This window comes from Paenibacillus sp. DMB5, from assembly GCF_001517085.1.
Classification (GTDB): Bacteria; Bacillota; Bacilli; order Paenibacillales; family Paenibacillaceae; genus Paenibacillus_AQ.
In genome coordinates, this window is sequence record NZ_LRAC01000168.1 from 115,344 (window position 1) to 165,896 (window position 50,553).

Here is a 50,553-nt window from a genome sequence, read left to right on the forward strand (position 1 = left end):
AAAATGGCTGAGCTCGACCGGCTTATGGCTGGCTCACCTTATCCCATGGCGTAGGCCGGTCATAGTAGGTATCGCATAGTTTAAATTCGCTGTCCTTGTAGAAGCAGCCCCGGTCCTCCATGGCTCCTCTTACCGACATTCTGGCCAAATCGATCATGTTATGATCGAGGCTTAGATGCGCCAGATAAGTCCGTTTGGTCCTGCCCGTCAGAATCTCGCTTAACGCCGCCCCGGCCGCCTCATTGGAGAGATGGCCCATATCGCCAAGAATCCGCCGCTTGGTATTCCACGGATACCGGCCCATCCGCAGCATCTCGATATCATGATTCGCTTCCAGCACAAGCACGTCTGACCCTTCAAGCGCCATTCTGACCTTATCGCTGACATACCCGAGGTCTGTCGCTACACACAGCTTCTCTTTCCCGTCGTAAAAATTATAGCCTACCGGTTCAGCAGCATCATGGGAGATTGCAAAAGACTCCACGCGCATGCTGCCAAAATCACGGTGTGTACCGGTCTCCAGAATAATCCGGTTATGCTCGGCAATATTGCCTATGCCTTTTTCGATTGCTCCCCAGGTCTTGCTGTTGGCGTAGATCGGCAGGTCGTATTTACGTGCAACAGCCCCGAGTCCTTTAATGTGGTCGGAATGCTCATGGGTCACCAGTATTCCGTCTATATCTTTCCCCGTCAGCTCGCGCATCCCCAGCAGCTCATCAATCCGCTTGGCGCTGAGCCCGGCGTCGATCATCAGTGTTGTTTCCCCGTTGCGTACTACTGTCGCATTACCGGTAGAACCGCTGGACAGCACTGTAAATGAAATTCCCATCTCTCCTGCTCCTTCTACTCTGTTGTCTTGGGACTGATAATGTCCGCACTGATCGCATCTACGTAATAGGCGCTGCCGTCCTCCAGCCAGAATCTCCACATCGGTGAAGCCACCTGGCTCTCAGAATTAAACAGCTCCCCGTAATAGCCCAGTTCAATTTCCTTCACTACCGCGTCCGCGGGAAAATATTTTTCAATCAGGCTGCTGAGCGCCTGGGAGGCCGGAAGCACCTTCTGCACATCCGCATTTTCGTTGTCGCTGCCGGTTGCTACAATTTCAATCTTCGGCGAACGGTAGGCAACGATTTTCTGGTTGCTGTTGATGAGCTCCAGCTTTACCCGGAATAGGGAGTATTTCTGGTCCACCAGCGGGTGTAGCACGAACTTGCCAACTTCACTTTCCTGGGAATCGAAACGGTAACCTGCAATATCCGGAATCTCCCCCTGCAGGGCCTCGCTGAGCTCCGGGAATGAAGAGTACATCAGCCCGCTGTCTATAGGCTCCTTCAGCAGGACCGGCGGAGCGTTCTGCTCCTCACCGGAATAAATGTAGGTGATATCAGGCAGCTGCGGCGTAGCCGCCGGAATCGGACTGAGTACCCGAATTCCCTTCTGCTCCATCACTGCCTGCGTTTCTGCCGAGAGGGAAGTAAAATCCAGGTTGGCAGTGGCCTGATCGCGCAAATCCATCCACAGCTGATAGCACAGCAGCAGATTCAGCACCAGAAAAGCGTAAATCAGCACACTCTTTGCTCTTCCCCAGTCCATACTTTCCCTCCTCTATGTTTATAACTCCGCAATTATTCATTATACCGCCTAGCTGATTGTAAGCACACTGCCATCATTTAGGGTAACCCGCCATACCGGTGTAAGGCGCAGGGTGTCCCGCTGCAGTACAGGAATATAGGCCGGGATCAGATCCTTCACAGCAGAGCCGGAGCTGATCTGGGCCAGCTTGGCCTTAAGCTCGTCCCCCCCGGAAGCTCTACAATCCGCTTTTCTGCCTGTTCTTCCTCAGTATACATCAGCGAACGTTCGTAGGAAGATACGGTACCCTGCTGCAGCTCCAGGATGATGACCCCGTACTGCAGCTGCGGCCGGCTCATAATCGGGTACGAGCCGTAATACTGCTGAAACGAAACCTTGCGCTCCTGCTTTTCCTCTTCCGTCGAAGCCAGACGGTAGGTCCCGTTCCATCCGCCGTGCTGATTGACGAAATCAACAGCCTCCAGCGCATCCTTGGCAGGCGTGCTCTCGCCGGCCGGCAGCGCCGCAGGATCGCTGTAGCTCATCCAGTTCAGCTCCTGATCAACCTGAAGGCTGCGCTTGCTGTCGGTATAGATCTTGGAGCCGTCTTTTTCCGGAATGTATCTGGTGCTTCCCGCATCAAAGAAAAGATTGCTCTGCATCTGTTCAATGGTATACATGCCGGACGGCATCTCGGCCTCGACCAGACCCAGCTTCTCCTGTGGCACATAATAATCCCCGTTCACCGCTGTATAGGGAGTCCAATTGATGCCGAAGTCGACATGCTGCTGCACGTCCTGCACGGTAAGATCAGCTTTGGCTGCTTCATACACAATGTCGCCTCTGGTACTGAAAAAGACGGCATGCGCCTTCGAATCATTTTTGACATTGTAAATCCAGATCCGGTCAATGCTTTCTCCCTCAAACAGCGAATCAGGCGACAGCTGCATTACCCGCTGCAGCAGCGTAACAGGGATTCCGGCGCCGAAGCTCAGCTCAATCCCGGCATTTTCGCTGCGGATTTTGTCCCAGTCAAAGTCCTCCACCGAGCGCCGCTGGAAGCTTTCAAAGCTCCTTCCCTTGAGCCGGTTAAAGATCAGATCATAGAAGGTGGAATCGGGGTAGAACAGCGTATGCTTCGCTCCGCCCATATGAATAATCATCCTGTCGGGATAGAGCAGGTTTTCAACCTTTTCCTCAGGGCCCATATTATCGGTTTTGACATACAAATTCTCAGACATGACCGCTGAATCACTGCCCGGAAGCCGGTAGATCAGATAATAGCTTTCTACCAGACTGCCGAGGACCAGGATAGCAAGAATCCAGGTTTTCAGTTTCTCTCTCATCCTTCACTCCCCCTTTGCTGGTTCAGCAGAGGCAGCGTAAATGTGACTAATGAGCCCTCGTTAAGCTCCGACTGCAGGGAAATGGAACCGCCGTGCGCTTTGACAATTTCCCGGGCAATGGACAGTCCGAGACCCGTACCGCCCATATTCCGCGAACGGGCCTTGTCCACCCGGTAAAAGCGTTCAAAGATACGCTCAATATCCTTCTTGGGAATTCCGATCCCGGAATCGCGTACCGATATAGCCAGCATCCCGTCCTCGCTTTTTACGGCCTGCAGGCTGATCGTGCCGCCCTCAGGCGTATATTTCAGTGCATTGGACACCAGATTGCCAAGCACCTGATCAATCTGGTCCCGGTCCAGCCAGGCCATGGCGACATCCTTGTGCACGATCGTGCTGATGTGAATCCGCTTCTGGCGGATCTGGAACGAGAAGCGGTCGGCAACATCCTCCAGCATCTCGGAGATATCGGTCTGCTGGATACGCAGGCTGGATTCCTTGGAATCCAGCCGCGACAGATGCAGCAGGTCGGTGACAAGCCGGATCATCCGCTCCGTTTCGTTGCGGATCACGCCGACGAAACGCACGGCAAGCTGCTGGTCATCCAGCGCCCCGTCATCCAGCGCTTCCACGTAGCTCTTGATCGTCGTCAGCGGGGTCCGCAGCTCATGGGAGACGTTCGCCACGAACTCACGCCGTGACTCCTCCAGATTCTCCTGCTCTGTGACATCCTGCAGCACGGCAATCGTCCCGGCGATTCCCCCGCCCTCGCGCCGGTGGATTGGAGTGAATGTCACCCGCACGATGTTCGGGTCTCCCCCGCCCATCGGCGACAGGTGAATCAGTGCCGACTGGGCATTGCCCTCGGCAAGCGACCCTGTCTGCTCATGATCCAGTCCGAGCAGTTCATCAAGCGGCGCCCCTTCGGGCAGCGGACCCTCAGAGCCCAGCATATCTGCAGCGCGGGTATTCATCAGGATGACCCTGCCGCTCTCATCGGTAGCAACCACGCCGTCGCTCATGTTGGTCAGGATGGAGGCCAGCTTCTCCTTCTCCTCCTCATTCTGCGACAGCGCCTCACGCAGCCGGCCGGTCATATAGTTGAATGCCTGGCTCAGCTGGCCGATTTCGTCATTGCCAAACTCGGGCATCCTGCGGTTGAACTTGCCTTCAGCAAGGGCAGTGGCATGACGGGTCATCTCTTTAATCGGATGGGTAATCGTATGAGCCAGAATGACACATAACACAGCCGTCAGCGCCAAGGCCAGCAGCAGCCCGGAGAGGAACACGCTGTTGATCCGGCTCATCGTCGCATACAGATCCTTCATATCGGCAGCAATATAAATCGCTCCAACGACCTTATCACCGGCAAGCACAGGCTTGGCTACAACTTTCTTGCGCACATTATCATCGGCGATGATATATTCCTCATTATCGCTGATGCCCTGCAGCGCCCGGCTGACCACAGTCTGAGTATTCCGCTGCCCCACATAGTCATTCTGTGACGGAACGGAAGTCGTAATAATTTTGCCGCTCGCATCAAGCACCTGAATTTCCGCACCGTTGATGTACAGGTTATTGACCATGCCGCGCAGGCTCTCCACTGCGGCCTCTTCATCCGTTGTTCCGGTTTCACTGCCAAGCTTATCCGCAGTCAGGATGGACAGCATCTCCGCCCTTGCCTTCAGATCCTTGGTGAAATTCTCAGTCAGGGAATTCTTCATCGAGCTGACAAAATAAACCCCGATCAGCTGCATCGCCACCAGGATCAGCAAAACATAAATAATGGTCAGCCTGGCCTGAATTGTCCGGAAAAAGGACAGCCCTTTCTTCATCACAGGCCCCCGCTTTTGGGGCTATGCATCAGATAGCCCAGTCCCCGCCGGGTAAAGATATATTCCGGCTTGCTGGGATTCTCCTCAATTTTTTCTCTCAGGCGCCGGATTGTGACATCGACAGTCCGGACATCCCCGAAATATTCGAATCCCCATACCGCCTGCAGCAGATGCTCCCGTGTCATAACTTTGCCGGCATGGCGGATCATATAATAGAGCAGCTCATATTCGCGGTGGGTCAGATCCAGCGGTTCTCCGTCCTTGTAGACCATGTACATGTCGGTATCCACGAACAGCCCGAAATGCTGGATACCCTGCTTGCTCTCCACCGTCTCATTCAGCAATCCGGCAGATACCGGTTTATGCTGGCGCCGCATCTGCGCTTTGACTCTGGCCAGCAGCTCGCGTGTGCTGAAGGGTTTGGTTACATAATCATCGGCGCCCAGCTCAAGGCCCAGCACCTTATCGATCTCCCCGTCCTTGGCGGTCAGCATGATAATCGGAATATCCAGATGCGCCAGACGCACCTCGCGGCACACATCCATTCCGTCCTTGCCTGGAAGCATAAGATCGAGCAGCATCAGATCAGGCCGTTTGGATAGTGCCAGCTCCACCGCGCTGTTGCCGTCAAACGCGCAGATCACCTCATAGCCTTCTTTTTCTAAATTGAATTTCAAAATATCCGCAATAGGCTGTTCATCGTCAACTACCAGAATCGTCCCCATCTGCATATGCTCAGCTTCACCTTTCTCGCCATACTTGTCATTGATTCTCTTATTTTAACATACCTGTCCTAACGTCACATCCTACTCCCGGTAAATATAAAGCCGCCCGAAACGGTTTCGGACGGCTGGGTTATAAAGAATGTATTATTTCAAATATTTTAGCGGATTGACGGCTGTGCCGTTCTTGCGGATTTCAAAATGCAGGTGGGTTCCCGTCGAGCGGCCCGTGTTACCCATAATCCCTATCTTTCCTCCCTGCTCAAGCCGTTGTCCGACTGAGACGGAAATACTGCGCAAGTGACCGTAATAGGTCACGTAACCGTTCCTGTGATCGACAATAACTACATTGCCGTATCCGCTCTGTACGCCGGCAAAGGTAACGGTTCCTGCATCGGCTGCCTTAATCGTACGGTTGCCCGACACGAGGTCTATACCCTTATGGGCGCGTCCCCAGCGTTCGCCGAAGCTGCTGGATAAGGTTGCACCGCTGACCGGCCAGGCGAACATGCCAGTTCCTTCACCGACAACCTTTGTCCCCCGGTAGACGACTTCGGGCAGCGACTCCTTGAGCACCGTCTGTCCCAGCCACTCCTCCTTGACGACCAGGCCGTTCTCCTTCGTTAACCGGTACTGCATTTCCTTCAGCCCGGTCTGGCCGGGACGAACAACCTTGCTCTTGCCGGCAGCCAGCTGATCGCTTGTACGGACAATGACCTCAGGCTCTGTAACCACCTGCTCTGTTACCTGCTCAACCGTTGTAACGGTAAGCTCAGGCTGCGGAACAGTCAGCTGCAGCTCATCGCCGATCTGCAGGGTCAGCTCCTTGACCGCCGGATTGTTGCGGAAGATATCAGCCTGGGTGATGCTGAACCGCTTCGCAATTCCGGAAACTGTATCACCTTCCTGTACGGTATAGACCAGCGGCTCTTCCTTGCCTTCCGTCAGTGCCTTGACCGCTTCCTCCAGCGTTAACACCTTGTTAGGGTCAGCCTTGACCGGAACAATGGTCACTTCTTCCTCGATGGAAGCCGAATCCACCTTCCCCGTGTTTGCGGAAACCGCCGCCTTGCTGGTGGCCGCCATCTTCTTCAGCTGTACACCTGCTGTCTCCGCTGCAGCTGGCAGGTAATGCTCCTTCACGCCCTGCAGTACAGCATTTGCTGTTTCCTGGTCCTTAACAATACCGATGGATTTGCCGTCTACAGTCAGCTGAACACCGACTGCATATGCCTTGAGCATGCCATCCAGCTTGTCCAGCGTAGCTGCAGTGTCAACCACCGGCTTATACGCCGCTTCTTCCTCGGTAGTAATCCCGGTTGTCTGCAAAACCATAACGGAGTCGGGATACTTGGTCTGGTATTCCTCGCGTTTCTGTTCAAACAGCTGGTCCAGCTCAGACTGCTGGCTGATCTTGCCGATTTCTTCGCCCTTCACCAGCACCGTGTAATAGGTGACTGTATTGGCAGCCACATACCTCTTCTCTGCCCCGACCAGGAATGCAGACAAAAGCACCAGCCCGGCTGATGCTGCAATCCAGGAACGCCGCAGTCTGCGCGGTTTGGGTTCCTGATGAAAGACAATAGCGTCTCCGGAGGCACGTGTGCCCTGTTGACTCTCTGCACCGGATCCTGCGGATGTTCCTTCGCTGCCCCGCAGCTTCCCCATCCGGCGCATGAACTTAAATCCCTTCATGAAACTCTCCCTTTCAATCTGCCCGTTCAGCCCGCTCCTGAAGAGCGGCCAAGCTTGTTTTGCGACCCCTTTTATATATTCTGCTGTGTCTTATTTTTATTTTTACATTAGTGTGAATGGTTCGTGTTGTATGTTATAAATTTTCACGGTATGACCAGTGTCTTTCAGCACTTAAAAGGTTACAAAAAATTAACCCCTTCTAGTCCTTTTTTACTGTACCATAGCCCGAAGAATAATTTCAACTTTCTAAACATGGCAAAACCCGCGTTTATCGCGGGTTTTTATCAAGAATTTGCAGTTTAAACACCATTCCTGTGTCTAAAAATTGACTCTTTTGTAATTTATGGATTTACGGAAGAATCCGGTGTAAGCATTTTCATTAGCAGCTCATATTCATCCTGATTTACGTATCTGGCAATAACCTCCTGTATTTCCTTAACTTCAGCTTCTGTTAGCCCATCCTCCATTGCTGTAGAGATCGCCTGCATCTCCTCCTGCGGAAGCTTTGTCATCAGAATATTGAAGATACCTACCTTATCCTCTTCCGGTATATTATCCTTCATCTCACTCATCGCGTCAGGAGTCATAACCAGCTGTTGATCCTTGCTCTCCGCATCCGGGGCATCCGAGCCATTCGCGGTATCCTCATCGGCCGGCTGGCCCATAACGGCCACAGCATCCTCAGGTACCTTCTCCTCTACCGCCTTATCGCCGGTGTCCTTGGCCGGATTCTCCCCGGTATTCTCTTTCTCCTTCTGGCCGGTGACCTCGTCTGATTCAGTCTTACTGCCCATTCCCGTCAGACTCTTCACAAAGCCGCCGATTCCCGGCGCCGGGCTGTCCAGCTTAATATCAAAGCTTGCCAGCACCGACTGAATGTAGGTATTAACCACATAGGCCGTTGTCAGCACTGACAGCGCACTGGCCAGTACAACAATCAGGCATATGCCAACTGCATTTTTTACAATCTTCATTATGATCACTTCTCCCTTGCTCTCTGTCATACTCCATCTTTCGGAAAACGAATCTTTTACCGCTCTTAAATTCCAGTATTGACCATATTACGCGGCGGGAAACGTATATCCGGTGAACAGAGCCAGGTGCAAGTGAGAAACAGACATGCAAAAAGGACCCCTTTGCAGAGGTCCTCTCGTTATAAACCGTTTATTATACGTAGATTGGCAGCACTTGATTAGTCTGCTCACGGTTACGTCCAACCGAGAAGATGGCGATTGGAATACCCGTCAGTTCAGATACACGCTCCACGTAGCGGCGGGTATTGGCCGGCAGATCCTCCAGAGTCTTAGCAGCAGTGATATCCTCGCTCCAGCCTGGAAGCTCTTCATACACCGCTTCACATTCAGCCAGCATTTTGAGGCTGGCAGGATAATGGGTGATAATCTCTCCGCGGTATTTGTAGCCGGTGCAGATCTTAACGGTTTCCAGCCCGCTGAGCACGTCCAGCGAGTTAAGCGACAAGCCGGTAATTCCGCTTACGCGGCGGGCATGACGCACCACTACGCTGTCGAACCAGCCCACACGGCGCGGACGTCCGGTTACCGTACCGTACTCATGGCCAGTCTCACGGATGTAGTCACCGGTTGCATCACTGAGCTCTGTCGGGAACGGGCCGTCGCCAACACGTGTAGTGTAGGCTTTGGCAACACCGATAACCTGCTTGATCTTCGACGGGCCAACACCGGAGCCGATGCACACACCACCGGCGGACGGATTCGAGGAGGTTACGAACGGATACGTTCCCTGGTCGATATCCAGCATAACGCCTTGGGCACCTTCGAACAGCACCTTGGAATCCGCATCAATGGCATCGTTCAGAATAACGGAGGTGTCCGTTACATAACCGCGGAGCACTTCTGCATATTCCAGGTATTTCGCCAGAATCTCTTCTACATCCAGCGGTTCAGCACCATAAACCTGTGTAATAACCTGGTTTTTCTCCGTTACAAGATGACGCAGTCTCAGCTCGAATTCCTCGGCGTCCATCAGATCGGCGATCCGGATGCCGTTACGGGCAGCTTTGTCCATATAAGCAGGGCCGATCCCTTTGCGGGTGGTTCCGATCTTATTCGGGCCCTTGCGGTCTTCCTCCAGCGCATCCAGCAGCATATGGTACGGCATGATGACATGGGCACGGTCGCTGATGACCAGGTTCTTCGTATCAAAGCCATTTTCATGAATATAATTAATTTCTTGGATCAGGGCTTCAGGATTGATGACCATTCCGTTACCGATTACACAAGTTTTCTCTTTATAAAATACACCAGATGGAATCAGGCTCAGCTTGAACTTCTTCCCGTCAATCAGAATCGTGTGACCGGCATTGTTGCCCCCCTGATACCGGGCGACCACATCTGCGCTCTCTGCCAGAAAGTCAGTGATCTTCCCTTTGCCTTCGTCTCCCCATTGTGTTCCCACGACGACTACCGTTGACATATTCATTCCTCCGTTGGCGCCAGCTTTAGCACCATTATTTATAATAATATGGGCCCTGTACAGCGTTCTTATGTACGCAGCCCTCCGGACGCTATGCGGGTTTAACCCGCTAAAGCACAATAACCAGTGTAACAGCGGTACTTTTTAAAGTCAAATAAAAACGAACGATCACACAGGTAAATGTATGATCGTTCGGATATTGTGCATAAATCGCCTAACCTGCAAACGGTTCGGAGTGTGCGCGCTCGTAGTTGACGAACTTGTTAAAGTTCTTCAGAAATACAAGCTCCACGGTGCCTACCGGACCGTTACGCTGCTTGGCAATAATGATTTCGATAATATTCTTTTTCTCCGTATCCTGGTTATAGTAATCGTCACGGTACAGGAACGCTACGATATCGGCATCCTGCTCAATTGAACCGGATTCACGGAGGTCACTCATCATCGGTCGCTTATCCTGACGCTGCTCAACACCGCGGCTGAGCTGGGACAGGGCAATAACCGGAACGTCCAGCTCACGGGCAATCTGCTTCAGCGTACGGGAAATCTCGGAGACCTCCTGCTGGCGGTTCTCGCCGGGCTTGCCGCGGCCCTGAATCAGCTGCAGGTAGTCGATGACGATCATGCCAAGGCCTTTTTCCTTCTTCAGCCTGCGGCATTTGGCGCGGATATCGGTAACCGTAATCCCGGGAGTATCATCAATGTAGATTTCTGACTCAGCCAAGGCTTGGATCCCCATGGTCAGCTTGGACCAGTCGTCATCATTTTTGAATTCGCCGGTACGCATGATATTGGCATCCAGATTAGCCTCGGCGCAAATCATACGCTGTACCAGCTGGGCCGCCGACATTTCCAGACTGAAGATCGCCACGGTCTCCTGGGCGCGGACCGCTACGTTCTGGGCTATATTCAGCGCGAACGCCGTCTTGCCGACAGAAGGACGGGCAGCAACAATGATCAGGTCATTGCGCTGAAAGCCGTTGGTCATATGATCAAGGTCGACGAATCCGGTCGGAATCCCCGAGGTATTGCCTTTATTCTGATGGAGCATTTCCACACGGTCGAACACCTCCATCACGACGTCACGGATGGCAATAAAGCCGCTGCCGCTGCGCCGGTTGGAGATTTCCAGGATCCGCCGCTCGGCATCGCTCAGCATAATGCCTACATCTTCGCCGCCGGTGTAGCCTTCGCTGACAATCTGCGTAGCTGTGCGTATCAGCCGCCGCAGCATCGCCTTTTCTTCAATGATCTGGGCATAGTAGTCCACGTTGGCTGCGGTCGGCACTGCATGGGCCAGCTTAGCCAGATAGCTGACACCGCCGATATCCTCAAGCTCTCCCTTATCCTGTAACCGGGAGGTCAGTGTAATCAGGTCAATCGGCTGGCTCTCTTCTCCGAGCTGCACCATCGCCTCAAAGATCATCTGATGCGGTTTGTCGTAGAAGTCTTCGGTTTGCACCCGCTCCATCGCTGTAATCAGCGCCTCATCATGCAGCAGAACAGCACCTAGTACGGCCTGCTCCGCCTCCAGATTCTGCGGGGGAATCCGATCGAAAAAGAGATCTCCACCCATTTTACTCCTCCGTTACCTGAACCGTGAGGTTAGCCTTTACTTCAGTATGCAGCTTCACATGAATCTGGAATGTGCCGATATGACGGATAGGATCATTCATCTCAATCTTGCGTTTGTCGATCACGATCCCCTGTGTCGCTGCAAGCGTCTCGGCAATCTGCTTGCTGGTGATTGCCCCGAACAGCCGGCCGCCTTCACCTGATTTTGCTTTCATTGTCAGGGTAAGCTCGTCCAGCTTCTTGCCAAGCTGTACTGCCTCCTCTTTCTCCTGTTCCTTCTTGCGTTGTTCGGCAGCAGCCTGGTTCTCCAGTGTCTTGACGTTGCCGTCAGTAGCCGGACGTACGAGTCCGCGCGGCAGCAGGAAGTTCGTTGCGTAGCCTTCCGATACCTCTTTAACCTGTCCTTTTTTACCTTGTCCCTTAACATCTTTTATAAAAATGACCTTCATTCGAACAGCCCCTCTTTCGCTTCAATTTCCGCCAGCACTTCAAGCAGTCTGGCCTCTGCTTCCTTACAGGTTCCTTCAAGCTGCACCGCCGCGTTGGACAGGTGTCCGCCGCCGCCCAGCTTCTCCATCACGACCTGCACGTTCATCCGTCCCAATGAACGCGCGCTGATGCCGATCAGGCCGTCAGGCCGCTCACTGATGACAAAGGATGCCACCACATTCGTCATGCCCAGAAGAGTATCTGCTGTCTGGGCAATAAGCAGCTGCGGGATTTTCATGCCCGGTGACGTTACAACCAGTGCAATATGATCATACACCATCCGCGCATGTTTGATAATTTCGGCTTTGGAGATATACTCCTGCAGATCCTCCTTCAGCATACGCTGGATCAGGATCGTATCCGCCCCGATCCGCCGCAGGAAGCCTGCCGCCTCAAATGTACGGGAGCCGGTATGAAGGGCAAAATGCTTCGTATCCACCGTAATACCGGCTAGCAGCATGGTCGCCTCCAGCGGGCTTAGCTTGATCTTGTCGTGAATATACTGCAGCAGCTCCGTTACCAGCTCACAGGTTGAGGAGGCATACGGCTCCAGATATACCAGCACGGCATCATTAATGAACTCTTCACCCCGCCGGTGATGGTCAACGACAACGACCCGGCTGGCATACTGCACCAGCCGCGGCTCCATAGTCATTGAGGCTTTATGGGTATCTACAACGATGAGCAGCGTATGCTCGGTCATCATCTGCAGTGCCTGCTCGGTGGTGATAAAATTGCTGTACAGGTCCTCATCCCGCTTGATCTGTTCCAGCATCCGGGTTATGGAGGGGTTCGGCCCCTCCATAACAATGCTGGCTTCCACATTGTACATCTGTGCAGCCTTAAGCAGGCCGATTGAAGCACCGATCGCGTCAATGTCAGGCGTGCGGTGGCCCATAATCAGCACCTTGTCACTCTCCTGCATAAGGTCGCGCAGCGCATGGGCAATGACCCTGGCCCGTACCCGGGTCCGCTTCTCTGCAGCATTGCTCTTGCCGCCGTAGAAGGACAGGCGCTGGCCTGCCTTCACCGCAGCCTGGTCGCCGCCGCGCCCGAGCGCCATATCCAGGCTGGACTGCGCCAGTGCCCCAAGCTCGCTTGCAGACTCCGTCCCATAAGCAAGACCGATGCTCAGGGTCATCGGCACTTTAAGATCAGCTGTCATCTCGCGCACTTCATCGAGAATGACGAACCGGCTCTCCTCCAGCGCCTGCAGGCTGCGGTGATTAAGCAGCATCAGATACCGCTCTGAAGACAGCCGCCGCAGATAGACCTCGAACTGCTTGCTCCATTCCGTAATTTCACTGGCTACCTTGGCAATCAGCGAAGTCCGCTGCTGGTCGTCCATGCCCTGGGCGGCCTCATCCAGATTGTCCATCATGACAATACCGATGGCCAGCTTTTCTTCCTCATAGCGTTCACGAAGCACCACAAGCTCCGTAATATCGTATAAGTACAGCATGCGTTCACTGGGAATGATCACCGCCTGGTAATACCGGTCGTCCACGGTGATTTCCTGTCTGACATCCTTCAGTATGCCGGTATCCCTGGCCGCTTCCCGCTTCACCGGCCCGCCTGCGGCCAGTGCAGGCACTACATCAGGCAGCAGCTCCTGCAGTTCTTCACCTACAAGTGTCTTGCGGCTGAAGATATCACTGGCGTTGCGGTTATGCCACTCCACAGTTCGGTCCTCACTGTACAGGATGATGCCAAGGGGAAGCATGCTGACCGCCTCGCCTTCCACCCTTTTGATCCGGAAGGACAGACCGTTGATATACTCCACCAGATTGCGCCGGAACGAGAGCTCCGCCTGCAGCATTGAGAAGCACAGCGTGCCTGCCAGAAACAGGCTGGCCACACCGAGAACCCAGTTATAGCTGCTGACAATGATAATAAGGACCAGCATCAGCAGGAACGCCCATACGGTATGATAGCCGTGCCAGCGTCTTTGCAGAAATTTAGGCATGACCTCTCACCCTATCGTTTCGATTTCTTCACAAACTCCCGCAGCGGGAAGGCAATGTCAATAACACCGATAATCCAAAGTCCCGGTATCCACAGAACCAGCAGTGACAGCACGACCGCTATAACCTTGCTCCACTTGAGCTCATGGACAATAAAGAACATGAAGCCGATGGTCTGGATGATAAAGACAGCCTGGAGCAGCGGCAGCAGGTTGGCACTGATCATCGGCATAAAGCCGCTGTCCGAATTGCCGAAGATGAAGCTGATGATGACGCCAATCAGGTAGTACCAGATAAACGATCTCGAGAGTCTCCATTCACGTGCAGGCTTCAGTTTCGGAACCGCATATTCCATACTGTTAAGAATAGGGCGGACAATGGAATGGGTAATTACAGCCATTATGAAGGAGCTCATGATCAGCGTGATTGGAATCACCTGTATGGTCATAAAGCTGATATCACTTACATCCTTGGAGGTGAGAACAAATTCACTGGCCAGCGGGTTGCCTGTGCCGAGTTCAGCTAGTATGTCCGCAACCATCTGCACCGTATCTGTTACATAAGTGGTTAGGCTAAAATCAAACAACGCGGTACCCACGACAAGAAGCAGCAGAAACTGTCCAAGAATCGTAACGGTTCCGGCCAGAATGGTGGACAATGCCGAGGCGCGCTTCCTGTACCATCTTCCCATTACGAGCGCAGGAATCAGGAAATAGAGCGCTAACAGCACATAGACAGGTGTAATCAGGCCTACGATCAGCAGGACAGGCAATAGATGAAGAATAAACTGTTTCGTGTTCAGGGTAGTGAACAGCACTACAGCCGGAATGATCAGAAATAGTGTAGTAATAATGAGCAGCGGGGTGGATAGGGATAACAGCAGCAGTAAGTATGCGATGCTCCATGCCACAGATGTCCAGCGGAATTTCAACAGTTTTCACCTCTTACGCATATGTTCTTCTAGTGCAGATATATCATTGTACCATTCTTCAAGCTGATGCCCTTCCTGCCTATGCTTCCTTAGCTTCTCCAGCAGCAGGTCATCAAGCTCCCGGTAAGGGAGTCCAAGCCGGCGTCCCAGGATATAAGAGCTCATAATCAGGCTGGCCAGACTGTCGCCGACACGGGCGGTACTGCCTTCCCAAAGCGCCTTAAACAGCCTTGAGACTTGGTCGATCACTTCGGTCTTTAACCACTCAATTACTTTGGCGCGTTTGGCTACATCCAGATCCTTCGGCACATTCGGCACGTCTCTCTACCTCCGGCAAAAGCATTATTCTCCATTATAGCATAAATATTTCCCGGTCACACGGAACCCCCAGCCCCCGAAAGGCCTTGACTAAAGGGCCCTTCAAAAAAGGCCCGCATTCCGTTATATGCCGGAAATACAGGCCTTATCAGTGTTCCATCTGCTTCTGCAATCAGTTAATCATTATAATGATTCCTGCGCCTGAGCTTGCGATTGACGCGAAACGACCTTCTCGCAGTATTCAATAATCTGGCTCCGGCGGACAATACCGATGAAACGGTTCATATCATCGACCACCGGCACGAAATTCTGCACCTTGGCCAGATTAATCAGATCCTCCATATCAGCATCAATGGATACCGGCAGATTATTCATCCGCAGCGGCACATCCTTAAGCAGAAATTTGGAAGCATTCTCAAAAGTAACCGTTCCGCCTGAATCCTTCATGTACCACAGCAGATCGCCTTCTGTCACCGTTCCGGCGTATTCTCCGTTTCTGTTAAGAATCGGTACAGCAGTATAGCGGTGAAATTCCATCCTTTCCAGGGTCTGGCGCAGCGTCGAATCCAGTGTAACGCAGGCCACCTCCTGCTTGGGAAGTAAAAAAAACGCAATATTCATCTCTGATCCTCCTCAAAGAATTCCGAAGGAATTAACCCTGCTTCTAAGGGCACCCGTAATCATACGTTTCACCCGGCGAGTCGTTCCATTTCATTATACCACGAAGACAGTAAGCAGCAGCCACTAACATTACACATGGCTGCTGCATTTATACTTCTATGGTATTTACGTGCGGTTATTCTGCTGTTGCTGTAGCCTTCGGCTCCAGTGCATTTGCCGCTTTGCCGGGCTCAATCAGCTGGCTGACCGGTGTGCTGGCATTCATCCAGTTATCGATCATGGCCTGCGCCTCACTCAAATCCTCTTCATCAACGATGTCATAATACACACCGTCAATTTTTTTGCCTTCACCCATAACGGTAAAGCTGGAGATATCCATGTCCTTGCCGCCCATGAACTTCTTGGCCAGGCTGATAATCAGCGAAGGCTCCATGTCTGTCTTGAAATTCTCACCCATAATATCAAGCAGCTCAGGGATTTTGCCAATCTGGCTGATCGATAACATTTTATTCGCAACCACATCAATAAAGACCTGCTGGCGCTTGGTCCGGTTAAAATCACTGTCCTCCCGGTAACGGGTATAGTTGAGCGCCTCTTCACCGCTGTAATTGGATTTGCCGCCTACAATAGTGAATTTCTCATGATCGGCGCCTTTATTGACAATATCCTTCTTGATGGGCAGCGGAACGCCGCCAATGGCATCAACTGCATCCTTCAGGCCCTGGAAGTTAATTGTGGCATAATATTGGATATCATGTCCGAGCAGTGCCTCCAGTGTATCTTTGGCCATCTGCTGGCCGCCAAATGCATAGGCATGGGTAATTTTGTCTTTTTTGTTGTCCCTGTGTCCGATGATTTCCGTGTACGTATCACGGGGAATAGAGATCAGCAGGAGCTTGTAATCCTCCGGCCGGACAACGGCGTAGATCATCGTATCCGAACGCGCAGTTTCATTACCGCGCTGATCCGTTCCGAGCAGCATCAGGGAGAACGGGTCGCTTTTGAAGACGACAGGCTCCGGTTTAACAGCAGTCTGGCTGTCCTTAACAAGCGGCACGTATGACTCCTTTTCGAGCTTCGCCTCTACCCGGTCAGAGAGGAACAGGTCAAAAGCCAGCACTGCAAGCTGCTTCTGAAACAGAAACCCTCCCAAGATGATGACTGCTACCGCTATAAGGGCTATATACCTTTTCTTCAGCTTTTTCATATTCATCAAATGATTCCTTCTTTATTGTGGAATATAATCATTGCTTGCGATCTATTTACAATGGCTGCCTGCGGCTTGCCAGGCGCTCATCTCCGGACTTCTCTCGGCTGTCGTTCATCTGCCCCATTCGGTATTAGTGTTCCCCCTTTCAGGAATTAGGGTCGTTCTAATTGTAGAATAAACTTGGAAAACGGCTTTGACACAAACAATATTTCTATTGTAATCACTTGGCCTCTAAAAAGAAATAACAAAAAACGACAATTTTGATGCTGCAGCAGCCGTTCATTCCTAAAGTATATGACGCGCTAAATCCGCTTTTGATTTTATTTTCACAAAAAAAAAGCAAAACCTTCCGGACCGCAGCCTTTCTGCCGCTGATCCTTCAGGTTCTGCTAAACTATTCTGCACATTTTATTTAATCCACCATTTATCCGGCTCATTGATATTGCTTATGGAGTTGACCCGCACGCCCTGCAGGCGTTTGCTCACGGCGGTAATGTTCATCCGTTCCGCGAAAAAGATCATCGGCACCTCTTCATTGATCAGCTGCTGCCATTCATGGTAGACCTGCTTGCGGTAATCCCTGTCATAAGCTTTGGCCTGCACGCCTTCAAGGATCAGCTCTTCGCTTCGCTCTGATGACCAGCGGGAATAATTCCACAGATCAGATGCACGCCACAGCCCGGATGGGTCAGGATCACTGGCGAGCCCCCATACTCCATTGAAGACCTCCACCGTAGGATCATCGTTTTCAACCGCTTCGTAAAAGGTGTTCAAATCCTTGAGCTTGCCCCCATTAAGCTGCACATTAAGGCCGATGTCGCGCCAGTTCTGCATAACCGCCTGCGTCCGCTCTTCCGCTGTAGCGTTCCCGCTCATCGCATCATAGTGGATAATAAGCTTTTGTCCCTGCGGATCTTCACGCCAGCCGTCGCCGTCAATATCGGTATACCCCGCTTCCTGCAGCAGTGTCATCGCCTTCTGCGGATCATAGGGATACGTGTTAATTTCGGTGTCCGGTATTTTGGCCCAGCTGGTGCTAGGGATCGGCGTTTCAATCAGTTCACCGAGACCGTAAGAGAAGCGGTCTATAATACCCTGCCGGTCCAGCGCATAATACATGGCCTGCCGCAGGCGCTTATCAGCGAACTTAGGGTTGTCCATCACATTCTGCCGGGCTGACTCGTCCCAGTGTCCGAATTTGAAGCCTATGTATTCGTATGACAGCTCTGCCGATTGCATTAGCGTTATGTTATCAAGCTGTTGAAGTGCAGAATACGTATCCCTTGGTACAGTACCGATATCAATGCTGCCATCTTCCAGCAGTCCGGTTAACTCTTCGTCCCCGACGACTTTATAGTCAACTCCGTCGAGCAGCGCCTTACCTTTGTAATAGTTATCGAATCTCTTCATCCGGACAAGCTGGCCGGGCTGAATCTCTGTCACCTCAAAAGGTCCGATACCGATTGGCCTCTTGCGCACCTGGTCGCTGTCCGCCATATCCTTGACTGCGACTCCCTCAAAATATTTTTTGTTCATCGGATACGGCCACAGATTATCGATTGTATTCACCCGGGCAGAGTTTACTGTAATCCTCAGCGTATACGGGTCGATGACCTTGACTCCCGCCAATTCGTCCGTTTCTCCCCGGTGATAGGCCTCGGCCCCTTTAATCATCTCTACACTATAGTATCTGGAACCCGTATAATCAGGACTGGCAATGGTCTCTAGTGCAAATTTCCAGTCCTCAACCGTCAGCTCATCACCGTTATGCCAGCGGACACCAGGCCTGATTTTGAAGGTAAACACGGTATGATCTTCGGATTCCTTCCAGGATGCAATATTGGGTACGGTCGTCAGGTCATCTCTTACCGTGAACATGCCTTCCGTAATGAAATCCAGCACATTGGAATCATCCTCCCCTTCAAAAAAAGGCGGGTTCAAACATTCCCTGAAAAGGAGAGGTATAAGCATAGGTAACTGTACCGCCTGACACAGCTTTCTCTTCAACTTTATTGTAACGTACCGCGTAGGAATTACTGCTTGTCCCTGCGCCATTGCATGCTGTCAATATACAGGTAATGAGCAGCAGCAAAATGCCGATCTTGGATTTATGCATGTAGTTCTTCCTTTCTTAGGTACACCCTGATAATGTAAGCGTTTTCCAACGAATATTATTTTAAATCATATTCCGTTAAATTCCAATTACATTCCATATTAAGTTATATATATCATACACTGCGTAAATTTTTTATATATAAATTTTATCAGCTACAACTTAGAGAATAACGAATAATGCCCGGAATGGGAAGTCAATAATTGGAGGACGCACGTTTGGAAACTATATTTGCAGCCTAAAAAGCCTGCCTTTTCAGGCAGGCCTAAGCGTTCTGCAGACGGTTTATACCTCTTCCTCCGTATGGATAATGCTAAGTCCTTCTACATGTCTTTTCCGCATCAGCTTGCGCTTTTTCCGGTTTTCCTTAGTCTCGAACAGAATATCAAAGTCATAGTCCTCCGGATACAGCTCATCTTTTGACAGGTACGGCTTCAGACGTTTATGGTTTATGCGCATTTTCTCCTTCTGGACCATCACCCCGACAATGCCCATGCTGTCCTGTCTGGCATAGACAATTCCCGTCCGGTTAAGGGAAGTAATGTATACTGCATCACCGATTTCAAAGCCGGTTTCCGCTGTTTTACCGTTCTTCGGGTGACTGCTGTCCTCTTCCTCCTCCTGAAATCCGTCTTGAGTGCTTCCGGGCGTTTTATAACCGGGATTCGGCTTAAGGGCTGCCTTTCGTCCAACACCGCTGATACGGCTTCCAGGTGTCCGCTGCTGCTCTGTAAGCTCATGGGACCGCCGGATTACCTCACCCGGAATGCCGAGCTTCTCGGCAATCTGCAGGGCATAGCTTTCGCCTGCCTCACCGATGGTCAGCTTATACAGCGGCTGCAGCGTATGCTTATCAAACTCCATCCGCGCATTTTCGAATCCCGGTGTAGAAGCGGCGAATGCTTTTAACTCATTAAAATGAGTGGTCACAATTATATTGGCCCCCTTGCGGTTCAGCTCTTCAAGTATAGCAATGGAAAGGGCAAAGCCCTCACCCGGGTCCGTACCGGCGGCCAGCTCATCGATCAGCAGCAGTACGTCCCTGCCTGCAGCACGCAGCATGCCCTCAATGCTCTTCATCTGGGCCGAGAAGGTGCTGAGCGACTGGGTCAGGCTCTGGCCGTCTCCGATCACACTGATAATGTCCCGGAATACAGCAAAGTCACTATGCTCCTCCACAGGAACGAGCAGTCCGGATTGCGCCATGGCTGCCAGCAGCCCGAGTGTTTTGAGTACAACGGTTTTTCCGCCGGTATTAGGGCCTGTGACGATCAGCGATTTATAGCCGTGACCGAACTCCAGGCTGACCGGTACCATATCCTTCAGCTCGGGATGCCTGCCTCCATTCATCCGGAACCATCCCCGCTCATTCAGCGCAACATTCCGCGCCCCTATACTCCTGGCATATTTAGCCTTGGCAAAGATGAAATCGTAGGTGCCCGTTACTTCAATATTAATGCGCAGCGCCTCCTGCTCGCGTTCTACAAGGCCGCTCAGCATGCTCAGGATAATGCCCTCCTCTCTCGCCTCCTCAGCTGTGAGAAGCTCCAACTCGCCCTGGAGGGCGGCAACCTCATAAGGCTCTACGAATACCGTCTGCCCGCTTGTCGACTGATCGAGCACAGCCCCTTTTACCTGCTTATGATACTCCCTCTTCACGGGTATAACGTACCTGCCGCCCCGCATACTGACCAGACTCTCCTGCAGGATAGACTGATGCCGGGCCATAATGCTCTCCAGCTTGCGCTGCAGCCGCTCCTTAGCCACTGTCAGCCGTTTCCGCACCCGCTCCAGCCCTTTGCTGGCCTGGCTTTCAATGACACCAAACCGGATGCAGCGGTCGATTTCATCCCTCAGCTGCCGCAGCTCCTGCAGTGAAGCCCCGTAGGCCGCAATTCTCGGTGAGCTCTGCTCCTTGGAGGCCATGTATTTGCGGAGTTGGCTGCAACTGTTCAGAAAGGTTGCAATGGCTGTGAAGTCCTGCTCATTGTATAAATATCCCGTCCCCATCAGCGAGATAATCCATTCAATGCCTTCAAGGGACGGCAACGGCACGCTTGCCCCGCGCTCCAGCAGCTCCTTGGCCTCCTCCGTTTCTTCCAGTGCCCGCTGTATTGCCGGAAGATAAACCATCGGGGCAAGCTCCCCTGCCAGCCTCTTCCCTTCATAGGAAACCGCGTACCGCGTAACCTCACCTTTAATTCCCTCATATCCGAGTGTGCACAGACTTTCTGTATTCACTGATAATCCTCCTTTTTCCCTGCCTGTAGTATGAACAGCTCCTGATAACGCAAAAAAGGGCAAAGACTGCACAATGCAGTCCTTGCCCTCACTTAGATGGTATTGCCCCTTTGGAAAATAGAAAAAACCGCGCTCAAGAGCACGGTTTATCACAAAGAGAACAATAGCCCAAAAAGAGGCCAATGTTGACGCTTCGCGTGTTCTTAACTAATCATCCACCATGAACACAGGTGATAAGTATGCTATCGCACATACTTAAACAGAGCAAGCCCTCAGCCAAGACTGAACCTGCTAATGCCTATCTTCAGGTGATATGAAATTGCTTAGTTAAGAACGCTCACCGACATCAAAATTTCCCCTTTTGTTATAGGATACCTGTAATTTACTACATTCCGCTGATCACGTCAATTGCCGGAGAAATAATTAAATACCCAGGTAATGCCGTTTTTAACATCTGATACTTGTCCATGAAGCGCCCCGAAAAAGGTCTTCTGCAGCTCTACCTGAACTTTACCGCCGTCTTCAACCAGTCTGGCATAGATGGCACGCAGCTCTTCTTCGCTCTCCAGTGCCATAATGATGCTGACATTGGCTGTCTTGGCACCTCGGCCGTAATCATCCGAGAAATGAATCAGGCTGGAGCCCAGGTGCAGCTCCGCATGCAGCAGCTTGCCGTTATGCTCGTTCAGCACCTTAATTTCGCCGCCGAATACGCTCTGGTAGTAATCGGCCGATTCACGCACATTTTCAATTATTACATAAGGGCTTGCACTGATCATGGTTATGCCTCCAGGATTTTTAATTGGACAGCTGCTGTGTGCACCGTCTTTGCTTATTATATACAATTGCTGTGATAGCTACCAAGGCTTAATAAGCCTATCTATAAGATTGCTGAACACACCAAACAACCCCGCACAGGTACATTGAGGGGCTCTCATAACAATCAAAAAAGCAGCCGGCTTAGCCGGCTGCTTCATAAAACGTCCTACTCCGTTGTGTAAGGCAGCAGCGCGATTTGACGCGAGCGTTTTACAGCAATGGTCAGAGCGCGTTGGTATTTTGCACTTGTACCAGTTACACGACGCGGCAGAATCTTTCCGCGTTCGCTGATGAACTTCTTGAGAAGCTCAGTGTCTTTATAGTCAATGTGAGTAATTTTGTTCACAGTGAAGTAGCACACTTTTTTGCGCTTGTTGCGTCCACCACGACGTGCCGGTCTTTTGTCGTTGTCTCCGCCTTCTCTTTGTTTGAAAGCCATGTTCTTTTCAGTCCTTCCTTATTAAAATGGCAAATCATCATCCGATATATCGATCGGTTTTCCATCGCCCGAAAAAGGATCTTGATTATTGTTGCTGCGCGAGAAATTGTTGTTATTTCCGCGTGCACTGTTACCGCCGTTACCGCCGCCATAGGCAGGCTCTTCAGGCATACTTCCGCCACTTGCATTTCCGCCTTCACGGTTCTGCGAGGATTCCAGGAAACGGACGTTATCAGCAATAACTTCAGTTACGTATACACGTTTGCCTTCGTTATTCTCATAATTCCGTACTTGGATGCGTCCTTCTACGGCTGCCAGACGGCCTTTGCGCAAATAATTGGCACAGGTCTCAGCCAGCTGTCTCCAGGTTACTACCGGGATGAAGTCCGCTTCGCGTTCACCGTTCTGGCCCGTAAAGTTACGGTCTACGGCAAGCGTAAACTGTGTTACGGCAACACCAGCAGGAGTATAACGAAGTTCCGGGTCACGGGTCAACCGACCGATCAGAATGATACGGTTCAACAATTCAATCCCCTCCTTATAGCGCGATTGGTTACAAAGCTTGTCTCGATCTTAGGCAACGTCGTTCGTAATGAGATAACGAATAACTTCGTCGGAAATCTTCATGATACGCTCAAGCTCAGTAACTACTGCAGGTTCTGCAGTGAAGTTAACCAATACATAAACGCCATCACGGAATTTCTTGATCTCATACGCAAGACGGCGTTTACCCTGCACATCGTGCTTTGTAATTTCCCCGCCGTTGGAGATGATGCCTTGGAATTTTTCGACTGCTGCTTGAACGGCTTCTTGTTCAATATCAGGACGAATAATGTACATCACTTCGTATTTGCGCATAAATTTCACCTCCTTATGGTCTTCGGCCCCTGATCATGTCAGGAGCAAGGAGCGAGCACAAACATAGACTCGCACCAAATCAGTTTACCAAATTGCTCTGCTGATTGCAAGCAATATCATACATTAGATCCCTCAGGTACTTTTTAGCTACATGAAGCCTTCCGCCGCTGCGCACAATAGATCTGTAATTATCACTCTTGAGAAGGAGGATTTATAATGGGCGAGCAGACAGAATATGAAAAAGGGGACCGGGCACCGAACCCTGGTGTTTACACTGAGGTTGGAGAAGCGCGCAGCTTCCACACGCAAATCCAGAATCCAAAGCGGATCACAATGGAGAAAGGCGATATTTTCCCTGAGACCACCAACAAGGACCGCAAGTGGAAAAAGGTTGAGAAAGCGCGTGTCCATTAATTTTGTGCAGGCATGTATAAAAAGCTGACTCAGGCACATAATAATCTCAGGCAGTACAAAAGAGAGGTGTGGTTCCGTTGAACGTCGATGACGAACACAATCACTGGGATTCTGATTCAGCAACTATTGTAATCCGGGAACAGTAAGGCTGGCCCTCATGTAGTAACGGCTTCGCCGTCCTCATTGGACGGTGTCCGTATCTGCGGGAAAGATAAGGCTAAAGTTATGGTGCAACCTATACTTTCTTATCTTTTAAAAAAGGCAACAGCTTTTGCAACACCCAGCACTTTAGCGGCTTTAGACAGACAAATCCAAACATCATTGATGTACTGCCTCTGGAGGGAGATCCGCAAGGATCTCCCTTTTGCGTGTACATAACGGTACCTCTGCCCGCTTCCCTGAACGCAGTAACTATACAACAAAAAAACCTCCGCAGCAGCGAAGGTCTGATTAGTAATATTATTAAAAAGCTGTGGTGGCGGAGAGGGTGGGATTCGAACCCACGCACGCTTTGACACGCCTAACTGATTTCGAGTCAGCCCCCTTGGGCCTCTTGGGTACCTCTCCGCAGCAAGACCTATTGTATCATGGTGTATTTGCTTTTGCAAGCTTAAATATCGTGCCCGTCCGATTCTGTTGAAGCACTCTTTGAGCGGAGCACTTTTTTGAGGTTTTTCTCGAACTTGGCACGGGGAATCAGTACGCTGTGCTGGCAGCCGGTGCATTTTATGCGGATATCCATCCCCATCCGGATGATCTCCATTTCGTTCGTTCCGCAGGGATGAGGCTTTTTCATCAGCACAATATCCCCAAGTCCAAAGACCTTCCGTTCCATCAGTTATCCCCCTCTTCTCCCTCTTGGGCAGCTGCAATCAGCCTTCTCGGGATGGTTCCTGCCGTCTCACTGGCTTCCCTGGCTGTTTTTACAAGCTCAGCCTCTATTGCCGCTCTTGATGCCTGCTCTTCCTGCTCCAGCGCTTTACGCGCTGCCTCAGCCTCTTCCTGGGCTGTCTGTTTCTCCAGAGCCTGTTTGATATCGCTCTGAATCTGCCGCTGCGCAGCTTCCCGGGCATTAGGCTGGCAGTTAGCGGCTATACGGATCACAAACTCCGATGTGCTCATGGACTGAATACCGAGAATATTCGGGTAAGCGATAATGTTATCACTCCGCTCCTCAATTCCCTTCAGTGCTTCACCTATCAGGGCAAGCGTATTTTCCAGACCCCGCTCGATCTTCACCGGCACGTCCACCACAGCCATCGCATTAGCCAAAGAATAGTTGGTTACATTGACTATCGAACCGTTAGGAACAATGTGAACCTCACCTGTAAAGCTGAGCAGCCTGGTTGTTCTGAGCCCGATCATCTCCACAGTTCCTTTATAAGTACCGGTCTGAATCACATCGCCTACTGCAAACTGATCTTCAAAAATGATAAAGAAGCCGGTAATTACATCCTTGACCAAACTTTGTGCTCCAAACCCGATAGCCAGACCGACAACACCTGCGCCAGCCAGCAGCGGCCCCAGATCGAAGTTGAATTCAGAAAGAATCAGCATAATCATGATAAAATTACAGATGACCGTGACCACATTTTTCAGAAGCCCGCCCACAGTAGAAAAGCGCCGGCTGTTTGCCAGCAGTCTGCTTCCTGTTACCTCTTTTTCCATCGAACGGTCAATGACTTTGTAGACTATTTTAATTATCAGCCGGGTCAAAATAAAAATAGCCAGGATTCTGAGCCCCGAAAACAAAACATTCGCCCACATATCAGCATCCGTTAACCAGTTCCACACCCTATCCTTGAACCGGACAGCATCATCCAAAGCACCAGATGCCGCAGATTCCAACAACCAGGTTTGCATTCAGGTCCCTCCCTCTTTAATCATGTATCTCCATATACCCGTTTCCCTCTTCATTCCTGCCAAAGATCCCGCGGATTTCCACGTTTTGTCCAGCGATGATTTCTCTCACCCCTGACAGATCCTTGCGAAAAAACTGAATCGACATCGCACAGCCCGCTGTAATTTCCTTCGGAGTCGGGAAGATATCAATTTCCATTTCCGCATACTCCAGCAGCATCTCAGCACGCAGTGCCTGCTGGGTTGAGTCAAACGCAATCAGCAGCTCTTCCCCCATCTCCATCACTCCCTCTGGTCTTAAGGTCCTATCTCTTGCACCTGTAGTATAAAAAGCTTTTTTCATCCATATACTAGGATCATCAACACTCTCCTGCGGAATAGCGCAATACCTTATCAGCAATCTTTGAAATGGAATGAACATCCTGCTGGTATTTTCGTAGAAGCTCCGCCTGAAGAAAGGAAGGTTATATGAATTTATCTTCTAAAGCTGTATCGCTGCCAGAACCGTCATGTCTTAAAATATCACATGCAGATCCTAATATTTACTCGGCCATTACCCACCGCCTGCTGTTCCACTTCTCGCGTACACGTCCGGATACTCCGATTGTTATTGTCTGCGTGGGCACAGACCGCTCCACCGGTGATTCACTGGGCCCTCTTGTGGGCACCGCTTTATCCCGCTTTCACAGCCCGTTATTTCATCTGTACGGAACTTTGGACGAGCCGGTGCACGCCGTTAATTTGGAGGAGACACTAACGCTCATTTATAACAAACATAATGATCCTTTTATCATCGGCATTGATGCCTGCCTGGGGCATTCCGCCAGCGTAGGCTGCATCCAGGTCGTTGACGGTCCTCTGCGCCCTGGTGCCGGTGTCAACAAGCAGCTGCCTCCTGTCGGAGACATTCATTTAACCGGTATTGTCAATGTGGGCGGATTCATGGAATACTTCGTGCTTCAGAATACCCGCCTGAGCCTCGTAATGCGCTTATCGGACATCATTGCCGTCAGCCTCTACTCTGCCTTAAAACAATGGAACCTCCATGCTAAATCTGCTGCTGCGCTTGAGCAATAACTTCCTTTTCTTCCGGGGACAACGGATATTGTGATGACCCGTTCTCAAGCGGTTTGGCATAGATATAAGAATTCTCGCGGTTATGCAGACTTGTTAAGACTACACCGTTACTGCCGTCATCGATAATGGCTATGGAGAAGCTCAGGTCGCTTCCACGCTCACCAAATGCATTATACCGCTTCACAGCTACTTTGGATTTCATGCCGCGCAGTTTATTCTGAGCCGCTTCAATCAGTGTCTTATGTTCACGTTGTTCTTCATCCAGACGCTCACTTTGATTTTTTAGATCAATCAGCAGACTTTCCAAATCCTCAATACCGTTACCGCCCATCATTGCCTCATACTTACGCCGCATCCTGCGGAGCTTGCTGCCTTGAACAATCTGCATAATCAACAATATTAATATGATCATTACTGCAGCGAACATAACCAGAGAAATTTGTTCATTAATCATTTGATTCAGCTCTAACATGTATGGACCATCCTTTTGTATTTATCTGCTGCTGCGGGACCGGCCGTATAGCTCCTCCATGGCATCCAGCATTCTTTTTATATCATGCTCAGTTGAACTGATGCCTACACTTGCTCTGACAGCCCCGCTCTCCAGCGTGGCTGCTGCTTTATGGGCTAACGGAGTACAGTGCATTCCCGCCCTTACAGCAATGTTATACTCGCGGTCCAGCCGATGGGCAATAGCTGCTGATTCCTCACCGTCAATAGTAAACGAAACAATTCCGCTCCGCGGCGCTCCTATTCCAGGTCCAAGCAGCCTCAGCCCCGGAATTGCTGACAAACCCTCCATCAATTGCTGGGTCAGCAGCCATTCCTGCTTATGGATATGATGGGTACCCAGCATTTTGATTTTGCGCACTCCGGCCAGCAGCCCGGCAATACCGACAGCATTCTGGGTTCCTGCCTCATAACGGTCAGGGCGGACCGTCGGCTGCTCACTGCTTTCTGACTGGCTACCGGTTCCCCCGTGCATTAAAGGTTCCGGATTAAGTTCCGGAGAGATATACAGCCCTCCCGTCCCTTGCGGGCCAAGCAGGCCTTTATGCCCCGGAAAAGCAAGCATATCAATATTCATCTTCTGCACATCGATATCCAACGTTCCGGCACTCTGTGCTGCATCAACCAAAAAAACAGCCTTATGCGCCTTGGCGATTTCTCCGATCTCACCAACAGGGAGTATACTTCCCAGGAGATTCGAACTATGGTTGCAGATAACCATCCTGGTATTAGGTCTAAACAGCCGTTCCAGTTCCATCAGATCAACCTGTCCTTCTTCATTTACACAAAGATAGTCCACCTGTATACCGATCGTTCGGCGAAGGTACTCCAGTGGACGGCGCACTGAATTATGTTCGGTCATCGTTGAGATGACATGATCCCCTGCCTGAAGCGTCCCCTTTATGGCCAGATTGAGACCCATTGTCGTGTTATGAGTAAAAGCGATGTCCTGTGCATTTGATATCCCAAACAGCTCAGCAAGCATACTTCGGGCCCTCACAAGCACTCTGCCCGTTCCTATGGCCAACGAGTGGCTGCCTCTGCCTGCATTGGCACCCGACTGTTCCAAGGCCTCCATCATCGCTGCAGCCACCTCTGGCGGCTTAGGCCAGGAAGTTGCCGCATGATCCAAATACAACAACGGTTCCATTCTCCACCTCCCTTTTCAAGTGTAAAAAACATATCCCTCCATATCCGTGTTAGGGATACCTCAGGATATGTTTTCACGTCTGCATATTCAAATCAGTTCCCCAGCAGTTCCAACAGTCTTTCCAGGTCTTGGGCGCTGTAGTAATTGATTTCGATCTTTCCTTTATCCTTACCCTGTTTAATCTTCACTGTCGTTTTAAATCTTTCACGCAGTCCCTCTTCCACATTATCAATATACGGATCGCGTTTTACAACTTTCGCTTTGATTCCTGCAGCCGGCTTACGGTCAAGGTTTTTGACCACCTCTTCAAGCTGTCTCACGCTCCACTGCTGCTCTACACACTGCTCAGCCAACTGTTTGACAATCTCAGGATCTTTAAGCCCGACAATAGCCCGCGCATGTCCCATTGAAATTGTTCCACGTGAAACATAATCCTTCACTTCCTCCGGCAAAGTCAGCAGACGCAGGAAATTAGCGATATGCGATCTGGATTTTCCTACCTTAAGTGAGAGCTCTTCCTGTGTTAGTGAGAATTGATCCATCAGCCCCTGGTAAGCTACTGCAATTTCCATTGCGTTGAGATTCTCACGCTGCAGATTCTCAATCAAGGCGATTTCCATTACCTGTTGATCACTCAAACTTCTTACAACAGCAGGAATTGTTGATTTTCCGCAATACTGGGATGCCCGGAATCTTCGTTCCCCGGCAATAATTTCGTATCCCTTGAGTACACTGCGGACAATAATCGGCTGAATCACTCCATGCTGTCTGATAGACTCTGCCAGTTCCTGAATTGCTTCTTCATTAAAGTCCTTGCGCGGCTGATAAGGATTGGCCCGCAACTGGCCTAAAGGTATCTCTACAACCTTATCATCTTCATTAATAGATAAGGATGGAATCAGTGCATCTAGACCTTTCCCTAAACGCTTACTCATATGAGATCACTTCCTTTGCCAACTCTAAATACACTTCCGCCCCCTTGGAGCGGGAGTCATAAGTAATAATGGACTGTCCATGTGAAGGTGCTTCACTCAGACGGACATTACGCGGAATAATGGTACGATATACCTTTTCCTGGAAATACTTCTTAACCTCTTCAATGACCTGAATCCCCAGGTTTGTCCGGGCATCCAGCATAGTCAGCAGAACGCCTTCAATGCTTAAATGCGGATTAAGATTTTTCTGCACCAGGCGAACCGTATTAAGCAATTGGCTCAATCCTTCGAGTGCATAATACTCACATTGAATTGGAATGATCACCGAATCAGCCGCTGTCAGAGAATTAATAGTTAAAATGCCGAGAGACGGCGGGCAGTCAATAATGATGTAATCATAATTGTTTTTTACTGTGTTCAGCGCTTTTTTGAGCTTTAATTCCCGCGAAATCGTTGATACTAGTTCGATTTCTGCGCCAGCCAGCTGGATTGTCGCCGGAATAATATGCAGCCCTTCTATTTGTGTGTGCAGGATCGCATCCTGCGGATTGACCTCATTGATGAGAATATCATAAATGCAATTCGCTACATCCGCTTTGTTGACGCCAACGCCGCTTGTAGTGTTGCCTTGCGGGTCAATATCGACAAGAAGCACTCTCTTCCCCAAAGTAGCCATACCGGCACCCAGGTTCACAGAGGTTGTCGTTTTTCCGACTCCGCCTTTTTGATTTGCTATGGCAATAATCTTGGACACTTATTTCACCTCGAATTGTTAGAAAGAATCATCTTGTAGTTCGTGAAGTTGTAACGTTTTGAACGGCATCAAATCTGCGAGAAAATAGACAAATATACAAGTAGGAGTTCAAGTAATGGGATACAGCGGTACAACCCGCATGTAGTCACAGAAAAGGCGGCCAATCACCTCAGGGCCGCCTTCAGCTTTTGAAACAATTTATCGTTTAGGGATCTGAATCACAATCTCATAATGGTCACCGCGGTCGTTTTCCGAGGTCTTAATCTCCATTCCTGAGCCTGTTACCATATCAATGGATTGACGAATTGTATTAAGAGCGAGACGAACATCCTTGGTGTAGGAAACCCGTTTTGATTTTTTGGCAGTCTGGCTTAGCGCCTTATAGAAGGCAATACGTGCTTCTGTCTGCTTAACATTCAGTTCCTTGGAAATGATCTCTGCCAGTACCTTTAGCTGCATCTCAACACTGTCCAGAGAAAGCAAGGAACGGGCATGCCGCTCGGTGATTTGGCGCTCCATCAGCGCTGTCTTCACTTCTTCCGGCAGCTGCAGCAGGCGGATCTTATTAGCGATGGTAGACTGGCTTTTGCCTAAACGCTGGGCTAGGCTTTCCTGGGTCAGTTGATGAAGATCAATCAATTTCTGATAGGCGATTGCTTCCTCAATAGATGTCAGACCCTCACGCTGTAAATTTTCGATTAGAGCGATTGAGGCAGCCTGGGAATCATTAAACTCACGGACAATGGCAGGGACGGTATCCAAACCAAGCTTCTTAACCGCACGCCAACGCCGTTCTCCAGCAATAATCTCATACTGCGAGTCACGTACGCGAACAACAATGGGTTGAATGACTCCGTGGGTTTTGATGGTCTGACAGAGCTCGTCTATCTTCTCGTCATCAAAAATGGTCCGGGGCTGATAAGGACTGCTGATAACCTCATGAACCGGGATTTGTTTGACCTCTTCTCCGCTGCTCCGCTCGCTAAATCCAAAAAGCTTGGTGAATTGTTCTTTCATTCCGTTCATAACCACCTAGTTTCATTATATTACGATCCTCTTAACCTAGCCTGGCAAAAAGCCCATCGTACAACCTACTCTAAAAATGGATACTATATCATTCTATCACTTTTCCTCAGATAATCCTATTCTCCATAAAGACCTATTTTTCCTGCATTTTATAACAATTGAAATATGATACGGCATAGTCTGCAAAATAAAAAGCCCTTAGCAATTAAGGACTAAGGACTTCTTATTAACCAAGCTATTCAACTGGATAAAAATGTTTCACGTGAAACAATTAAATGAGCGGTGCTTTCGCCGGCATTCCTGCTTTACGGGGATACTTGGCGGGTGTAGCACCTGTCTTACGGATCATAACGATATGGCGCGCCGATTCTTCTACCGGCAGGCTGAACGATTCAACCTTCTTAAGCTCAGCCCGCAATTCCTTGAGACTGCGTGCTGCTTCAGTCAATTCCTCGCCTGGATCATTTCCCTTCATTGCGGCAAGGATACCATCCTTACGGGTAAACGGAAGGCAAAACTCATTGAGCAGTGACAAGCGTGCAACCGCACGTGCAGTGACTACATCATATGCGTCACGGTGAGCGAACTGTCTGGCAACATCCTCTGCCCGGCCATGAATCAGCTGCACTCCGCTAAGTCCCAGTGTGTCACAGATATGCTGGAGGAAGGAAATTCTTTTGCTGAGTGAATCAACGATTGTCAGCTTAATATGCGGGAAGCATATTTTTAGCGGAATACCGGGAAAGCCTGCACCTGATCCGATATCTGCCAGACTGTTCACTTGAGTCAGATCAACATAAAAGGCAAGCGACAGCGAGTCATAAAAATGCTTGGTGTAAACCTGATCCCGTTCCGTAATGCCAGTCAGATTCATCTTCTCATTCCAGGAGACGAGTTCCTGATAATAAAGCTCAAACTGCTCCAGCTGCCGTGAAGAGAGCTCAATGCCCTTCTTCTGCAATAGAGCAACAAACTGTGTTGTTGTGCTGTCCATAAATTATCCTTTCGCTGCTGTCACCCGGTTATAATGCTCTAAGTGCACAAGCAGAATCGAAATATCAGCCGGAGTTACTCCGGCAATCCGCGAGGCCTGTCCAATGGAAATCGGGGCAATCTTGGTCAGCTTCTGCCGCGCTTCCATTGCGAGTCCATGAATCTCATTATAGTCGATATCATCCGGAATTTTCTTCTTCTCCATCTTCTGCAGCTTCTCTACATGGGCCAGCTGCTTCTCAATGTATCCGGCATATTTGATCTGAATTTCTACCTGCTCCTTCATCTCATCATCCAGTTCTTCAGGTGAAGGAGATATCTGATCAACAAAGCTGTAAGCGACCTCCGGACGGCGCATCAGCACAAGCAGGTTAGAGCCGTCAACGATTGGAGCGGATTCATATGCTGCCAAAGCTTCATTAACCTCAACAGGCTTAACCTTCGTTTCCCGGAGACGGACAATCTCGCGTTCAACCGTTTCTTTCTTATGGACAAAGGCATCATAGCGCTCCTGCGGAATCAGCCCGATGTCATAGCCGATAGGAGTAAGACGCAGATCGGCATTGTCATGGCGGAGCAGCAGCCGGTATTCGGCACGGGAAGTAAGCAGGCGGTAAGGTTCATTTGTTCCTTTAGTCACCAGATCATCAATCAGAACGCCGATATAACCTTGGGAACGGTCAAGTACTACAGGTTCCTTATCCTGCACTTTACGGGCTGCGTTGATACCAGCCATAACCCCCTGCCCTGCAGCTTCCTCGTATCCGGAAGTACCGTTAATCTGTCCCGCAGTGAACAATCCCGGCAGACGTTTGGTTTCCAGAGACGGCCACAGCTGTGTAGGCACCATGGCATCATACTCAATCGCATAACCGTTACGCATCATTTCAACCTTTTCCATCCCCGGAATGGAGCGAAGCACAGCTAACTGTACATCTTCAGGGAGACTGGTGGACAGTCCCTGTACGTAATATTCCGAAGTGTTTTTTCCTTCCGGTTCAAGAAAAATCTGGTGCTGTGACTTGTCGCTAAAGCGTACCACCTTGTCTTCAATAGACGGGCAATAACGCGGGCCTGTTCCTTCAATAATACCGGTGAACATCGGGGCACGGTGCAGGTTATCATTAATAATCTGGTGTGTTACAGGTTGGGTGTAAGTCAGCCAGCATGGCAGCTGTTCGTTATCCGAAGATTTGGTTTCAAAAGAGAAAAATTTCGGTTTATCATCTCCGGGCTGAATTTCCGTCTTCGAGAAGTCAATTGTATCTTTATGGACACGCGGCGGTGTACCTGTCTTAAAGCGGACCAGTTCAAATCCGAGCTCACGCAGGTTCTCGGACAGGCGTACAGAAGGCTGCTGATTGTTCGGTCCGCTCTCATATGTCAGCTCGCCCATAATCACTTTACCGCGCAGATACGTTCCGGTCGTCAAAATAACAGTCTTACTGCGGTATACTGTACCGGTCTTGGTAATAACGCCGGCACATTTTCCGTCCTCCACAATCAGCTCCTCAACCATCCCCTGGCGAAGTGTCAGATTCGGCGTCTTCTCCATCGTTTCTTTCATGGCGTGCTGATAAAGGTATTTATCCGCCTGGGCTCGCAGTGCATGAACCGCAGGTCCTTTGCCTGTATTAAGCATGCGCAGCTGAATAAAGGTTTTATCAATGTTGCGGCCCATCTCGCCGCCCAGCGCATCGATTTCACGGACGACATGCCCTTTGGCCGGGCCGCCAATTGAAGGATTACATGGCATAAAAGCCACCATATCCAGGTTAATGGTAATCATCAGTGTTTTGCAGCCCATCCGGGCTGCAGCCAGAGCAGCCTCGCAGCCGGCATGGCCGGCGCCTATGACCACTACGTCATAGCTGCCTCCTTCATAACTCATTTCTATTCCTCCTGACTGCTTATATGAGCAGTAATAATATATATGAACGGTTTATTTTCCAAGACAAAATTGCGAGAAAATCTGATCAAGCAGCGAATCGGCAGCTGTATCCCCTATAATCTCCCCGAGCTGTTCCCAGGCCAGCCGCACATCAATCTGGATCATATCAATCGGCACCAGCATATCGGCAGCTTCATAAGCATCCTGCAGCGACTTATGCGCTTTTTTGAGCAGAGCGATGTGCCGTACATTACTTACATAGGTGAGATCGCCTGATTCCAGCTTGCCTCCGAAGAACAGCTCTGAAATAGCTTCCTCCAGCTTATCCAGCCCCTCCTCCTCAAGAACAGACATCGGCACAATACTGGACTCCTCAAAAAAGGTGAGCAGCTTGGCTTTGTCCAGCTGAGGCGGTAAGTCCATTTTATTCATGATGACCAAAGCTTGTCTACCGTGGATTTGTTCCATTAGTGCCAGTTCGTCCTCATGCAGCTCTTCATTTGCATTAAGAACAAGCAGAATCAGATCAGCATCACTGAATGCAGCCTTGGAACGTTCCACTCCGATCCGCTCAACCACATCCATCGTTTCACGGATGCCCGCCGTATCCAGCAGCTTCAGCGGGATGTTGTTGATTGTAACATACTCTTCTATTACATCACGCGTTGTTCCCGGAATATCGGTTACAATCGCTTTATTGTCACGGGCAAGCGCATTAAGCAAGGAAGATTTGCCGACATTAGGGCGGCCGACAATAGCCGTCGTGATGCCTTCGCGCAGAATCTTACCTTCATTGGCAGTTTTCAGCAGCTTATCAATACCTGCCATAACCTCACTGCTTTTCTCTTTAATGAATTCTGCAGTCAGTGATTCCACATCATGCTCAGGGTAATCAATGTTTACTTCTATATGGGCCAGTGTTTCGATCAGTGTATGGCGCAATGTCTTAATGCGCTCAGATAAAGAACCACTGACCTGCTTCAGGGCAACGGAGAACGCCCGGTCTGACTTTGAACGGATCAGGTCGATTACCGCTTCAGCCTGGGAAAGGTCGATCCGGCCGCCCAAAAATGCACGCTTGGTGAATTCACCGGGCTCAGCCAGACGGATATCCTGCTGCAGCAGCAGATCCATTACTCTTCTTACTGAAATAACGCCGCCATGGGCGCTGATCTCGACTACATCCTCTGTAGTAAAAGAGCGCGGCCCCTTCATAACTGTAACCAGTACCTCTTCCATCCGCTCCCCGTTCACAGGATTAATGATATGTCCGTAATGTACGGTATGGGAAGGAACCTCTGTAAGCGGAGTACCGCCGCGGAATAAAAGGGCTACCTGCGATATCGCCTCCGGCCCGCTCACGCGGACAATCGCAATTCCTCCTTCACCCAGTGCCGTCGATACGGCAGCAATGGTGTCACTAAGCATGCTGTTTCTCACCTCAATATAATGTTTAATATCTCAAGTAGAATCATTTGCAGATACATAAATTATTATGTTTCAAAAAAAGCAATGACCCCTTACATTGGACAAGGAGTCATTGCAGCATATTTAATCTCTACTTCAATGTTATAACAACACGCCGGTTCGGTTCCTCACCCTTACTGAGTGTACTGACCTGACGATGATCCTGCAGCCTGGAGTGTATGATCTTGCGCTCCTGCGGTGACATCGGTTCAAGCACAACCTCTTTGCGGGTCCGGACCACCCGGCCGGCCAGGCGGTCTGCCAGCTCCTCAAGCGTCTTCTTGCGGCGCTCGCGGAAGTTCTCCGCATCCAGCACCAGACGGACGAAGCTGTCAGAATAACGGTTGGCCACAATATTAGCCAAATACTGCAGAGCATCGAGAGTCTGTCCTCTTCTGCCAATCAGGAGTCCCAGATCCGGACCGGAAATTTGCAGAATGGTCGATTCCTTGGTATGAACGATTTCTACTTCCACTGTAAGCCCCATGCTCTTAGCGACATCAACTATGAATTGAACGGCCTGTTGGTAAGCTTCCTCTGCGGGTTGTCCGGAATCTTGGCGCGGCACACCGCCGCCAGCCTCCTGTTTGCTCTCTCGTGTTGACTGCTGAGGCAGTGACGGAGCACTCGCCGCTGATGCCGGTGCGGCCTCAGGAATCAAGGTAAGCTCTACCTTGGCGCCTTTCGCACCGATCAATCCCAGGAATCCTTTTGACGGCTGTTCAAGTACGCTGACCGTTACCCGGTCCTTTTGAACTCCAAGCTGGCTCAGGCCACGTTCTACAGCTTCTTCAACGGTTTTCCCTGTTGCGACGACTTTGCTCATTTTGACTTTTTGGCTCCCTTCGCTTTGCCGCTATTGCCTTTTGCAGCGGGAGTAACATCCTTGCGAGCGCTTGAATCCTTGCCCTTCACAAGATTGACTTCTTTGCTGGTACCGGCACCTGCGACAGCCAATTTGGTCTTATCGTTGTTGCGGTATAAGAAGTAGTTCTGAATGATAGTGTACACGTTACTGTAAACCCAGTATAGCGGCAGTGCTGCCGGGAAATTGTAAGACATGATGAAAATCAGAACCGGGTATACCATCATCATGAACTGCATCGGACCCTGCTGCTGAACCGGATTCATCTTGGTCATCATCCGGGTCTGAAGGAACGTTGTAGCCGCAGCCAGCAGCGGCAGGATAAACAGCTTATCCGGTTCGCCGAGCTGGAGCCACAGGAACGAATGCTCACGAAGGTCCGGATTATAGTAGATCGAGTTGTACAGAGCGATAAAAATCGGCATTTGCACGATCAGCGGCAGACAGCCGGCCATCGGATTGACTTTGTTCTCCTGGAACAGGCGCATCGTTTCCTGCTGCACCTTCTCAGGCTGATCTTTATATTTTTTCTGGATTTTCTGGAGCTCCGGTTGAATGGCCTGCATTGCACGCGAGCTTTTTACCTGTTTCATAGTAAGCGGCAGGATCAGCGTGCGGACGATAATCACCATTACAAGTACGGCCAGTCCATATTGTCCATTAAACCACTTGGCGAACGTATCTAGGGCGATGGCGAAATAATAAACTACGTTACTTTGCCAAAAGCCTCCATTCTTCAAATCCTCCGTCGTGTGCGTAACCGTTGATGATGGAGCGCACCCTGACAGGACGGCAATCATCAGTACCATTAATCCGAGGAGAAGAAACATTTTTCCCCGTTTAGTCTTCATTAGAGACACCTCAAAACCCCTCTCTTAAACATTCCACTGCACCGTAAATCATACCATAATTATGAAGACAAATAAACAAGCCTGTTCCGGGCCTGTTACTTGCGTGAAGCCTTGAGCAGCTTGGCTTTGCGGAGTACATGCAGTGCGCTTTTTTCGAGCTCCGCGTAATCCTTATCCAGTGCTCCCTTTCTAACGATAAATACTATATCCAGCCCGCCGGCAATTTCCGGCTCATGATGGCGGACAATTTCCTTTACCAGCCGTCTCATGCGGTTTCGCACGACAGCATTTCCGACCTTCTTGCTGACCGAAACACCAAGCCGGAACCGTTCCACTTCTCTTTTGCTGAACCAGTACACTACAAATTGATGATTCGCAAATGACTTCCCATGGCGGTATACGCGGCTGAAGTCCGCACGGTTTCGTAATCGTAGACTTTTGTGCACGGGAATCTCCTATTCAAATACCGGATACTCGGTTAAGCTCCGGAAAATGATCTTCTACTTAGTATTGTCATCCGGCTGCGTCATAAACGGTTGTCCTCCGGACCAGGCATGTTACTTCCCCTGTTTGCGTATACATAAACCATTACATTCCAAACCATCTAAAAAAGGCCCGCAAAGTGTAACGAACAGCCTTTGCAGAGCCTCATCAATATCCATTCGCATCCGGCAGAAGCGGCGCGGTCCCCAGTTTGCGGCCGGCATCCGTTTCTGCCCTATATAAGGAAGCAAAAATTTCGGGACAGCTTATCAGCTTCCTTAATATTCAAACCTACCCCACAAAGCGTGGCCTTACTTGGGTGCTGACTCAGATACTTTGCGGGGAGCCGGAAACTTATGAATTCTTTAATAGTAAAAAAGGACCACCGCAGTGGTCCCTAAGTGGCCTAACTTACGCACTCAAAACTTTTCTGCCTTTCAGGCGGCGGGCTGCCAGCACTTTACGGCCGTTTTTCGTGCTCATTCTTTTGCGGAAACCATGTACCTTCTTGCGTTTGCTCACATTCGGTTTGAACGTCGGTCTCATGTATTGCACCTCCCTTACAGGATCTTAATTACTGTCATATTAGCAGAAACGGTCTAAGCCGTCCTTTTGAGTAGGGACAGTATCTACAAGTATCATCAATTAATTTTGGAGACATATCCTCACAGAAAACACCTTTATATATTAAAGCATATCATTGTCCCAAAAGTCAACTATGTATTGCAGCTTCCTTCCTCTTTTTGAAGGCCTATTATCCACAGCCTCTGCCGCAAAAAAAATAATCCACAAGCTTATGCAGTTATCCACCTGTGACTAAAAAAATTATCCACGCTCCAAATTATGAGTACAACCTGTGTATAAAAAAAATAGACCTCTGACAGAAACTGTCGAACGGTAAACAAATTATCAACAATATCTAGTGTTGTTCTTAAAGATTATACACAAGTGATTGAATTTGTGGATAAAATGGCTTCGCTCATTGAAAAACAAGGGACGTTTTGCTATGATGGTATTACTTTTGAATGTGAATAGATTTGTTTGTTCTATATATTATCAACAAGCTGTGGATAAAGTTGTGAACAATTCAAGTTTATCCATATTTTTTGTCTCTATATATTGCTTACTGGGGATAAGATTCAGCACGAACCCATTTTCTTCGACATTTCCACTTCATGGCTGACGCCACATTGGAAGATTTAAAGGAGTGACAGTCTGTGGACAGCCATACTTCGGAATTATGGCAGCAAATATTATCGATTATTCAAACTAAACTAAGCAAACCGAGCTTCGATACATGGTTCAAGGCGACGAAGGCTATTTCGTTCAGTCCGCAAGCCCTGATCATCTCGGCGCCTACAACTTTTGCCGTAGAATGGCTGGAAAGTCGTTATACCAAGCTGGTAGGAGCTACAGTTTATGAAGTTACAGGACAACAGGTAGAGGTCAAATTTGTCATTGAGGAGAACAAGCCTGCAGAGCCTGTAGTTCAACAGGCCGCGCCTTCGCCGGCAGTATCGCGTGAAGAAGCGCAGACTCATCTGCTCAATCCGAAATATACGTTCGACACGTTCGTAATCGGTTCCGGCAACCGTTTTGCACACGCAGCCTCACTGGCTGTAGCCGAAGCGCCTGCCAAAGCCTACAATCCCCTGTTCCTGTATGGCGGGGTAGGTCTCGGTAAGACCCACCTAATGCATGCCATCGGGCACTATGTGCTGGAGCATAACCCCAACAATAAGGTTATTTACATCTCATCCGAGAAGTTCACGAATGAATTCATCAATTCCATCCGTGATAACCGCGGTGAAAGCTTCCGCAACAAATACCGCAACGTTGATATTCTGCTGATTGACGACATTCAATTCCTGGCCGGCAAAGAATCTACGCAGGAGGAATTTTTCCATACGTTTAATGCCCTGCATGAAGAACGCAAGCAGATTATCATCTCAAGCGACCGCCCGCCCAAGGAAATACCGACGCTGGAAGAACGGCTGCGTTCCAGGTTTGAATGGGGACTGATTACCGACATCCAGCCTCCGGATCTGGAGACGCGGATCGCCATCCTGCGCAAAAAGGCCAAGGCGGAGAACCTCGACATTCCCAATGAGGCTATGATGTATATCGCCAACCAGATCGACACGAACATCCGTGAGCTTGAAGGCGCGCTGATCCGGGTTGTCGCCTATTCGTCTTTGACCAATCAGGATGTCACGACCCATCTGGCAGCTGAAGCGCTGAAGGATATTATCCCGTCGAGCCGTCCCAAAATGATCACCATCGGAGATATTCAACAAAAGGTCGGGGAATACTACAATTTGCGCATGGAGGATTTCAAAGCGCGCAAACGCACCAAAGCTGTCGCTTTTCCGCGGCAAATCGCTATGTATCTGTCCCGCGAGCTGACGGATTACTCGCTGCCCAAAATCGGAGAAGCCTTCGGAGGGCGCGACCATACCACCGTCATTCATGCTCATGAGAAGATTACACAGTCATTAAAGGTCGATCAGGAGTTGTACAAAGTGGTAAATAATCTAGCAGAGAAAATTAAAAATCCTTCCTAAGAGGAATCAAGAGCCTATACACAATCTATACACATGTGGGTAGGCTTAATTTTATGCTGTTTTGGAGACTTATCCACATAAACGGAGCCCCTACTACTAATACTATTAAAGATCTATAATAATTAATCTTCTAAAAGCAGTTCCAAAGAACATAAACAAAGCACAACCCCAACTTTCCCGCTAGGAGTGAAATCATGAAAATAAGCATCCTCAAAAATGAGCTCAATGAATCCATCGGACATGTATCCAAGGCGATTTCCAGCAGAACGACGATTCCGATTCTCACCGGTATTAAATTTGAGGTTAGCCATCAGGGTGTTACACTGACTGCAAGCGATACGGATATCTCCATCCAATCCTTTATTCCCGCAGAAAACGACAGCCATACAATCGTTAAGGTAGAGCAAACGGGAAGCGTTGTGCTTCCAGCGAAGTTTTTTGTCGAAATTATCAAAAAACTCCCCTCCAAAGAAATCCACATGGAAGTAAAGGAAGGCTTCCAGACTTATATCTCCTCAGGTTCCACCGAGATTCAGATTGTCGGTCTTGATCCGGAGGAATTTCCGGTTCTGCCTAACATCGAGGAGAACGAAACCATCTCCCTGCCCGGAGATCTGCTCAAAAATATGATCAAGCAGACCGCTTTTTCCATTTCCACTCAGGAAACAACACCGATTCTTACTGGTATCCTGTGGAATCTGGCCAATAACGAATTCAAATTTACAGCAACTGACCGTCACCGCCTGGCGACAAGAGCTGCACATCTGGAGGGCACTGAAAATGTACAGTTCTCCAACGTGGTCATTGCCGGTAAAACACTGAACGAGCTCAGCAAAATCATTCCTGACCAGAATATGCTGGTAGATATTGTCGTGGCCGATAACCAGGTCCTGTTCAAAATTGATAAAGTCCTGTTCTATTCCCGCATCCTGGACGGCATTTATCCGGATACTTCTAGAATTATTCCGACAACATACAAAACAGAACTGACTTTGGACACAAAAAAATTAAGCGAATCGATTGACCGTGCTTATTTGCTGTCCCGTGAGGAAAAAACGAATATTGTCCGTATGCAGACGCTGGAGAACGGTGATGTCGAAATTTCCTCCAGCTCCTCAGAGCTCGGTAAAGTCCGGGAAGAGCTGGAAGTGATTGATTTTAAAGGCGAGCCGCTCAAAATCTCCTTTAACTCAAAATATATGCTGGATGTGCTGAAGGTTGTCGAAAGCGAGCAGCTGGTAATTGCTTTTACCGGGATGATGAGCCCGATTATTCTGCGTCCGCTTGACGAAAGCCGCAGCCTGTATGTTATCCTCCCTTACCGCACAACTAACTAAAATGCCGCTGTTCACGGACCTGTGGATAAGTGGTGGAAAGGATAAAAATCATGAAAAAAATACTTATCCACAGTGGATATATTAAGCTCGACCAGTTTTTAAAGCTCTCCGATTGTGTATCCACAGGGGGAATGGCCAAGGCTCTGCTGCAGGAAGGTCATGTGCTTGTTAACGGTGAAGTGGAAGAACGGCGTGGAAGAAAGCTCTACCCTGGTGATAGAATAGAGGTTCAGGATAACGGCGTTTTCGAGGTTGAAGGCGGCGGAATACAAGAGTAGTACTTCGGGGAGGCCTAGCTTCGTGTTTGTTAAAAATATCGGTCTGCAGCATTATCGCAACTATGAGCTGCTGCGTCTGGAAAGCCTGGGCGATGTCAACCTGATACTCGGCCGGAATGCCCAGGGCAAAACCAACCTCATGGAGGCTCTGTTTGTACTGGCCATGACCAAAAGCCACCGCACCTCCAAGGACAAGGAGCTGATATCTTTTGATGCTCCGGCAGGCTCCGCGCAGATTGTAGCTGAAGTTGAGCGCAAATACGGGGATCTCAAACTGGAGCTGACCTTGTCCGCAGGGGGGAAGAAGGCCAAAATAAACGGACTGGAACAGCGCCGGCTAAGCGAATTTGTCGGATCGCTGAATGTAGTCATGTTTGCTCCGGAGGATCTGGAGATTGTCAAAGGTACGCCGGGTATACGCCGCCGTTTTCTCGATATGGAGATCGGCCAGGTGCAGCCCAGCTACCTTTTTCACTTACAGCAGTATCAGAAAGTGCTGCTGCAGCGGGGAAACTTGCTGAAACAGCTCTGGGGCAAAGAGGCTGCCGGTAAGGAGCTGCTGGAAGTATGGGATGCCCAACTTATAGAGCATGGTGTTAAAATCGTCAAAAAAAGGAAACAATTCATAAAGAAGCTGCAGATTTGGGCAGAAAGCATTCACCGGGGCATTACGAACGGCGGAGAAGAGCTTAAACTACAGTATGTTCCATCCTTTGGAGAGCGCGAAGAGGAAGATGAAGCTGTCTTATTGGACAAATTTATGTTAAAGTTATCACAAACGAGAGAACAGGAAATTAGGCGCGGCATGACGCTGACGGGTCCCCATAGGGATGACCTGTCCTTTTTTATCAACGGAAGAGAAGCTCAGGTCTACGGCTCCCAGGGACAGCAGCGTACGGCAGCTTTATCGCTCAAGCTGGCGGAAATTGAACTGATCCATGAGGAGATCGGAGAGTATCCTGTGCTGCTTCTTGATGATGTTTTGTCCGAACTTGATCCCTATCGTCAGACCCAGCTTATAGAGACCTTCCAGAGCAAGGTACAGACCTTCATTACCGCTACCGGGGTGGAGACTCTGAATACGGATAAGCTGAAGGGCGCAAGCCTATACCATGTTCATGATGGAAAAGTGGAGAATTAAAGAGCGGAGGCAGAGCATGTATATTCATTTGGGCGGGGAGAAGGTTATAAGATCCTCTGAGCTGATAGCTATATTTGATATATCGATTGAGAAATCCTCTAAGGTGTCGAAACAGTTCATCCTTCATTCCGGCCAGGACAAGAAACTGGAGCGGATCGGTGAAGAGGAAGCAAAATCTATCGTCGTCACTAAAAATACGGTCTACTACTCCCCCATATCCTCCTCCACTCTCAAAAAAAGAGCCAAAATCTTGTTTGAAATATAAATCGCTCAAGGTTTCAAGAGATAATCTGAAAGAAGTAGGTGAAGGCATGTCAATGAATCAACCGACATATGATGAGAGCCAGATTCAGGTGCTTGAAGGGCTGGAAGCCGTTCGTAAGCGTCCCGGCATGTATATCGGCTCTACCAGCGCCAAAGGTCTGCATCATTTGGTCTGGGAGGTTGTCGATAATAGTATCGATGAGGCGCTGGCAGGTTTTTGCGACCGGATTCAAGTGATTATTCATGAAGATAACAGTATTACCGTAATTGATAACGGGCGGGGGATTCCTGTCGGTGAGAATGTGAAGCTGAAGAAATCCACTCTTGAGGTTGTAATGACCGTTCTGCATGCCGGTGGTAAATTCGGCGGCGGGGGATACAAGGTATCCGGCGGTCTGCACGGCGTAGGGATTTCCGTTGTAAATGCGTTGTCCGAGCGGGTGGAGGTTACAGTCAAGCGTGACGGCCATGCCTACCGGCAGGAGTACAGACGCGGCGTTCCGCAGTATGATATCAAGATTATCGGGGATTCTGATGAAACCGGGACAACCACAACCTTTCTTCCGGACCCGGAGATCTTTACCGAGACAACTGTTTATGAATATACAACCCTGCTGACCCGTATCCGTGAGCTTGCCTTCCTGAACAAGGGCATTGAGCTCTCGCTGCTGGATGAGCGCACAGGAACCAGCAATACATTTAAATATGACGGCGGTATTGTGGAATATGTGAAATACCTGAATGAGAAAAAAGAAGCGCTGCACGAAGAGCCGATCTACGTGGAAGGTTCACGGGATATGATCGCTGTTGAAGTAGCTCTCCAATACAATGATTCTTATACAGAGAATATCTACTCTTTTGCCAATAATATTAATACACATGAAGGCGGAACGCATGAATCGGGCTTCAAGAGTGCGCTCACCCGGATCATTAACGATTATGCCCGCAAGACCGGCGTAATCAAGGACAGCAGCGGTAACCTCACCGGGGATGATGTGCGTGAAGGATTGACGGCTATCATTTCTGTCAAAATTCCTGAGCCGCAATTTGAAGGCCAGACGAAGACCAAGCTCGGCAACAGTGAAGTCCGCGGCGTAGTGGAATCGCTGTTCGGCGAAAAGCTGCAGGAATTCCTGGAAGAGAATCCGGCGGTTTCCCGCCGGGTGCTGGAGAAGTCGCTGCAGGCTTCCCGTGCGCGTGAAGCAGCCCGCAAAGCACGCGAGCTAACACGCCGTAAGAGTGCGCTTGAAGTCAGCGCCCTTCCAGGTAAGCTGGCTGACTGCTCATCCAAGGATGCTTCGATCAGTGAGCTTTATATCGTCGAAGGAGACTCTGCCGGCGGATCAGCCAAGCAGGGGCGTGACCGTCATTTCCAGGCGATCCTGCCGCTGCGCGGGAAGATTCTGAACGTTGAGAAGGCGCGGCTGGACCGCATTCTGTCCAATGCCGAAATCCGGGCGATTATTACGGCACTAGGCACAGGGATCAGCGATGACTTTGATATATCCAAAGCGCGCTACCACAAAATCGTCATCATGACCGATGCCGATGTCGACGGAGCTCATATCCGTACCCTGCTGCTGACCTTCTTCTACCGTTACATGCGGAAGATTATCGAGGCAGGCTTTATCTATATTGCCCAGCCGCCGCTCTTCAAGATTGAGCGCAACAAGGTAATACGTTACGCCCAGTCCGAGAAGGAACGGGATGAGATCATTGCCGGCTTCGGCGAGAATGTGAAAGTCAATGTTCAGCGTTACAAAGGACTTGGAGAGATGAATGCGGAGCAGCTGTGGGATACGACAATGGATCCTGAGAGCCGTACAATGCTTCAGGTGACCATTGAGGACGCCATACTGGCTGACGGTATCTTCGATACGCTGATGGGCGATAACGTAGAACCGCGCCGTGAGTTTATCCAGGAACATGCGCAGTCTGTCCGTAACCTGGACGTTTAATATTTTTACTATGACAAGAACCTCCGGCTTCGCTATTCGGATTGAATAGCGGGCTGGAGGTTCTTTTTCAGTTGTTCTCTTTAGGCTTTCCGTCTGGCAGTAGGCTTTCTGCGGGCAGATGCTGCAGGCCTGGGGTTCTTCAGTCGTCCATAAGCTATGGCATAACGGCGGATTTTGCGGTATATCGATTTGTCGGGGAATGTTTTGAATACCATAATGGCGGGGAGCGTATTTACCTCAAGCAGCCACGGATCATGATGCTGATCAAGTGCGACATCAAGCCCGATCTCCTTAAGTCCCGGATATGCGGTTTCCAGCTGATTCCCGATTCTGACTCCCAGTGACTTCAGCTGCTGGATCATGCCGGCCGTCTCACCCGGACTCATATGCTCTTTAAACAAAGCATCAACTGAAAAAATGCTGCCGCCGTTATGATAATTGGTGACCACCTTCTGGGGGGCCGCCACCCTTCCGAGCATACCGGTTGTTTCCCAGCTGCCTGAAGGTGTCTTTTGCGTAAGCACACGAAGATCAAATGGCCGTTCATGATACTTAAGCAGATCGATGCCCTGCTGCACCAGATAGGGGCGCCCCTTCAGCTTGGGGAGAATGGCATTATGGAGCTCCGCGGCTGAGTTATACACCTCTGCATCTTTTGCATAACGCAGTACGTACATAATCTGCTCCTGCGTTACATACTCATCATCATCTTCACCTGCTGAATCCCGGTTCCTTTGCTGCCCGCCCGGACTTAGATGTACGATACGCCGTTCAGCCCGCATTACCCCAATGCCGTAAGTACCGCGGTCAGGCTTAATATATACCGTGCCGTAGACATCAAGCAGCTCGGTCAAATGGTCCAGACTGTATCTTCGCGTTTCCGGAATAAAGATCGCCAGCTGGCGGTTTTGCAGGATGACTCTGGTTTTGGCCCATTTGCTGGACACGCGTTGAATCCTCATTATTTTCCTCCCAGCCTATTTCTTAATTGCAGATTGCGCTCTTAATTGTCAGGACAAGTTAACTAAACAATGTTATAATATTAGGATATGGGGCTATACCTGTATGGCTTTAAATAGGGTCATAAACCCGTTCCACTTGTCTGTATAGTCTATGTACTGGAGGCATTGGCGGAAAGGGCATTTACCCTAGCCGGTGCTAAAAGAAATGAATAATAGCAGATATAAGGCTACCCTGTTTAATTGTGCTGTTTTTGTGAAAGTAATATAATTAAGGGTAGCGGTTTTTAACTGAAGGAGGTCCAGCAACTCATGGCTGAACAAAATAACCCGCAAATCAAAGACCGGGACATTGGCGAGGAAATGCGCGAATCCTTTATGGATTATGCGATGAGCATCATTGTCAGCCGGGCTTTGCCGGATGTGCGGACGGACTAAAGCCTGTTCACCGGCGCATTCTGTTTGCAATGTCAGAACTCGGAATGTCTCCGGATAAACCTCATAAGAAGTCAGCGAGAATCGTCGGCGAGGTAATCGGTAAGTATCATCCGCACGGTGACTCTGCCGTATATGAGACCATGGTACGTATGGCTCAGGATTTCTCTATGCGTTATATGCTTGTAGACGGCCACGGGAACTTCGGTTCCATTGATGGTGACATGGCTGCGGCAATGCGTTATACAGAAGCACGTCTATCCAAAATTGCAGGCGAAATGCTGCGGGACCTTAACAAGGAAACGGTTGATTTTGCGCCTAACTATGACGGTGAAGAGCATGAGCCTGTAGTTTTGCCTGCCCGTTACCCGAACCTGCTCGTTAACGGGGTATCAGGGATTGCAGTAGGTATGGCCACCAATATTCCTCCGCATAATCTGGGCGAGGTCATTGACGGCGTACAGGCCATGATCAAGAATCCGGATATTACCCCTATGGAGCTTATGGAATATATTCAGGGTCCTGACTTTCCGACGGCCGGGTATATCCTGGGCCGTGAGGGCATCCGCCAGGCCTACCGCACCGGCCGCGGATCTGTTACGATGCGCGCCAAGGCGACTATTGAAGAAAATAACGGCAAAGCCCGGATCATTGTGCATGAGCTTCCTTACCAGGTGAACAAAGCCAGACTGGTCGAGAAAATTGCCGAGCTGGTCCGCGAGAAGCGGATCGAAGGCATTACGGATCTGCGTGATGAGTCAGACCGTACCGGTATGCGTGTTGTTATCGAGATGCGCCGCGACGTTAATCCTAACGTTGTCCTTAACAATCTGTATAAACATACGGCTATGCAGTCGACCTTCGGCATTAATATGCTGGCGATTGTGAACAACGAGCCTAAGATCCTCAATCTCCGTGATGTGCTGTATCACTATCTGCAGCACCAGATTGAAGTTATCCGCCGCCGGACGATCTTTGATCTGAAGAAGGCTGAAGCCCGTGCTCATATTCTGGAAGGTCTGCGTATAGCGCTTGATAATCTGGATGAGATTATAGCTCTAATCAGAGGTTCACGCACAACGGATATTGCCCGCGAAGGCTTAATGGAAACATTTAAGCTCAGCGTCGAGCAGGCACAGGCTATCCTCGATATGCGGATGCAGCGTCTGACCGGACTGGAACGGGAGAAGATCGAGAATGAATATAACGAGCTGGTAGCCAAAATTGCCGAGTACAAGGAAATTCTGGCTAACGAGCATCTTGTCCTGGAGATTATCAGCAACGAGCTGCAGGAAATCCGCGATAGATATTCCGACGAACGCCGGACTGAAATTACGGTGGGTGAAGAAAGTATTCTGGATGAGGATCTGATTCCCCGTGAAGAGGTCGTTATTACGATTACACACACCGGCTACATTAAACGTCTGCCGGTCAGCACGTACCGCAGCCAGAAGCGGGGCGGACGCGGCGTAATCGGAATGGATACCAAGGATGAGGATTTTGTGGAGCATCTCTTCGTGAGCAACTCCCATAACTATCTGATGTTCTTTACCGATAAGGGTAAGGTATACCGGATCAAAGCCTATGAAATCCCAGAGCTTGGACGCACAGCGCGTGGAACGCCGATCATCAACCTGATTCAAATAGAACAGGGCGAGAAGATCAGTGCTGTAATTCAAGTGCAGGAGACAGACAGCGATAAGTATCTGTTCTTTGCTACCCGCGAAGGTATTGTGAAGAAGACACCGCTTGAGGATTACAACAATATCCGTAAAGGCGGTCTAATTGCAATCAACCTTCGTGAAGAGGACTCCCTGATCGAGGTGAAGCTGACTGACGGTGAGCAGAATCTGATTATCGGTACGGCGCGCGGGATGTCCATTACTTTCTCTGAGAATGATGTCCGGTCTATGGGACGCAGTGCAACCGGCGTTAAGGGGATCACCCTTGATGAAGATGACCATGTCATTGGAATGGACTGCGTAGATAAGGATCTCGAGGTCCTGATCGTAACAGCCAAAGGCTACGGCAAACGGACGCCTGCCGGCGATTACCGTTCCCAGACCCGCGGAGGGAAGGGGATCAAGACGATTAACCTTACTGACAAGAACGGTCTGGTAGTCGGTCTGAAAGTCGTTAAGAGTGATGAGGACCTGATGATTATCACAACCAGCGGAACACTGATCCGTACCAGCATGGATGGAATCTCGACAATGGGCCGTTATGCGCAGGGCGTTAAGCTGATTAACATCCGTGAGGATGATGCTGTAGCTACGCTGTGCAGAGCGGATAAAGAAGAAGACGAGCTTCCTGGTCATGAGGACGGGGAAGAAGGACAAGGCACACTGGCAGTGGATACAGAGGGAGTAACTGAATCAGAGCCTTTGGCGGACGCTGAGGGTGAAGAGGATAGTCTCGAATAGAACGCATTAAAGGAGCACCGGTTTCTGATTATAGAAACCGGTGCTTTTTTTAATTATTTTACGGAATTGGCTGTACCCTATCTAGTCGCCTCCAAATATCCATAATATAATTAGAGGATTAAGCAGTAGGCAAGTTTTACAGAAACAGAGGGGCTGAGTGTATGCCAAGTATATCCGTGGCAGAGGTAAAACCGGGTTCGAAAATTATTAAAGATGTCAACACTCCATTGGGAGGGCTGCTTTTTACTAAGGGAAAAGTAATCCTGCCGCGTGATATCGAGATTCTGCAGGCATTTCTCGTGCAATACGTAGAAATTGAGGGTACACAGAGTGAGAATAAAGCTCCTGAGCCGGTCAAACCTGCAGCCAAAGCTACACCTGTTAAAGCAGGAGCAACGGTTGATGAGTCTCTGCTTGCCAAGAGCAACTCTTCGCTGCATGACGAATACGACAAAATGCTGGTCCTGGTTAAGCAGATTTACCGTTCTGTGGCTGCTGCCCCGATGCCGATCCTGGAGATACGCAGTCAATTGGAGGCACTGATCAATGAGCTCAAGGACTATCATGTTTTAAAATTTTCTCCGCGTGTCATTCATGAAGAGGATTATAATTATCATAACGCTGTACTGTCTGCCTTAACCTCATATAAAATTGCCCAGTGGTGCGGCTATCCGCAAAAGGATTGGATGCAGGCTGCATTTGCCGGCTTGCTGCATGATATAGGAAATGCGAAGGTTGATGTTTCATTGCTCCAGAAGCCGACACCGCTGACAGGAGCCGAATTGGAAGAAGTGCGCAGACATACAACCTATGGCTACCAGCTGCTGCGTAATGTTACGGCAATCAATGAAGGTGTCAGGCTTGCAGCACTTCAGCATCATGAAAAAATAGACGGGTCAGGTTATCCGCTGCGTCTGGAAGGCACCCAGATTCATTTCTACGCCAAAATTGTGGCTGTAGCAGATATCTTCCATGCAATGACGCTGAGAAAGGCTTATAGAAAGGCACAGTCCCCTTATCTGGTACTTGAACAGATTCTGGCTGAGAGCTTTGGCAAGCTGGATCCGGTTATTGTTCAAACCTTCATTCAGAAAACAACAGATCTTTATAACGGAACCAGAATCAAGCTGAGTGACGGACGCCATGGAGAGATCATCTTTACGGACCGCAGTAATCCTACACGCCCTATGGTCCAAGTAGAGGGCAAGATTGTTAATCTCATGGTGGAGCGGGAACTGCATATTAAGGAGATTATTGCTTAACGCTATGCCACAACGCATATAACTAAGTATAGCTGTCTTATGGCCGAATCCTGTTTTGGGGAGAACGGAGGTAAGTACAGCTTTTATTTTTATATTATAAAATAATGCTTGCATTCTATTTCTGTACATGGTATATTCTTATTCCGGCCAAGAAATGCTGAAAAGCATCGACGCAAGCTCGAAAAAAGAAATTAAAAAAAGAGCTTGCAACGAATGACCGGATGTGATATAGTATAAGAGTTGCTGCTGACGAGAACATCGACAGTGACAACGAGCTTGATCTTTGAAAACTGAACAACGAGTGAGTATCGGAAATCACTTCGGTGATTCCAAATTAGAGAATGTAACATTCTCGTCAGATGTTTCAAAATGAGCGAATCGCTCTTTTCAATAACTTTATTGGAGAGTTTGATCCTGGCTCAGGACGAACGCTGGCGGCGTGCCTAATACA

General features: G+C 49.7%; 48 protein-coding genes, 1 tRNA gene and 1 pseudogene (1 of these 50 cut by a window edge). 11 read left to right on the plus strand and 39 right to left on the minus strand.

Annotation, left to right across the window (positions count from 1 at the left end):
* Positions 1–54, plus strand: partial view of a hypothetical protein gene (locus AWJ19_RS31570; RefSeq protein WP_068729603.1) — the final stretch only. Its footprint begins 153 nt before the window's first position; only the last 54 of its 207 coding nucleotides appear in the window; its start codon lies off the left edge, out of view; it ends in the stop codon at positions 52–54.
* Here the strand turns inward: AWJ19_RS31570 and AWJ19_RS31575 are convergent.
* The 22 genes from AWJ19_RS31575 to rpsF form a co-directional block, all read right to left on the minus strand.
* On the minus strand, positions 23–829 hold the full coding sequence (locus AWJ19_RS31575) for an MBL fold metallo-hydrolase (protein ID WP_068729521.1): 807 nt from the start codon (positions 827–829) through the stop codon (positions 23–25). The genes AWJ19_RS31570 and AWJ19_RS31575 overlap by 32 nt on opposite strands.
* A gap of 14 nt (positions 830–843) precedes the next feature.
* Positions 844–1,596: a two-component system regulatory protein YycI gene (gene yycI, locus AWJ19_RS31580; RefSeq protein WP_068729523.1), complete on the minus strand. Its 753-nt coding sequence runs from the start codon at positions 1,594–1,596 to the stop codon at positions 844–846.
* A 155-nt stretch (positions 1,597–1,751) separates the two neighbouring features.
* Entirely contained in the window at positions 1,752–2,921 is a 1,170-nt protein-coding gene (gene yycH / locus AWJ19_RS31585; protein ID WP_347231180.1) for a two-component system activity regulator YycH, read from the minus strand.
* Positions 2,918–4,756 (minus strand): cell wall metabolism sensor histidine kinase WalK, encoded by a 1,839-nt coding sequence (walK, locus tag AWJ19_RS31590; protein WP_068729525.1) that lies wholly within the window; start codon positions 4,754–4,756, stop codon positions 2,918–2,920. Before walK ends, yycH begins: the two co-directional genes overlap by 4 nt.
* Positions 4,756–5,487: a response regulator YycF gene (yycF, locus tag AWJ19_RS31595; protein ID WP_068729527.1), complete on the minus strand. Its 732-nt coding sequence runs from the start codon at positions 5,485–5,487 to the stop codon at positions 4,756–4,758. The genes walK and yycF overlap by 1 nt, the downstream gene beginning before the upstream one ends.
* 138 nt (positions 5,488–5,625) lie before the next feature.
* Positions 5,626–7,173 carry a peptidoglycan DD-metalloendopeptidase family protein gene (locus AWJ19_RS31600; protein WP_068729529.1) on the minus strand — a complete coding sequence of 516 codons (1,548 nt, stop codon included), beginning with the start codon at positions 7,171–7,173 and terminating at the stop codon, positions 5,626–5,628.
* A 341-nt stretch (positions 7,174–7,514) separates the two neighbouring features.
* Positions 7,515–8,147, minus strand: coding sequence for a hypothetical protein (locus AWJ19_RS31605; RefSeq protein ID WP_068729531.1), 633 nt, complete (start codon positions 8,145–8,147; stop codon positions 7,515–7,517).
* Positions 8,148–8,340: 193 nt separating this feature from the next.
* Complete coding sequence (locus AWJ19_RS31610; RefSeq protein ID WP_068729533.1) at positions 8,341–9,627, minus strand: adenylosuccinate synthase; 1,287 nt, start codon at positions 9,625–9,627, stop codon at positions 8,341–8,343.
* 214 nt (positions 9,628–9,841) lie between these two features.
* Positions 9,842–11,203 carry a replicative DNA helicase gene (gene dnaB / locus AWJ19_RS31615; RefSeq protein ID WP_068729535.1) on the minus strand — a complete coding sequence of 454 codons (1,362 nt, stop codon included), beginning with the start codon at positions 11,201–11,203 and terminating at the stop codon, positions 9,842–9,844.
* Between the two features lies 1 nt (position 11,204).
* On the minus strand, positions 11,205–11,651 hold the full coding sequence (gene rplI, locus AWJ19_RS31620; RefSeq protein WP_068729537.1) for a 50S ribosomal protein L9: 447 nt from the start codon (positions 11,649–11,651) through the stop codon (positions 11,205–11,207).
* Positions 11,648–13,657 carry a DHH family phosphoesterase gene (locus AWJ19_RS31625; RefSeq protein ID WP_068729539.1) on the minus strand — a complete coding sequence of 670 codons (2,010 nt, stop codon included), beginning with the start codon at positions 13,655–13,657 and terminating at the stop codon, positions 11,648–11,650. The genes rplI and AWJ19_RS31625 overlap by 4 nt, the downstream gene beginning before the upstream one ends.
* 11 nt (positions 13,658–13,668) lie before the next feature.
* A complete protein-coding gene (locus AWJ19_RS31630) occupies positions 13,669–14,586 on the minus strand; it encodes a DUF2232 domain-containing protein (RefSeq protein WP_068729541.1) in 918 nt (305 codons plus the stop codon).
* A gap of 6 nt (positions 14,587–14,592) precedes the next feature.
* Complete coding sequence (locus tag AWJ19_RS31635) at positions 14,593–14,895, minus strand: MazG-like family protein (RefSeq protein WP_198536682.1); 303 nt, start codon at positions 14,893–14,895, stop codon at positions 14,593–14,595.
* Between the two features lie 192 nt (positions 14,896–15,087).
* Positions 15,088–15,525, minus strand: a complete 438-nt coding sequence (locus AWJ19_RS31640; RefSeq protein ID WP_068729544.1) for a CBS domain-containing protein — start codon at positions 15,523–15,525, stop codon at positions 15,088–15,090.
* 175 nt (positions 15,526–15,700) lie between these two features.
* Positions 15,701–16,732 (minus strand): LCP family protein, encoded by a 1,032-nt coding sequence (locus tag AWJ19_RS31645; protein ID WP_241781964.1) that lies wholly within the window; start codon positions 16,730–16,732, stop codon positions 15,701–15,703.
* Between the two features lie 411 nt (positions 16,733–17,143).
* A complete protein-coding gene (gene opp4A, locus AWJ19_RS31650; RefSeq protein ID WP_157890130.1) occupies positions 17,144–18,637 on the minus strand; it encodes an oligopeptide ABC transporter substrate-binding protein in 1,494 nt (497 codons plus the stop codon).
* A gap of 19 nt (positions 18,638–18,656) precedes the next feature.
* The gene (locus tag AWJ19_RS35510; protein WP_157890131.1) at positions 18,657–18,851 is read right to left on the minus strand and encodes a hypothetical protein; all 195 of its coding nucleotides are present in this window, start codon (positions 18,849–18,851) and stop codon (positions 18,657–18,659) included.
* A gap of 282 nt (positions 18,852–19,133) precedes the next feature.
* Positions 19,134–21,089 carry a DNA mismatch repair protein MutS gene (locus AWJ19_RS31655; RefSeq protein ID WP_068729547.1) on the minus strand — a complete coding sequence of 652 codons (1,956 nt, stop codon included), beginning with the start codon at positions 21,087–21,089 and terminating at the stop codon, positions 19,134–19,136.
* Between the two features lie 404 nt (positions 21,090–21,493).
* Entirely contained in the window at positions 21,494–21,868 is a 375-nt protein-coding gene (locus AWJ19_RS31660) for a glyoxalase/bleomycin resistance/extradiol dioxygenase family protein (RefSeq protein WP_068729549.1), read from the minus strand.
* Positions 21,869–22,074: 206 nt separating this feature from the next.
* Positions 22,075–22,347: a 30S ribosomal protein S18 gene (gene rpsR, locus AWJ19_RS31665; RefSeq protein ID WP_019914552.1), complete on the minus strand. Its 273-nt coding sequence runs from the start codon at positions 22,345–22,347 to the stop codon at positions 22,075–22,077.
* A 21-nt stretch (positions 22,348–22,368) separates the two neighbouring features.
* Positions 22,369–22,872, minus strand: coding sequence for a single-stranded DNA-binding protein (gene ssb, locus AWJ19_RS31670; protein WP_068729551.1), 504 nt, complete (start codon positions 22,870–22,872; stop codon positions 22,369–22,371).
* A 48-nt stretch (positions 22,873–22,920) separates the two neighbouring features.
* Complete coding sequence (rpsF, locus tag AWJ19_RS31675) at positions 22,921–23,205, minus strand: 30S ribosomal protein S6 (RefSeq protein WP_025706808.1); 285 nt, start codon at positions 23,203–23,205, stop codon at positions 22,921–22,923.
* A gap of 216 nt (positions 23,206–23,421) precedes the next feature.
* Here rpsF and AWJ19_RS31680 point away from each other — a divergent pair, with 216 nt between their 5' ends.
* A complete protein-coding gene (locus AWJ19_RS31680) occupies positions 23,422–23,619 on the plus strand; it encodes a YjzC family protein (RefSeq protein ID WP_039878033.1) in 198 nt (65 codons plus the stop codon).
* Positions 23,620–24,095: 476 nt separating this feature from the next.
* On the opposite strand, the gene AWJ19_RS31685 is transcribed toward AWJ19_RS31680, so the two are convergent.
* The 4 genes from AWJ19_RS31685 to AWJ19_RS31700 form a co-directional block, all read right to left on the minus strand.
* A tRNA-Ser gene (locus AWJ19_RS31685) sits at positions 24,096–24,186 on the minus strand.
* 43 nt (positions 24,187–24,229) lie between these two features.
* On the minus strand, positions 24,230–24,454 hold the full coding sequence (locus tag AWJ19_RS31690) for a DUF951 domain-containing protein (RefSeq protein WP_068729554.1): 225 nt from the start codon (positions 24,452–24,454) through the stop codon (positions 24,230–24,232).
* Positions 24,454–25,482, minus strand: a complete 1,029-nt coding sequence (locus tag AWJ19_RS31695) for a mechanosensitive ion channel family protein (RefSeq protein WP_068729555.1) — start codon at positions 25,480–25,482, stop codon at positions 24,454–24,456. The genes AWJ19_RS31690 and AWJ19_RS31695 overlap by 1 nt, the downstream gene beginning before the upstream one ends.
* Positions 25,483–25,498: 16 nt before the next feature.
* On the minus strand, positions 25,499–25,756 hold the full coding sequence (locus tag AWJ19_RS31700) for a DUF3343 domain-containing protein (protein ID WP_068729557.1): 258 nt from the start codon (positions 25,754–25,756) through the stop codon (positions 25,499–25,501).
* 191 nt (positions 25,757–25,947) lie between these two features.
* On the opposite strand from AWJ19_RS31700, the gene yyaC reads away from it, so the two are divergent.
* The gene (yyaC, locus tag AWJ19_RS31705) at positions 25,948–26,556 is read left to right on the plus strand and encodes a spore protease YyaC (RefSeq protein WP_068729559.1); all 609 of its coding nucleotides are present in this window, start codon (positions 25,948–25,950) and stop codon (positions 26,554–26,556) included.
* Here the strand turns inward: yyaC and AWJ19_RS31710 are convergent.
* The 12 genes from AWJ19_RS31710 to rpmH form a co-directional block, all read right to left on the minus strand.
* Positions 26,528–27,028 (minus strand): DUF4446 family protein, encoded by a 501-nt coding sequence (locus AWJ19_RS31710; RefSeq protein WP_068729561.1) that lies wholly within the window; start codon positions 27,026–27,028, stop codon positions 26,528–26,530. The two genes, yyaC and AWJ19_RS31710, sit on opposite strands and share 29 nt — an antisense overlap.
* A 21-nt stretch (positions 27,029–27,049) precedes the next feature.
* The gene (locus AWJ19_RS31715; RefSeq protein ID WP_068729563.1) at positions 27,050–28,216 is read right to left on the minus strand and encodes an aminotransferase class V-fold PLP-dependent enzyme; all 1,167 of its coding nucleotides are present in this window, start codon (positions 28,214–28,216) and stop codon (positions 27,050–27,052) included.
* Positions 28,217–28,308: 92 nt separating this feature from the next.
* Positions 28,309–29,151: a ParB/RepB/Spo0J family partition protein gene (locus AWJ19_RS31720; RefSeq protein ID WP_068729566.1), complete on the minus strand. Its 843-nt coding sequence runs from the start codon at positions 29,149–29,151 to the stop codon at positions 28,309–28,311.
* Positions 29,144–29,905: an AAA family ATPase gene (locus tag AWJ19_RS31725; RefSeq protein ID WP_068729568.1), complete on the minus strand. Its 762-nt coding sequence runs from the start codon at positions 29,903–29,905 to the stop codon at positions 29,144–29,146. Before AWJ19_RS31725 ends, AWJ19_RS31720 begins: the two co-directional genes overlap by 8 nt.
* A gap of 198 nt (positions 29,906–30,103) precedes the next feature.
* The gene (gene noc / locus AWJ19_RS31730) at positions 30,104–30,922 is read right to left on the minus strand and encodes a nucleoid occlusion protein (protein ID WP_068729608.1); all 819 of its coding nucleotides are present in this window, start codon (positions 30,920–30,922) and stop codon (positions 30,104–30,106) included.
* Positions 30,923–31,202: 280 nt separating this feature from the next.
* Positions 31,203–31,925 carry a 16S rRNA (guanine(527)-N(7))-methyltransferase RsmG gene (rsmG, locus tag AWJ19_RS31735; RefSeq protein ID WP_068729570.1) on the minus strand — a complete coding sequence of 241 codons (723 nt, stop codon included), beginning with the start codon at positions 31,923–31,925 and terminating at the stop codon, positions 31,203–31,205.
* Positions 31,926–31,928: 3 nt separating this feature from the next.
* Positions 31,929–33,815 carry a tRNA uridine-5-carboxymethylaminomethyl(34) synthesis enzyme MnmG gene (gene mnmG / locus AWJ19_RS31740; protein ID WP_068729572.1) on the minus strand — a complete coding sequence of 629 codons (1,887 nt, stop codon included), beginning with the start codon at positions 33,813–33,815 and terminating at the stop codon, positions 31,929–31,931.
* Between the two features lie 51 nt (positions 33,816–33,866).
* Positions 33,867–35,243 (minus strand): tRNA uridine-5-carboxymethylaminomethyl(34) synthesis GTPase MnmE, encoded by a 1,377-nt coding sequence (mnmE, locus tag AWJ19_RS31745; RefSeq protein ID WP_068729574.1) that lies wholly within the window; start codon positions 35,241–35,243, stop codon positions 33,867–33,869.
* Between the two features lie 130 nt (positions 35,244–35,373).
* The gene (jag, locus tag AWJ19_RS31750) at positions 35,374–36,108 is read right to left on the minus strand and encodes an RNA-binding cell elongation regulator Jag/EloR (RefSeq protein WP_068729575.1); all 735 of its coding nucleotides are present in this window, start codon (positions 36,106–36,108) and stop codon (positions 35,374–35,376) included.
* The gene (locus AWJ19_RS31755; RefSeq protein ID WP_068729577.1) at positions 36,105–37,007 is read right to left on the minus strand and encodes a YidC/Oxa1 family membrane protein insertase; all 903 of its coding nucleotides are present in this window, start codon (positions 37,005–37,007) and stop codon (positions 36,105–36,107) included. Before AWJ19_RS31755 ends, jag begins: the two co-directional genes overlap by 4 nt.
* Positions 37,008–37,093: 86 nt before the next feature.
* Positions 37,094–37,444, minus strand: a complete 351-nt coding sequence (rnpA, locus tag AWJ19_RS31760; RefSeq protein WP_068729579.1) for a ribonuclease P protein component — start codon at positions 37,442–37,444, stop codon at positions 37,094–37,096.
* 448 nt (positions 37,445–37,892) lie between these two features.
* The gene (gene rpmH / locus AWJ19_RS31765) at positions 37,893–38,027 is read right to left on the minus strand and encodes a 50S ribosomal protein L34 (RefSeq protein ID WP_019914530.1); all 135 of its coding nucleotides are present in this window, start codon (positions 38,025–38,027) and stop codon (positions 37,893–37,895) included.
* Between the two features lie 671 nt (positions 38,028–38,698).
* On the opposite strand from rpmH, the gene dnaA reads away from it, so the two are divergent.
* The 6 genes from dnaA (at position 38,699) to gyrB (ending at position 45,023) form a co-directional block, all read left to right on the plus strand.
* Positions 38,699–40,045 carry a chromosomal replication initiator protein DnaA gene (dnaA, locus tag AWJ19_RS31770; RefSeq protein WP_068729581.1) on the plus strand — a complete coding sequence of 449 codons (1,347 nt, stop codon included), beginning with the start codon at positions 38,699–38,701 and terminating at the stop codon, positions 40,043–40,045.
* Between the two features lie 194 nt (positions 40,046–40,239).
* On the plus strand, positions 40,240–41,382 hold the full coding sequence (dnaN, locus tag AWJ19_RS31775) for a DNA polymerase III subunit beta (protein WP_068729583.1): 1,143 nt from the start codon (positions 40,240–40,242) through the stop codon (positions 41,380–41,382).
* Between the two features lie 50 nt (positions 41,383–41,432).
* On the plus strand, positions 41,433–41,660 hold the full coding sequence (gene yaaA / locus AWJ19_RS31780) for a S4 domain-containing protein YaaA (protein WP_039868807.1): 228 nt from the start codon (positions 41,433–41,435) through the stop codon (positions 41,658–41,660).
* Positions 41,661–41,682: 22 nt separating this feature from the next.
* Complete coding sequence (gene recF, locus AWJ19_RS31785) at positions 41,683–42,801, plus strand: DNA replication/repair protein RecF (RefSeq protein WP_068729585.1); 1,119 nt, start codon at positions 41,683–41,685, stop codon at positions 42,799–42,801.
* A gap of 16 nt (positions 42,802–42,817) precedes the next feature.
* Complete coding sequence (locus AWJ19_RS31790) at positions 42,818–43,066, plus strand: extracellular matrix/biofilm biosynthesis regulator RemA family protein (RefSeq protein WP_068729588.1); 249 nt, start codon at positions 42,818–42,820, stop codon at positions 43,064–43,066.
* A gap of 46 nt (positions 43,067–43,112) precedes the next feature.
* Positions 43,113–45,023 (plus strand): DNA topoisomerase (ATP-hydrolyzing) subunit B, encoded by a 1,911-nt coding sequence (gyrB, locus tag AWJ19_RS31795; RefSeq protein ID WP_068729610.1) that lies wholly within the window; start codon positions 43,113–43,115, stop codon positions 45,021–45,023.
* Positions 45,024–45,103: 80 nt separating this feature from the next.
* Here the strand turns inward: gyrB and AWJ19_RS31800 are convergent, their stop codons facing one another.
* Entirely contained in the window at positions 45,104–45,985 is an 882-nt protein-coding gene (locus tag AWJ19_RS31800; RefSeq protein WP_068729590.1) for a YheC/YheD family protein, read from the minus strand.
* A 309-nt stretch (positions 45,986–46,294) separates the two neighbouring features.
* Between AWJ19_RS31800 and gyrA the strand changes: the two are divergent.
* A pseudogene (gene gyrA / locus AWJ19_RS31805) lies at positions 46,295–48,840 on the plus strand (DNA gyrase subunit A).
* Positions 48,841–49,001: 161 nt separating this feature from the next.
* Positions 49,002–50,102: an HD-GYP domain-containing protein gene (locus tag AWJ19_RS31810; RefSeq protein ID WP_068729592.1), complete on the plus strand. Its 1,101-nt coding sequence runs from the start codon at positions 49,002–49,004 to the stop codon at positions 50,100–50,102.
* Positions 50,103–50,553: the final 451 nt, after the last annotated feature.

Bases quoted from the DNA above. Each gene is read 5' to 3' on its own strand.
- rplI (WP_068729537.1), bottom strand. From the start codon at position 11,651: ATGAAGGTCATTTTTATAAAAGATGTTAAGGGACAAGGTAAAAAAGGA.
- yaaA (WP_039868807.1), top strand. From the start codon at position 41,433: ATGAAAAAAATACTTATCCACAGTGGATATATTAAGCTCGACCAGTTT.
- AWJ19_RS31800 (WP_068729590.1), bottom strand. From the start codon at position 45,985: ATGAGGATTCAACGCGTGTCCAGCAAATGGGCCAAAACCAGAGTCATC.
- AWJ19_RS31720 (WP_068729566.1), bottom strand. From the start codon at position 29,151: ATGAGTAAGCGTTTAGGGAAAGGTCTAGATGCACTGATTCCATCCTTA.
- yyaC (WP_068729559.1), top strand. From the start codon at position 25,948: ATGAATTTATCTTCTAAAGCTGTATCGCTGCCAGAACCGTCATGTCTT.
- yycF (WP_068729527.1), bottom strand. From the start codon at position 5,487: ATGCAGATGGGGACGATTCTGGTAGTTGACGATGAACAGCCTATTGCG.
- rpmH (WP_019914530.1), bottom strand. From the start codon at position 38,027: ATGAGACCGACGTTCAAACCGAATGTGAGCAAACGCAAGAAGGTACAT.
- AWJ19_RS31600 (WP_068729529.1), bottom strand. From the start codon at position 7,173: ATGAAGGGATTTAAGTTCATGCGCCGGATGGGGAAGCTGCGGGGCAGC.
- AWJ19_RS31715 (WP_068729563.1), bottom strand. From the start codon at position 28,216: ATGGAACCGTTGTTGTATTTGGATCATGCGGCAACTTCCTGGCCTAAG.
- rpsF (WP_025706808.1), bottom strand. From the start codon at position 23,205: ATGCGCAAATACGAAGTGATGTACATTATTCGTCCTGATATTGAACAA.
- AWJ19_RS31645 (WP_241781964.1), bottom strand. From the start codon at position 16,732: ATGAAAAAGCTGAAGAAAAGGTATATAGCCCTTATAGCGGTAGCAGTC.
- dnaN (WP_068729583.1), top strand. From the start codon at position 40,240: ATGAAAATAAGCATCCTCAAAAATGAGCTCAATGAATCCATCGGACAT.
- mnmG (WP_068729572.1), bottom strand. From the start codon at position 33,815: ATGAGTTATGAAGGAGGCAGCTATGACGTAGTGGTCATAGGCGCCGGC.
- AWJ19_RS31680 (WP_039878033.1), top strand. From the start codon at position 23,422: ATGGGCGAGCAGACAGAATATGAAAAAGGGGACCGGGCACCGAACCCT.
- AWJ19_RS31660 (WP_068729549.1), bottom strand. From the start codon at position 21,868: ATGATCAGTGCAAGCCCTTATGTAATAATTGAAAATGTGCGTGAATCG.
- gyrB (WP_068729610.1), top strand. From the start codon at position 43,113: ATGTCAATGAATCAACCGACATATGATGAGAGCCAGATTCAGGTGCTT.
- rsmG (WP_068729570.1), bottom strand. From the start codon at position 31,925: ATGGACAGCACAACAACACAGTTTGTTGCTCTATTGCAGAAGAAGGGC.
- yycH (WP_347231180.1), bottom strand. From the start codon at position 2,921: ATGAGAGAGAAACTGAAAACCTGGATTCTTGCTATCCTGGTCCTCGGC.
- rpsR (WP_019914552.1), bottom strand. From the start codon at position 22,347: ATGGCTTTCAAACAAAGAGAAGGCGGAGACAACGACAAAAGACCGGCA.
- AWJ19_RS31810 (WP_068729592.1), top strand. From the start codon at position 49,002: ATGCCAAGTATATCCGTGGCAGAGGTAAAACCGGGTTCGAAAATTATT.
- AWJ19_RS31700 (WP_068729557.1), bottom strand. From the start codon at position 25,756: ATGGGGGAAGAGCTGCTGATTGCGTTTGACTCAACCCAGCAGGCACTG.
- AWJ19_RS31690 (WP_068729554.1), bottom strand. From the start codon at position 24,454: ATGGAACGGAAGGTCTTTGGACTTGGGGATATTGTGCTGATGAAAAAG.
- AWJ19_RS31790 (WP_068729588.1), top strand. From the start codon at position 42,818: ATGTATATTCATTTGGGCGGGGAGAAGGTTATAAGATCCTCTGAGCTG.
- AWJ19_RS31605 (WP_068729531.1), bottom strand. From the start codon at position 8,147: ATGAAGATTGTAAAAAATGCAGTTGGCATATGCCTGATTGTTGTACTG.
- AWJ19_RS31640 (WP_068729544.1), bottom strand. From the start codon at position 15,525: ATGAATATTGCGTTTTTTTTACTTCCCAAGCAGGAGGTGGCCTGCGTT.
- yycI (WP_068729523.1), bottom strand. From the start codon at position 1,596: ATGGACTGGGGAAGAGCAAAGAGTGTGCTGATTTACGCTTTTCTGGTG.
- AWJ19_RS31695 (WP_068729555.1), bottom strand. From the start codon at position 25,482: ATGCAAACCTGGTTGTTGGAATCTGCGGCATCTGGTGCTTTGGATGAT.
- AWJ19_RS31710 (WP_068729561.1), bottom strand. From the start codon at position 27,028: ATGTTAGAGCTGAATCAAATGATTAATGAACAAATTTCTCTGGTTATG.
- AWJ19_RS35510 (WP_157890131.1), bottom strand. From the start codon at position 18,851: ATGCATAAATCCAAGATCGGCATTTTGCTGCTGCTCATTACCTGTATA.
- jag (WP_068729575.1), bottom strand. From the start codon at position 36,108: ATGAGCAAAGTCGTCGCAACAGGGAAAACCGTTGAAGAAGCTGTAGAA.
- AWJ19_RS31625 (WP_068729539.1), bottom strand. From the start codon at position 13,657: ATGCCTAAATTTCTGCAAAGACGCTGGCACGGCTATCATACCGTATGG.
- AWJ19_RS31610 (WP_068729533.1), bottom strand. From the start codon at position 9,627: ATGTCAACGGTAGTCGTCGTGGGAACACAATGGGGAGACGAAGGCAAA.
- walK (WP_068729525.1), bottom strand. From the start codon at position 4,756: ATGAAGAAAGGGCTGTCCTTTTTCCGGACAATTCAGGCCAGGCTGACC.
- AWJ19_RS31575 (WP_068729521.1), bottom strand. From the start codon at position 829: ATGGGAATTTCATTTACAGTGCTGTCCAGCGGTTCTACCGGTAATGCG.
- dnaB (WP_068729535.1), bottom strand. From the start codon at position 11,203: ATGGGTGGAGATCTCTTTTTCGATCGGATTCCCCCGCAGAATCTGGAG.
- mnmE (WP_068729574.1), bottom strand. From the start codon at position 35,243: ATGCTTAGTGACACCATTGCTGCCGTATCGACGGCACTGGGTGAAGGA.
- noc (WP_068729608.1), bottom strand. From the start codon at position 30,922: ATGAAAGAACAATTCACCAAGCTTTTTGGATTTAGCGAGCGGAGCAGC.